Source organism: Leuconostoc citreum, from assembly GCF_004354555.1.
Classification (GTDB): domain Bacteria; phylum Bacillota; class Bacilli; order Lactobacillales; family Lactobacillaceae; genus Leuconostoc; species Leuconostoc citreum.
In genome coordinates this window covers 1-57,671 of the sequence record NZ_PUFH01000006.1, presented here as the reverse complement: position 1 = coordinate 57,671, position 57,671 = coordinate 1, and the positions used below count along the sequence as shown (strand labels likewise).

52 protein-coding genes (1 of these 52 running past the window's edge) are annotated in these 57,671 nt (G+C 39.3%); 1 reads left to right on the top strand and 51 read right to left on the bottom strand.

The genetic code is table 11. The annotated features are described in order from the left end of the window. From rnr to C5L21_RS08110, 22 genes are all read right to left on the bottom strand, one after another. On the bottom strand, positions 1–2,003 hold the 5' portion of the coding sequence (rnr, locus tag C5L21_RS08215) for a ribonuclease R (RefSeq protein ID WP_004907333.1). The gene continues 322 nt to the left of window position 1, outside the view; the window shows 2,003 of its 2,325 coding nt (coding positions 1–2,003); the start codon lies at positions 2,001–2,003; its stop codon lies off the left edge, out of view. Positions 2,004–2,074: 71 nt separating this feature from the next. Then, entirely contained in the window at positions 2,075–2,311 is a 237-nt protein-coding gene (gene secG / locus C5L21_RS08210; RefSeq protein ID WP_277750946.1) for a preprotein translocase subunit SecG, read from the bottom strand. Between the two features lie 86 nt (positions 2,312–2,397). Beyond that, positions 2,398–3,171 (bottom strand): TrmH family RNA methyltransferase, encoded by a 774-nt coding sequence (locus C5L21_RS08205; protein WP_004905141.1) that lies wholly within the window; start codon positions 3,169–3,171, stop codon positions 2,398–2,400. 60 nt (positions 3,172–3,231) lie between these two features. Beyond that, positions 3,232–4,146: a membrane protein insertase YidC gene (gene yidC / locus C5L21_RS08200; protein WP_085699711.1), complete on the bottom strand. Its 915-nt coding sequence runs from the start codon at positions 4,144–4,146 to the stop codon at positions 3,232–3,234. 51 nt (positions 4,147–4,197) lie between these two features. Then, positions 4,198–4,470: an acylphosphatase gene (locus C5L21_RS08195; RefSeq protein WP_004900024.1), complete on the bottom strand. Its 273-nt coding sequence runs from the start codon at positions 4,468–4,470 to the stop codon at positions 4,198–4,200. Beyond that, positions 4,448–5,554, bottom strand: a complete 1,107-nt coding sequence (locus tag C5L21_RS08190; protein WP_085699713.1) for a sensor histidine kinase — start codon at positions 5,552–5,554, stop codon at positions 4,448–4,450. The genes C5L21_RS08195 and C5L21_RS08190 overlap by 23 nt, the downstream gene beginning before the upstream one ends. A 9-nt stretch (positions 5,555–5,563) precedes the next feature. After that, entirely contained in the window at positions 5,564–6,253 is a 690-nt protein-coding gene (locus C5L21_RS08185; protein ID WP_004900027.1) for a response regulator transcription factor, read from the bottom strand. Between the two features lie 98 nt (positions 6,254–6,351). Beyond that, complete coding sequence (locus tag C5L21_RS08180; RefSeq protein ID WP_004907344.1) at positions 6,352–6,897, bottom strand: DUF177 domain-containing protein; 546 nt, start codon at positions 6,895–6,897, stop codon at positions 6,352–6,354. Further along, the gene (locus C5L21_RS08175) at positions 6,894–8,087 is read right to left on the bottom strand and encodes a nucleotidyltransferase (RefSeq protein WP_004905144.1); all 1,194 of its coding nucleotides are present in this window, start codon (positions 8,085–8,087) and stop codon (positions 6,894–6,896) included. Before C5L21_RS08175 ends, C5L21_RS08180 begins: the two co-directional genes overlap by 4 nt. Continuing rightward, positions 8,084–8,842 carry a class I SAM-dependent DNA methyltransferase gene (locus C5L21_RS08170; RefSeq protein ID WP_085699715.1) on the bottom strand — a complete coding sequence of 253 codons (759 nt, stop codon included), beginning with the start codon at positions 8,840–8,842 and terminating at the stop codon, positions 8,084–8,086. Before C5L21_RS08170 ends, C5L21_RS08175 begins: the two co-directional genes overlap by 4 nt. Positions 8,843–8,889: 47 nt before the next feature. Continuing rightward, positions 8,890–9,261, bottom strand: coding sequence for a ribosome silencing factor (gene rsfS, locus C5L21_RS08165; RefSeq protein WP_004900035.1), 372 nt, complete (start codon positions 9,259–9,261; stop codon positions 8,890–8,892). A 20-nt stretch (positions 9,262–9,281) separates the two neighbouring features. Beyond that, complete coding sequence (gene yqeK, locus C5L21_RS08160; RefSeq protein ID WP_004907348.1) at positions 9,282–9,872, bottom strand: bis(5'-nucleosyl)-tetraphosphatase (symmetrical) YqeK; 591 nt, start codon at positions 9,870–9,872, stop codon at positions 9,282–9,284. Next, a complete protein-coding gene (locus C5L21_RS08155; protein WP_004905147.1) occupies positions 9,865–10,503 on the bottom strand; it encodes a nicotinate-nucleotide adenylyltransferase in 639 nt (212 codons plus the stop codon). Before C5L21_RS08155 ends, yqeK begins: the two co-directional genes overlap by 8 nt. 13 nt (positions 10,504–10,516) lie before the next feature. Then, complete coding sequence (gene yhbY / locus C5L21_RS08150; RefSeq protein ID WP_004905148.1) at positions 10,517–10,831, bottom strand: ribosome assembly RNA-binding protein YhbY; 315 nt, start codon at positions 10,829–10,831, stop codon at positions 10,517–10,519. Further along, the gene (gene yqeH, locus C5L21_RS08145; RefSeq protein WP_085699717.1) at positions 10,831–11,976 is read right to left on the bottom strand and encodes a ribosome biogenesis GTPase YqeH; all 1,146 of its coding nucleotides are present in this window, start codon (positions 11,974–11,976) and stop codon (positions 10,831–10,833) included. Before yqeH ends, yhbY begins: the two co-directional genes overlap by 1 nt. Then, positions 11,966–12,502, bottom strand: a complete 537-nt coding sequence (locus C5L21_RS08140) for a YqeG family HAD IIIA-type phosphatase (RefSeq protein WP_036058343.1) — start codon at positions 12,500–12,502, stop codon at positions 11,966–11,968. The genes yqeH and C5L21_RS08140 overlap by 11 nt, the downstream gene beginning before the upstream one ends. A 112-nt stretch (positions 12,503–12,614) precedes the next feature. Beyond that, positions 12,615–13,274, bottom strand: a complete 660-nt coding sequence (locus C5L21_RS08135; protein ID WP_004905150.1) for an aggregation-promoting factor C-terminal-like domain-containing protein — start codon at positions 13,272–13,274, stop codon at positions 12,615–12,617. Positions 13,275–13,544: 270 nt separating this feature from the next. Continuing rightward, a complete protein-coding gene (locus C5L21_RS08130) occupies positions 13,545–14,783 on the bottom strand; it encodes a PTS sugar transporter subunit IIC (RefSeq protein WP_004900053.1) in 1,239 nt (412 codons plus the stop codon). Positions 14,784–14,871: 88 nt separating this feature from the next. Then, complete coding sequence (locus C5L21_RS08125) at positions 14,872–15,870, bottom strand: D-2-hydroxyacid dehydrogenase (RefSeq protein WP_004905151.1); 999 nt, start codon at positions 15,868–15,870, stop codon at positions 14,872–14,874. 153 nt (positions 15,871–16,023) lie between these two features. Next, positions 16,024–16,626 (bottom strand): ATP-dependent Clp protease proteolytic subunit, encoded by a 603-nt coding sequence (locus C5L21_RS08120; RefSeq protein ID WP_004900057.1) that lies wholly within the window; start codon positions 16,624–16,626, stop codon positions 16,024–16,026. Between the two features lie 126 nt (positions 16,627–16,752). Continuing rightward, positions 16,753–17,697 (bottom strand): DNA-binding protein WhiA, encoded by a 945-nt coding sequence (whiA, locus tag C5L21_RS08115; protein WP_004905152.1) that lies wholly within the window; start codon positions 17,695–17,697, stop codon positions 16,753–16,755. After that, positions 17,697–18,671 (bottom strand): gluconeogenesis factor YvcK family protein, encoded by a 975-nt coding sequence (locus C5L21_RS08110; RefSeq protein WP_004900061.1) that lies wholly within the window; start codon positions 18,669–18,671, stop codon positions 17,697–17,699. Before C5L21_RS08110 ends, whiA begins: the two co-directional genes overlap by 1 nt. Before the next feature lie 248 nt (positions 18,672–18,919). Between C5L21_RS08110 and C5L21_RS09455 the strand changes: the two genes are divergently transcribed. Beyond that, on the top strand, positions 18,920–19,042 hold the full coding sequence (locus C5L21_RS09455) for a putative metal homeostasis protein (protein WP_004900063.1): 123 nt from the start codon (positions 18,920–18,922) through the stop codon (positions 19,040–19,042). A 52-nt stretch (positions 19,043–19,094) separates the two neighbouring features. On the opposite strand, the gene uvrA is transcribed toward C5L21_RS09455, so the two are convergent. From uvrA to C5L21_RS07965, 29 genes are all read right to left on the bottom strand, one after another. Continuing rightward, on the bottom strand, positions 19,095–21,965 hold the full coding sequence (gene uvrA, locus C5L21_RS08105) for an excinuclease ABC subunit UvrA (RefSeq protein ID WP_004907372.1): 2,871 nt from the start codon (positions 21,963–21,965) through the stop codon (positions 19,095–19,097). A 119-nt stretch (positions 21,966–22,084) separates the two neighbouring features. Next, positions 22,085–24,091, bottom strand: coding sequence for an excinuclease ABC subunit UvrB (gene uvrB / locus C5L21_RS08100; RefSeq protein ID WP_004900068.1), 2,007 nt, complete (start codon positions 24,089–24,091; stop codon positions 22,085–22,087). Positions 24,092–24,163: 72 nt separating this feature from the next. Beyond that, entirely contained in the window at positions 24,164–26,323 is a 2,160-nt protein-coding gene (locus C5L21_RS08095) for an LTA synthase family protein (RefSeq protein ID WP_004905154.1), read from the bottom strand. An 85-nt stretch (positions 26,324–26,408) separates the two neighbouring features. After that, positions 26,409–26,675 (bottom strand): DUF1797 family protein, encoded by a 267-nt coding sequence (locus C5L21_RS08090; protein WP_012305061.1) that lies wholly within the window; start codon positions 26,673–26,675, stop codon positions 26,409–26,411. Next, the gene (locus C5L21_RS08085; RefSeq protein ID WP_004905156.1) at positions 26,647–27,705 is read right to left on the bottom strand and encodes a lysylphosphatidylglycerol synthase transmembrane domain-containing protein; all 1,059 of its coding nucleotides are present in this window, start codon (positions 27,703–27,705) and stop codon (positions 26,647–26,649) included. The genes C5L21_RS08090 and C5L21_RS08085 overlap by 29 nt, the downstream gene beginning before the upstream one ends. A 17-nt stretch (positions 27,706–27,722) precedes the next feature. Then, positions 27,723–28,730: an LTA glycolipid anchor biosynthesis glycosyltransferase, IagA/BgsA family gene (locus tag C5L21_RS08080; RefSeq protein WP_004900074.1), complete on the bottom strand. Its 1,008-nt coding sequence runs from the start codon at positions 28,728–28,730 to the stop codon at positions 27,723–27,725. Further along, positions 28,731–29,960, bottom strand: a complete 1,230-nt coding sequence (locus C5L21_RS08075) for a glycosyltransferase family 4 protein (protein ID WP_085699719.1) — start codon at positions 29,958–29,960, stop codon at positions 28,731–28,733. It lies immediately after the preceding gene. A 142-nt stretch (positions 29,961–30,102) separates the two neighbouring features. Further along, positions 30,103–31,884, bottom strand: a complete 1,782-nt coding sequence (locus C5L21_RS08070; protein WP_004900081.1) for an ABC transporter ATP-binding protein — start codon at positions 31,882–31,884, stop codon at positions 30,103–30,105. Between the two features lies 1 nt (position 31,885). Next, positions 31,886–33,604 carry an ABC transporter ATP-binding protein gene (locus tag C5L21_RS08065; RefSeq protein WP_085699722.1) on the bottom strand — a complete coding sequence of 573 codons (1,719 nt, stop codon included), beginning with the start codon at positions 33,602–33,604 and terminating at the stop codon, positions 31,886–31,888. Positions 33,605–33,740: 136 nt separating this feature from the next. Next, on the bottom strand, positions 33,741–35,723 hold the full coding sequence (locus C5L21_RS08060) for an ABC transporter ATP-binding protein/permease (RefSeq protein WP_004900085.1): 1,983 nt from the start codon (positions 35,721–35,723) through the stop codon (positions 33,741–33,743). A gap of 38 nt (positions 35,724–35,761) precedes the next feature. Beyond that, positions 35,762–36,259: an NUDIX domain-containing protein gene (locus tag C5L21_RS08055; protein ID WP_004905159.1), complete on the bottom strand. Its 498-nt coding sequence runs from the start codon at positions 36,257–36,259 to the stop codon at positions 35,762–35,764. Positions 36,260–36,288: 29 nt separating this feature from the next. Further along, positions 36,289–36,939 (bottom strand): YfbR-like 5'-deoxynucleotidase, encoded by a 651-nt coding sequence (locus C5L21_RS08050; protein ID WP_176606018.1) that lies wholly within the window; start codon positions 36,937–36,939, stop codon positions 36,289–36,291. A 64-nt stretch (positions 36,940–37,003) separates the two neighbouring features. After that, positions 37,004–39,550 (bottom strand): bifunctional lysylphosphatidylglycerol flippase/synthetase MprF, encoded by a 2,547-nt coding sequence (gene mprF / locus C5L21_RS08045; RefSeq protein ID WP_004907382.1) that lies wholly within the window; start codon positions 39,548–39,550, stop codon positions 37,004–37,006. After that, positions 39,537–40,274 carry an alpha/beta fold hydrolase gene (locus C5L21_RS08040; protein ID WP_004905161.1) on the bottom strand — a complete coding sequence of 246 codons (738 nt, stop codon included), beginning with the start codon at positions 40,272–40,274 and terminating at the stop codon, positions 39,537–39,539. Before C5L21_RS08040 ends, mprF begins: the two co-directional genes overlap by 14 nt. Before the next feature lie 51 nt (positions 40,275–40,325). Then, on the bottom strand, positions 40,326–40,697 hold the full coding sequence (gene yajC, locus C5L21_RS08035) for a preprotein translocase subunit YajC (protein WP_004900100.1): 372 nt from the start codon (positions 40,695–40,697) through the stop codon (positions 40,326–40,328). A gap of 88 nt (positions 40,698–40,785) precedes the next feature. Further along, entirely contained in the window at positions 40,786–42,003 is a 1,218-nt protein-coding gene (gene tgt / locus C5L21_RS08030) for a tRNA guanosine(34) transglycosylase Tgt (RefSeq protein WP_004900103.1), read from the bottom strand. A 161-nt stretch (positions 42,004–42,164) separates the two neighbouring features. After that, positions 42,165–42,776 carry a JAB domain-containing protein gene (locus C5L21_RS08025; RefSeq protein ID WP_085699726.1) on the bottom strand — a complete coding sequence of 204 codons (612 nt, stop codon included), beginning with the start codon at positions 42,774–42,776 and terminating at the stop codon, positions 42,165–42,167. Between the two features lie 29 nt (positions 42,777–42,805). After that, positions 42,806–44,209 (bottom strand): MFS transporter, encoded by a 1,404-nt coding sequence (locus C5L21_RS08020; protein ID WP_085699728.1) that lies wholly within the window; start codon positions 44,207–44,209, stop codon positions 42,806–42,808. Beyond that, positions 44,206–45,387 carry a bifunctional folylpolyglutamate synthase/dihydrofolate synthase gene (locus C5L21_RS08015; protein ID WP_085699730.1) on the bottom strand — a complete coding sequence of 394 codons (1,182 nt, stop codon included), beginning with the start codon at positions 45,385–45,387 and terminating at the stop codon, positions 44,206–44,208. Before C5L21_RS08015 ends, C5L21_RS08020 begins: the two co-directional genes overlap by 4 nt. A gap of 105 nt (positions 45,388–45,492) precedes the next feature. After that, positions 45,493–47,061 carry a degradosome RNA helicase CshA gene (gene cshA / locus C5L21_RS08010; protein WP_004900112.1) on the bottom strand — a complete coding sequence of 523 codons (1,569 nt, stop codon included), beginning with the start codon at positions 47,059–47,061 and terminating at the stop codon, positions 45,493–45,495. A 38-nt stretch (positions 47,062–47,099) separates the two neighbouring features. After that, a complete protein-coding gene (locus C5L21_RS08005) occupies positions 47,100–48,236 on the bottom strand; it encodes a serine hydrolase domain-containing protein (protein WP_004905167.1) in 1,137 nt (378 codons plus the stop codon). 20 nt (positions 48,237–48,256) lie between these two features. After that, on the bottom strand, positions 48,257–49,591 hold the full coding sequence (locus tag C5L21_RS08000; protein WP_004900118.1) for a UDP-N-acetylmuramoyl-tripeptide--D-alanyl-D-alanine ligase: 1,335 nt from the start codon (positions 49,589–49,591) through the stop codon (positions 48,257–48,259). A 113-nt stretch (positions 49,592–49,704) separates the two neighbouring features. Next, complete coding sequence (rlmD, locus tag C5L21_RS07995) at positions 49,705–51,081, bottom strand: 23S rRNA (uracil(1939)-C(5))-methyltransferase RlmD (protein WP_004907390.1); 1,377 nt, start codon at positions 51,079–51,081, stop codon at positions 49,705–49,707. 130 nt (positions 51,082–51,211) lie between these two features. Next, entirely contained in the window at positions 51,212–51,478 is a 267-nt protein-coding gene (locus C5L21_RS07990; RefSeq protein ID WP_004900125.1) for a type B 50S ribosomal protein L31, read from the bottom strand. Between the two features lie 104 nt (positions 51,479–51,582). Then, a complete protein-coding gene (locus C5L21_RS07985; protein ID WP_004900127.1) occupies positions 51,583–52,869 on the bottom strand; it encodes a UDP-N-acetylglucosamine 1-carboxyvinyltransferase in 1,287 nt (428 codons plus the stop codon). Between the two features lie 80 nt (positions 52,870–52,949). Beyond that, positions 52,950–55,409 carry a phenylalanine--tRNA ligase subunit beta gene (gene pheT, locus C5L21_RS07980; RefSeq protein WP_085699734.1) on the bottom strand — a complete coding sequence of 820 codons (2,460 nt, stop codon included), beginning with the start codon at positions 55,407–55,409 and terminating at the stop codon, positions 52,950–52,952. Positions 55,410–55,411: 2 nt separating this feature from the next. Then, positions 55,412–56,461, bottom strand: coding sequence for a phenylalanine--tRNA ligase subunit alpha (gene pheS, locus C5L21_RS07975; protein ID WP_012305059.1), 1,050 nt, complete (start codon positions 56,459–56,461; stop codon positions 55,412–55,414). 317 nt (positions 56,462–56,778) lie between these two features. After that, positions 56,779–57,141, bottom strand: coding sequence for a winged helix-turn-helix transcriptional regulator (locus C5L21_RS07970; RefSeq protein ID WP_085699736.1), 363 nt, complete (start codon positions 57,139–57,141; stop codon positions 56,779–56,781). A gap of 71 nt (positions 57,142–57,212) precedes the next feature. Continuing rightward, on the bottom strand, positions 57,213–57,671 hold a 459-nt coding region (locus C5L21_RS07965; RefSeq protein WP_133286088.1), incomplete at its 5' end, for an ROK family protein.

Genomic DNA, 57,671 nt, shown 5'->3' with positions numbered 1-57,671 from the left:
TGATCATCAGTTAAATTAGAAATGTGCACAAGCCCTTCAACGGTATTCTCTAAACTAATAAACAAACCAAATTTTAAGGCAGAATTGATAACACCTTCAAATTCCAAGCCCACCTTATCCAACATATACTCGGCTTTTTTCAAGGCATCGACATCACGCTCCGTGTCAATTGCACGTCGCTCACGCGTGCTGGTATCTTCACCAATTTGAGCTAATTTATCAGCATACTTAGCTTGTGATGCCACACCAAGGCCATGTTTAGCGTACCACTTAATTAAGCGATGAACCGTTAAGTCAGGATAACGGCGAATAGGCGATGTGAAATGGGTATAATATGAAGCCCCCAAGCCAAAATGTCCAACTGGATCCGGTGAATATTTAGCTTGCTTCATTGCACGTAACATCATAGTTGAAATCATTTGTTCAGCTGGGTCACCTGCAACATCTGACATCAATTGCTGAAGCATCGTTGGTGTCACTTTACTAGGATCGCCATAAACAGGATGTCCTAAAGCCTTTGAGAATTCAAAGAATGATTTTGCACGCTCTTCATCTGGCGTCTCATGAATACGATACAAAAACGGTACATCTAGTTTGTCAAAATGTTCAGCTACAGTTTCATTGGCAGCCAACATAAATGACTCAATCATACGTTCTGCTGTACCACGTTCTCGTAGCTTAATGTCCACTGCCTTACCGTCGTTATCGACAATAATTTGTGCCTCAGGGGCATCAAATTCAATGGCACCACGTTTTTTACGCATATTATAAAGAATTTCGTGCAGCTCGCCCATCACTTTAAACATTGGGGTTAACTGTGCATATTCTTCTTGAACAAAGACATCGCCTTCAAGAATTTTGTTAACAGCGTCATAAGTCATCCGTGCATGTGACTTAATGACCGATGTATGCAAGCGATGGCTAACAATTTTGCCGGCTGGATTAATTTCCATTTCAGCTGACATCGCTAAGCGAGCAACATTTGGGTTTAACGAGGCAATACCATTAGAAATATTACGTGGTAACATGGGAATAACGCGATCAGTCAAGTAAACCGAAGTCCCACGATGATATGCTTCGGCATCAATCAGAGAGCCTTCAGTGACATAATGAGACACATCCGCTATGTGTACACCTAAATGATAATTACCATTATCCAATTTCCATGCCACAACAGCGTCATCAATATCCTTTGTATCCGCCCCATCAATGGTAACTAGCGTTTGATCAGTAATATCCTCACGCCCTGCCCAGTCTGAATCTTGGACATCAGTTGGTATTTTAGCGGCTTCGTCTAATACCTCTTTAGGAAATTCACTTGGGACTTTTTTGGCATGGACAATTTGTAAAATATCCATGCCCGGCTCATCTTTATAACCCAATGTTTCAGTGACATGTGCGACTAATTCGCGTGGATGCACTTTGTCAGGGAACCGCGTTACTTCAGCAACCACTACCTGTCCATCATTAGGTGATAGACCTGTTTTATCAATCAATACTTTAAAATTGATTGCCTTTTTATCGCTTATTTTTAGTTCGCCAATCATATCTTTCACTTCAGAACCTAATGAAAATGTCCCAACAATGTTTTCATAAGCGTGTTCTAATATTTCTTCCACTTTACCTTCTGGCCCTCTATCAGGCGAAGGAGAAGGCTTAATTGTGCTCACGCGAACTTGATCCCCTTGCATCGCTTGCAAAGTGTTTTCCGGATTAATGAAAAAGTCTGGCAATTCATCATCATATTTAACAAAACCAAAGCCCTTATCGTTGGCACGATATGCGCCAAGAGTATAACCAGTATTGGGATTATATTGATATTTGCCTGCATCAAATGTCAGCTCACCATCACGAACCAAGGCATCCATAGCATTAACAACACGCTTATATTCAGCAATGCTAGTCATACGTAGGCCATCAGCCAAGTTTTGAGCAGTAAATTCTTGAGATTGATTAGCTTTTAGAAAACCACTAATCTGGTGTTTTAATTCTTCTAATGTCATTTATTTTTCTTTCTAAATTTTATACAAAATAAAAAGTCAGTCTACAAAAAAGCAAACTGACCATTATAATTTTAGTGTGCAGATAGATACATCAATACAAAACCAATGACGAACCAAAGTCCGCCTAAAATGGCAGTTGCACGACGCATAACAGCCTCAAAACCTCGAGACTTGCGTTCCGCAAACAAATCGCCCGCGCCACCAGATAATGCTGATAACGCATCTTGTTGCTTACTTGGTTGCATCATGACTGTTACAATGAGTAAGAAACCCACAACAATCAGAGCAATAGTGAGTGCTTGTTCCACAGTCATAACCTCTACTTTAAATCTTTATTCTTTATTATAGCAAAAAAAATTGTGACTTGCATAAAAAATATTTTTACGCAATGAAATTAATTTCCTGCCGCTAAGCTAAACATCAAAATACCACCTGCAATGGCAACGTTAAGGCTTTCTGCTTGGCCTTGAATAGGTATATAAAGATTAGCAGTTGTCTTGTCAGCAAGAGATTCAGCCATTCCTTGACCTTCATTACCTACAATCAATGCAAATTGCGTGCTTGGTTGAATCGTACGATAAGATTTTGCTGCTTCATTAAGCTGTGAACCGTATACTGGTAGACCATTAGCCGTCAAAGCATCTGTCCACTCATGCAAATCACCATTTAGAATTTCCAAATGAAATTGTGATCCTTGCATTGCCCGCACCACTTTTGGCGAATAAGCATCTGCAGTACCAGTACCCAAAACAACGCCACGGAAGCCAGCAGCATCTGCAGTACGTACAAGTGTTCCTACATTACCAGGATCTTGAATATTATCTAAGAATAACCAAGCGCCATCATGTACATATGTAGGATCAAACGTTTTATCTGGCAATGAAATTTCAGCAAAAATACCTTGTGGTGTATTTGTACCTGCGATATGCTTTGCGACTTCTTCGCTCACCTCAAAAGCTGGTACACCGTGTGGCACATCATTTAAATGTTCAGCCATTTGTGCTTCAGTCGCCATAACTGCATGAAATTTAGCCTTAGCCTTAATAGCCTCTTCAACTAAATGCCAGCCGTCCAAGAGATATGTTCTGTTTTCTTGGCGACCCTTTTTTGTTGCAAGTTTAGCCCATGCTTTTACACGACTATTTTGATTTGATAAAATACGATCCATTATTTTCTACTTTCCTTTTGTAAAACTAACAAAAGTACGTCAAGATTTTGACGTACTTAATTAGCGCTGTTGCTTGCCTGCATTACGTGGCTTGCCGTTGCGCTTTGACTGCTTATCCTTAGTGGTCATATCATCTGTCGTCTGTTTTTTGACAGCTGGTTTAGCAGTTTCAGACATCAAATCATCAGCCGTTTTCTTAATCTTAAATTCCAATGCCACACGTTTTTCAAGACCTGGTCGTTGGAAATGTTGAATCAGCGTTTGAATCAGTGCAAACAAACCACCAACAACAAAGTACAAACCAATGGCACCGCTGGCAATCATGGCAAAGCCAAAAATCATAATCGGACTAATAAACATCATTGCCGCCGACGTCTTTTTTTGCTCTTCCGGCATGTGTTGCATGGCTAACCATGCTTGAATGAGGTAAACCAAACCAGCAATAATTGCAAAAACAATTTGTGGGTGACTTAGATTAAATCCCAAGAATGATGCCCCTTTTAATGCAGGTGCATGCAAAATCGCTGAATACAATCCTGAGAATACCGGTAATTGCATTGCCATGGTTAGAAAAGAAATACCACCAATAACACTGACATCATTTTCTCGGTACAATGACATCATTGCCATGCTAGCTTTTTGTTGTTCTGCGGTCGTTCCTGCTTTACGTGACAAGGCTTGCAATTTGTCAATTTCAGGCTTCAAAGTTTGCATCTTAATCTGATTGATGGTTGTATTAACCTGTTGGTTCAAAAAGAATGGTAGCAAGACCAAACGCAAAATTGCCGTGATAATGATAATTGCCCAACCGATACCATTGGGACCACCAATCACATGCGCAATATTTGTCATAATATCGGCTAATGGATGCCCGATCCAACGGTACATCTTACTGTGTTCATCATAACCGCCTGTAATTAAAATGATATCTAAAATTACAAAAGCCGCAGTCAAAACGCGCTTTACTTGTTTCATATTGTTTATTTTTCTCCTGGTTACTACAGAAGTTCATTATACCAATAATTCTTACCTAATAGCAAAGTTATTCGCATTAAAAGTCGCAATTAGTTTTTTAGTGACCCCATCAACTTGACTATAAAAACCTGGGCCCGTTGCAATATCATGCAAAAAAACAGCCATATTTTCAGCATCCCCTTGTGCTGCAATTGTGACAGAACCATCTAATTCGTTTTTTACCCAACCTACAATATGATGTTTATCAGCGGCCTGTTTTGTGTACCAACGAAATCCCACGCCTTGTACACGTCCTATGACATTAATTTGATAGCTTTTGATCATTTTTATTCTCTCGCTGTAGTGGTAACCGAATCGTAAACACCGATCCTGAGCCGAGTGCACTCTCTAACGTAATCTCCCCACCGTAAGCTTTAACTAGCCGTTGTGCGATACTTAATCCCAAGCCGTTACCTCCCTTAGCACGAGATCTCGCTTTATCAACACGATAAAAGCGGTCAAAAACACGTGCCGCATCCTCACTTGATAACCCTTCACCAAAATCTTGAATCCCAATTTCAACGCGATTAGTCGTTTGCGATAGTGCAAAATGAATTTCCTTACGATCAAGTGAATACTTCACAGCATTATCAGCCAAAATAATCAAAATCTGTTCCATATGGTCTTGCCGGACTTTGACATTAGCATCTTGCGTTAAATCGTCATCCAAAGTGAAAATAAAATCAGGATGAATCAATTTAAAGTTGTCAAACACACGATGCACTAAGCCACCAACTTCAGTCACTTCTTGTACGTTTTCAATCGGAATTTGTTCAGCACGTGTTAAGTTTAACATCTCGTTAATCAATGTTTCCATTCGCTGCATTTCAGCCAAGGAAGATTTTATCGAGTCCTCTAGGACTTCCGGCTCATCTTTACCCCAACGATTAAGGAGATCCATATGACCTTTAACAATGGTAACAGGTGTGCGTAATTCGTGAGAAACATCCGACACAAATTGTTGTTGCGCTCCAATCAAGCTCTGTAAACGATCTATCATGCGATTGAGTATATTCACTAAATCATAAAACTCATCATTTACATTTGCACGAACGGCTCTGACGTTGGTCATCGGATCGTCTTCAAAAGCTTCGATTGTTGTCTTAATCGATTTTACTGGTCTTAGAATATACCGTGTTAACATAAAGGCAAAACCAAAAACAAAAAGTCCACCTAATAAAATTGTGATACCAAGCCATTGATAAAGGGTCTCAGGTAATCGGCCATAGTATTGTTTTAAAATCTGCGATAATACAAAAGCAAAAATAATAAAGATAACAAAAAAACCAGACGCCATCCCCAATGCTAATTGCCAACTCAATGTGAAACGACGTAAGGTTTTTTCAGTTGTTTTTTTAGTCTCTGTCATTATAATCAATCAGCTACGCATAACATATCCAGTACCACGTACCGTCTGAATATATGAGGCCTTACTTTCTGGATCATCAATCTTATTACGCAAATATCGAATATAAACATCAACAACGTTGGTTTCAACTTCGGAATCAAATCCCCAAACTTCTTTCAACAATTGCTCACGTGATTGCACCACATTAATATTCTCAACTAAAGTAAGCAACAAATCATATTCACGCTTAGTCAAATTGATAATTTGATCATCACGACGTGCAATGCGATTTTCTTTTTCAATACGTAAGTCCTTAAAATTAATGATAGCACGATGCTTATCACTCGACTCTGTCTCAATTGCAATACGACGCAATAATGAGCGAATACGTGCTAGCAATTCTTCAATAGCAAAGGGTTTTACCAAATAGTCATCCGCCCCATAATCCAAACCTGATACACGATCAATGACTGAATCACGCGCTGTCATCATAATAATTGGCGTTTTCTTTGATTCACGCAAGCGACGTGCTACTTCAAGCCCATTTAGTTCAGGCAACATCAAATCAAGCAAGATGACATCGTAATTATTTTCCAATGCTGAATCAAGCCCAGAACGCCCGTCCAAAACAGTTTCAACTTCATAACCCTCGTGTTTGAGTTCAAGACCGATAAACTTTGCCAAGTTTTCTTCATCTTCAACAATTAATACTTTACTCATTCTTTGTCCTCAACATTTAAATCGGCTCATTGCCGAATCCATATTTCTTTTACTTCCCCTTATTCTAGATTAATTTTTTCCTTTTTGCAAGTATTTTCTCATTCTTTGAAAAAATCATCTAATTTTGCAAGCCTGGGGTCTAATTCCGCTTCTTTTTTCGCTTTTTTCTCATTTTCAAAAGTTTCTTCGCTAATAACATGCCAATCATTCCCCGATGGTAGAGTATCAGAGGCCTTTTCTTCAGCCGTTAAAATTTGTAGCGGTAATGAAGCTACGATATTATCTAAAATAGCCGTATCAACATCGAGTGTATCACTTTCTAAAACAAAAACTGCTTCTGTTTCTTCAAATTCTGTTAAGCGCGTTTCATCTTCGATATACCGTTCATCAAACGTCATATCAATATCTCGCAGTACGGGTGCCAACGATCGAGATGATGGCACTGTTACTTTTCCAGTGACTTGGATATGTAACAATAAATCATCATTATCGTAGTAGCGAATAAAACCTTTAACGTTTAGGGGGGTTAGCCCCAGAATTGTTTTTGGGAATCTTTCTTTGGCTAGTGATGCTAGTTCAAGTACTTCATCAAATTCCAACGAACTTTGCCGAAATTTTTGAAGTTGGTTTTTATTATATTTCATTTATCTTCCTTTGTATGAGCTTGTGTAAAATGAATGGGTTGCCGTGCGATATCTTGTTGCTGACCTGGTTCACGAGCTAATAATTGCCAAAGTTTTCCTGCCTTAAAATCTAAACGCAGATTGGCTTTGGCTAAATGCTGATCAACCTTACTAATGAGTGGTAAGGTGGTTGTTTTTTTAGCACCATTCAGATAAGCTTGCCCCTTGTCGGTAAAACCCAAAATACGTAAATAAGGGTCCTGCATCGCTGCTTGCATTTGGTCTACTTTAACATTTAATAATGTATACAGTAGTGTGCGCTGAATACGAGCAAACGTGTAACGCTTGGACTTGACGGCCTTGATAAAGCTTTGATAACTTTGCGGTCCTGGTTCACCAAGCGCAACTGCAGCTAGCCGATGCTCTAGTCCTTCTGCCATTTGGTAAACTTGTCCTAATTGTCCTATTGTATCAGTCATCAAACGATATTTTAATAACGGCCAGAATTGTGACTCAAAATCAACAGTATGATTAGCAGATGAAATATCAACTAGTGTCTGATTAGGCACCACGCCCTTCACTTTTTCTAGTTTGCCCTTATGAAGTGCGAGTCGAATCGATGATGCTGACGCGATTGTTTGATCATCGGTGAAACTTTGGTCATGATAGCCTGCGGCGACGCGCTGAATAGCATGTAATTTAATTGGGGAATTCAAATTTAGTATCGCTTTAGCATAACCAAAAGCTAAAATATCATTTGGATCTTCTAATTTAAAGCCTGTTTCTGATTCCAATTGTGTTGCATAGGCTTGCGCAAACGTTTGGTTTTTCTCTTGAAAAGCCTTACCTCCCTGAACACTAGGTGCTTGTTTTGCTAGGTTTAAAAAATCAACCGTTGCGTGCTCACTGCCAAAAACAACATCTTCAACGCCAAGTGCAGTTAATAATTTAATTGCTCCCTCAGCGAATAAATGACTGGGTTGTACCGCATAAAAAGTTGGTAGTTCGATAACCAAGTCAACACCATTTGCTAATGCGGCCTGAGTACGTGTCCATTTGTCAAATAAGGCTGGCTCACCACGTTGCACAAAGTTTCCAGACATTACAGCAATAACCACATCTGCCCCTGTTACCGCCTTAGCTTGCTGAATATGATAAATATGCCCATTATGAAACGGATTATATTCTGTTACGAGACCAACTGCTTTCATATTTTCACCGCCTTAAAGAACCAACGTGATGTTTCATCGTTGACTGAATGATTACCAAAATCAGCCATTACTTGCACGTCTTTAAAGCCTGCTTCTTCGAGGGCTTGCTGGTAAACAATCAAGTCATACGTTTGCTCATGATGAATCTCTCTAAGTATTTTGAAACCATCAATCGCCTCATCATAGACAAAGAACTTCAAATCATGATCGACACTATTAATGCTATCTCCAGGGTATGATGTCCACATGAAAATATTGTCTGCATCATCATCATTGTTATAATAATAGTCTTGATACAACTCATTCACCTGATACGGTGTAATGACGTCAAACAATAATTGCCCGCCAGTATTTAAGTGCTGTGCGGCTTGTGCTAGAGCTGCTTTAAAATCATGTAGGGTAGGCAAATAATTAAATGCGTCCGCAAAGCTAATAATTGTGTCATAAGTCTTTGGCCAGTCTGACCAATCACGCATATCTGCTTGCAACAAGTTGATATCAACTTTTGCCGCTTGCGCATGCCGTTGTGCTAACGTCAACATATCAGCAGATAAATCTAAAACGTCCACTGCGTAGCCATCTTCAGCTAGTAGTACGGCCAATCGACCAGCACCACCACCCAAATCTAAAATCGTCCCTTTTGTTGTATGCACCTTAACGAATGCTAACCAAGCCTCGTACATATTATCATCAAATAATTGATCATACTTTTCGGCAAAAGTCGAATAATTTTGTTGTAAGTTTTCATCAGTCATATATTATATTTTAACAGAAAAAAAGACAAGCTGCTGCTTGTCTCAAACTAGTCTGCTATTAATAATGTCGTTAAATCAACATATGGCGCATCATGCCACAACCGTTCCAAATTGTAAAAGTCACGTTGTTCGGTTGAAAAGACATGCACAATCACATCCCCCAAATCGACCAGAACCCAGTCAGCTGATTGAAACCCTTCAATTAGTTTCACTTCACCGCCTGCTGCTTGAACCTTATCTTTCACTTCTGTCACGATAGCCTGCACTTGACGGTTAGAAGCAGCATCTGCAATCACAAAATAATCTGCCATCAAACTCACATTGCGCATGTCTAATGCCACAATATTATTTGCTTTTTTACCATCAATAGCTTTTACCGCTGTTTCTAAAACAGTATTCACATCTAACGCTGTTGTCAAAATTAATCCCTTAACTTTCTTTAATTTAATAGTCCCCGGTTTAACCAGTAATTATAAGTCGTGATACTTTTTGGATAAATCGGCGTTTCTTTTTTCACTAACCGTAACACAGTATGCACAATCTGGTAGCGCACACCAGCGGCCAGTGATTGATCAGTTATCTGACGTGCTGTTTCTACACCAGGGAAATCACGTCCTTTTTCTAAATAATCAGCCATAAACAATACCTGAGATAATGGTGTCATTTCCTCGGCACCACCTGTGGTATGCTCACGTACTGCATTTAAAATTTCGTCATCTTCAATACCGAGTTCATCTCGAATAATCTCAGCCCCAACAACCCCATGCCAAATATAGTTGCCCCAATTAAGTAAATCAGAGTCCAAATGTTTTGCTTTAATCACAGAGAGAAATGTTTCATCTGAAAGTTCTTTGGCATAGTCGTGTACCAGTGCCGCGACTTCTGCTTTATCTTCGTCAACACCATTATCATGTGCTAGTTTCACCGCATAATCACGTACACGCACGCTATGTTGAAAACGATAATCAGATAATTTGTCTGCAACGCGTGTCTCCAGTGTTTGAATTGTACCATTAAAATAATTAGTCATAAATGCCTCTATACAGATTATACTCCTGAATAAAGCATGCTTCACGTTCCGGAACTAAATAATTAATACTTTGATTTAATCTTAACTTTGTTCGAATGTCTGAGGAACTGATAGCAATATCTGGGACATCTAGCCAAACAATAGGATAGTCTGACTCATGCCGATTACCACCGCGTGCCCCAGCAACAAAAGTCACCAATCGCGTCAACTCATCAATATAGTCCCAAGTCGCTAATTTACTGACTTTTTCACCACCAAGGATAAAAAAATACTCATTTTCAGGATGTTGCTCAACCAAATCGCGCATTGTCTGGTACGTATACGATTTCCCACCTTGTCGAATTTCACGTAGCTCGATATCAAACAGTGGATTACCCATGATGGCCATTTTAACCAGCTGTGCACGATATGATGGCTCAACGGCACTAGCATGTGTGCCGTCAACTGGAACAGCATTAGGCATCCAAAATATTTTTTCTAATCCTAATTGTTTGCCAATACTTTCAGCTAGTATCAATTGCCCAATGTGTGGCGGATTAAATGTTCCGCCAAATATACCAACACGTTTTTTAGTCGGCATGGTCACAGTATCGGGTTGAATTTTTGGGTAAACCGTATACGTCCCATTCATAGATTTTACCGCCTTAAATCTTAGCTAGTGCGACTGAAATTTTTTTATATTTATCTTCTTCAGCAGGCAAAAACAAAACTAAGGTACGACCAATTGTTTGCGCCACTGTAATATTGGAGTGTGCTTGAATAAAATCTGCTACGTCTTTGACACTCTCATCAGCACCTTGCTGTAAGCTAACTTTTATTAATTCCCGTTTTGCTAGTGCTAAAACAATTTCATCGACCCATTTTTGTGTTAAGCCATTCTTACCAATCGAAAAAATAGGTGATAGTGTGTTTGCCTGTGAACGTAAAAATCTTTTTTGTTTTCCTGTAAGTTCTAACATTAAATCATTGCCTTTCTAATAAGGACTGAAACACCTTGTGGCGCCCAACCCGAAACTTCAATACCCGCGGGCACAGTTACCCAACCTAACCCTGCAAACACAATATCACTTTTTTCTGTTGTATGGAATTGATGTTTAACAAGCGTCGATGTGGTGACTTGTGTTGGCGATGGTGCTAATAGGTTCCCGACATGTTTTTGATAAAAATCATCCGCGCCTAGTAGCTTTGTACGATGTAAATTTAAATTATTTTCAAAATAAGCAGTTACTGCACTACGTTGTCCTGCTTCAAAATCAAATCTGGCCAGACCACCAATAAAAATTGTCTGTTCCGGATTTAGTTGGTAAGTACGTGGCTTGATTTCGTTCTTAGGTAACGCGTACTTAAGATTCTTATCATCTAACACATGAGCAATTTGATCACGCTTGATAATGCCAGGTGTGTCAATCAAAAATTGACCATCAGCTAACGGAATTTCAATACGATCTAAGGTGGTTCCTGGGAAACGAGACGTCGTAATTAAATCAGTGACACCTGTCCGAGATTTGATAATTTGGTTAATCAACGTTGATTTACCAACATTGGTTACACCAACAACATAAACATCGCGCCCTTGTCGTAGCGTATCTACCTTGTCTAACAAATCATCTAAATTTTGTGGCTTAGTTGCTGAGGTCAAGAAAATGTCAGCCGGCTGAATACCTTGTGCCTTGAGCTCCGCCTGCAACCAATTTTTTAGACGGTTTTTATTCAATAATTTAGGTAGTAAGTCAACTTTGTTCGCAACAACTAAAATTGGATTATCCTGACCGACGAAGCGTGGTAATCCTGAAATTTCAGAACCTGTGACATCAAAAACATCAATAACATAGACAATCAATGCCTTCGTCTCAGAAATCTGATGCAACAACGTTGCAAAATCATCGTTTGTCAGCTCTACTGGTTGAATTTCATTGTAGTGTCTTAAGCGGAAACAACGTTGACAAAGCAGTTCATCACTATCAATTGTCTTCTTAAGTGCACTCATTGGTAAATAACCTGATTTATTTGCATCCGTCACTTGCATCAAAGCACCACAGCCGATACAGCGAATGCCCTCTGATAATTGTTCTTGGATATATGTTTCTGTTATTTCAGTTGTCACGAAGTGATTTCTCCCATTTCAAGTGTGGATGTGCTTTAAAAACAATTTTTTTAACAATTTTTTCAACGCTACGGTTTATCCAAGTCTGCCACATGTCAGACTCGATTAAACGTTTTACTAAAACGCTTCTCACCCCTGCCCCATGAGCCGCCCAAACATCTGTAAGCATTTGATCACCTACCATTATGACAGACTCACGCTTTAAATGATGCGTTCTTAAGACATGAAGTATGCCACGTGGTAAAGGCTTTAAGGACCAAGACACAAATTTCACTCCCAGTGGCTCGACGGCTTTAGCAACACGTTTAGTGGTATTGTTTGAGACCACAATCAATTCGATGCCACCCTCGCGTAAATCTTGCAACCATTGCTTTAATTCAGGGGTGCCATCTGGATTATTCCAAGCCAATAACGTGTTGTCTAAATCAGCCAATACTGTCGTAATACCGTGGGCTTTTAAATCTTCAACTGTCAAATCGTATATTCTTTCTACCATGTAGGTAGGCGTAAAATGTTCTAAGCGCATCGATAATCCATCATCCATTTTATTTATTCTATCTTATTATACACTACTATCTTGTTAATTTATAACAAGTCGCACCAGACAAAATAAAAGGTAACAGTACGCTGTTACCTTTTTAATACCAATTATTTGATTGCCAATGAGAAATTGCATTATCAACCGTACCATAGCGCTCCGCGATATATTTTTGCATTGCTTCTAATTGCACATCATAGTTTCCACGGTAATTCTGACCTGGCACATATTTATCATAATATGATTCTGCCAATTGTCCAATACCATAATAAGCACCATTTGTTGCATGTGCATCGCCATGGCTTTCACGTGTAATCAGCCACTGAATGTCACCCGTATTAGTCACTGGCTTTGGCGCTGCTGTGGCCACTACGTTTGCAGATTGTGACGATGGGACTGACAATTGATCGTTGGTTTTTGGTTCAACAGCAACCTGCTGTTCATTCATATCAATATGATTCAGTGTTTGTGTTTGCACCGCTGGTGCTGGTTCAGCCTTCGCTTCATTTTGTTTGACACTAGCTTCTGCTGTCAATTGCTGTGTACGCTCTGGCTGATGGCTTTTACTAGCACTAAGCTGGATACTATTGACATCTGATAATGATTTTACAGCGTCATCAATACCAATAACGTTAACCTTTTCACGATCTGGCTTAGTATAGGTCACATGTTCTTGATTGGCATGTGTTGGTGTTCCAAAAATTCCCAAACCACAGCTTGTAATTGTTGCACTTGTAAGTAATATTTTCTTTAACATCATGCTTTCTATTGTCTAATCCCAATGTTACAAAAGCATGACACCAGTTACTAAATGAACATACAATATATAAATATTAAACATTATCACGCTATTTGTTTACCATTAAAAAATATTAAACGTTTAACAAAAAAGCTGAAAAATAACGCACTTTGATAGTGATTTTAGGAGTTGAAAAAATAAATTATTGTCAGCGTCACATAACTAACACATACCTGTCATAAAGAAGCAAAAAAGACGAGATACGCTAACATATCTCGTCTTAAAAATAATTTACAAGTCTTGTTGGAAGTCCATTGGTGTGTATAGCTTTAGTAACTTACTAAAAACATATTGTGCAATGAAACCAGCAATGATTGGCACAATAATCCAAGCAATCAGTGCAGTTACGGGGTTAATAAAATGATTCATTACACTAGCTGGCACTGCCGCATCTTTAACCATCGATTGGATTGGCGATACTAAACCAATATACCCAAACCCTGCTGTCGTTGGCGTTCCTTGAACATTAAACAAGGCTACCGGAATACCAGATATAGCGGCGGTTAATAAGAATGGTAGCATCGTTAATGGCTTAGCAAACACTGAAGGCATCATGCCTTTCATGGCACCAAGTGCAATAGCAACGGTCACACCAGGCTTATTGACGCGCCAAGAGTTAATCAGCAAGACGATTGTTGTCGCTACAACACCCATCGCTGCAGCACCTGAGCCGATGCCTGATAATGAGATGGCAAGCGCAATACCAACAGTAGACACTGGTGTAATAATAATAATTGAAAATGCCATTGCAATGAGCATTGCCATCGGTATAGGCGCCAATTTAGTAAATGTTTCTACTAATTGTCCAATCCAAGTGGTTACCGCACCAACATAAGGTGCAATAGTTTTACCAATTAGGCCAACCCCACCACCAACAATTATTGGGCTTAAGATGATAGCTACTGACCCAAAGCCTTTCAAGTATCGAGACACAAGCCATGTGACCAATACGGCAATCGCTGCAACAATCATCGCATTGATAACATCCCCGGCACCATTAGCTATATAGATATTACTAGGTGCGACCGTCTTGATGCCAGTGACTGGGTTAACAAATCCGGCTGATACTTTGGCCCATTTAATTGAGCCAGAAGCAACTGCCGTAGCAATTGCTACCACACCAACATCCAAACTTTTCATTTTAAATTGTAAGGCAACAGCCATACCAATCAAAAATGGAATAAGTGATGTAAAGAGCGTCAAAATCGCACTGAGGTTAGCACCAAAAGCAGTTGTGCCTAAACCAGAATACTGAATGATGTACTTCATAACAGCTGAAGGTAAAACACCAATCAAAATTCCTTGTGCTGAACCTGAAAGCACTTTAAAGAAAAAGTCCTTAAGTTTTAATTCGGTGGCACCACTAAATGTTACTGGTGCACTTTCGGAGGCTTTACGTGCATATTCTTCATTACGCACCATTTGTGACTCCTTTGTGGCCCATTTCTGGCCATCTGCTTTAATAGTCATAATTTTCCCTACTACTTTTAAACAAGTTCACTAATCGTTTCAATTCACACTAAAGCCCGCGCAAATGCCCGGGCTTAGTCAATAAGTCTTAATACTTTACAGCAATACTTGGTGTCTCACCCTTGGCAAAAGCTACAGCAGCATCAAATGATTGGTGTACCATTTCTTTTACAGCATGTGTTGTATAGAATGCAGTATGTGGTGTTACAAAGACGTTTTCACGAGAAATCAAGTCATCTAAGCGCTTGTCATCAAGCCCATTAACTGACCAATCCTTATTGAACACACCCACTTCGCCTTCGTAAGTATCCATAACAAAGCCAAACAATTTCTTTGAATCCAAGGCCGCAACAACAGCATCAGTATCCACAAGTAGACCACGTGATACGTTAACTAAGACAGCATCGTCTTTCATCTTAGCAATTGTTTCAGCATTAATCATTTGATCATTAGTGCCTGGGATGTGAGGAATGTGTAGCGATACAATATCTGATTGTGCTAACAATTCGTCCAATGTGTCAACGTAAACGCCTGTTTTTTCTAATTCAGCATTACGATAGACATCATAAGCAATCACTTTTGCACCAAATCCTTGCATAATCTGCATGAATACACGGCCTATGTGACCTGTCCCAACCACACCAACAACTTGGTCACGTACTTCGCGACGGATTGTTGGTTCCCAACGCAAGTCACGTTTTTGTACTTTATTTTCCATGACTTTAGCTTGTGACAATAATGCTGAAACTTGAATTGCTGCATGTTCTGCAATTGCGTTAGGTGAATAAACAGGCACGTTAGATACGTTGAAATTGAATGCCTTAGCAGCATCAAAATCAATGTTATCTGTTCCCACATTACGAAGTGACAAGTTTGTCACCCCATTTTCAGCTAGGGCAGCTAACGTCTCACGTGAATAATCTAACTGTTGATAAACAACTGCTGAGTCTGAACCTTTAGCTAAAGCTGCTGTTTCAGGGGTTAATAATTCTTGAGTATAGTCAACTTCAACTTCAGGATGAGCTGACTTCCAATCTTCAAGTGATGGCTTCTCGTCATCACGAATACCATAAGCAAAAATCTTCATAAGATCCTCCAAAATTTATATTACCACTCTATTTTACCCCATTTTGTGCATTTTTGCACGTGAAATATTAACTAAACTTATTTTTATATCATAGCCATAATATTGTATTTAATGCAAACAAAAAACGCAGACGATTACCCCTGCGTTTTTTGTTTATTTAGTTGTTGGCTTTTCACCAGATTTTGTTAAAATACCGTCAATAAAACCGTAAGCAAGTGTTTCTTCAGCGCTCATCCAGTGGTCACGTTCAGTATCACGGGCAATAGTCTCCAAATCGCGATCAGAAGCATCAGCTAAAATTTTATTCAACTTGTCACGTGTCTTGGTTAATTGTTCAGCAATAATTGCCATATCTGTTTGCTGTGTTCCGCCCACAGCACCACCCATTGGCTGGTGAATAAGGTATTCAGCATTAGGCAACATAAAGCGATGACCTTTTTCACCAGAACTCGCAATAATTGTTCCCATAGAGGCTGCTAACCCCATGACAATTGTTGTAACTGGTGCTTTAATAAAGTTCATTGTATCTGTAATTGACAGTCCAGCAGTAACTGATCCGCCTGGCGAATTAATATACATTGAGATTTCTTTTGTTGGGTCTTGCGCTTCCAAAAAAAGCAATTGGGCAACAATTGACGTTGCCATGCTATCTTCTACTTCACCTTGTACTAAAACGATACGATCTTTTAACAAACGTGAAGGCAAATCATAACTTTCACGTCCATTGGCAGTTTGTTCAATAACTCCTGGCCACATAATTGTTAGGCTCCTTATTTAAAATATATTCGCAACATAACATTGTTGCAGTTTACCGCTTTTAATTAGTCAAACAACGGCTTAAGACTATTTTAGCACAAACGCATGAAGAGTGCTAAAAATTGCCTACAATTTATTTAAGTCGTATGTCACGCCAGCATTGATCATATCTTCTAATGCTTTTAATTTTCTCATACGATGATTTGCACCTGATTTACTAATCTCAAGACGATCACCTAACTCTGCTAATGAATCATCAGGGTGTTCTAATCGCGCCTTAGCGATATCACGTAATTTCTTTGGCAATAAATCTAAATCACCAATTTCATTAGCAATAAACAAAATTTGTTGCACTTGTTTATTAGCGGCATCAGCTGTTTTTTGAATGTTAGCTAGTTCCGCATTGGTCATACGATTCACAGAATTACGCATATCACGCATCATTCGGATATCCTCGAAGCGCAACATTGTTTGAGTAGCCCCAATAGTTGATAAAAAATCGACTATCTTTTCAGCACGCTTAATGTATATGACATAACCCCCAGAGCGATCAATAATCTTTGCCGGCAAACCAAATTCAGCCATCATTAATCTTAACGTTTCCGCCAACTCTTCATGCGTTGTAAAAATTTCAAGATGGTAATTAGCCTTCTCAGGTGAATTAACGGACCCGGCCGCCAAAAAAGCGCCGCGCAGAAAGGATCGTCGTTTATCGACTTGATTCAATATTCTGTCAGGAATATCGGGGTGCAAACCAAACGGATCAACACCCAAATCAGTTAATACATCTGATACTTTGTTTTTGAGTAACACGCCGTATGACTTATGCTGTGACATGTAGTTGTGTTCGGCAACTGTCACTTCGACTTCTATTTGTGTATAATTTTGTTTCAATAGTGTATAAATGCGCCTGGCAATGGCAGCATTCTCTGTTTTAACTGAAACGGTTTGATCTATGCCTAATGTGCTAACACCATTCATGCGCATCAGTGCAGAGAGTTCAGCTTTGGCATTACCATCATGAACACGTAAACCTGTTAACTCTTTTTTCACATCTGCTGCGTAGGACATTAACTATTCTCCAAAATTTTTAACAATTCTAACATGATTTTTTCACCATCATGAAATGCACCAGCATCACGTAATTGCAAAAAATCACCCGGTACTTCGACAGCGCCTTGTACTTTAACAGCTGCCTCATCTAGTTTAACTTGATGTGAAATTTCATCCCATTTTTGATAATCAACGAAGTCTTCTGGCACAACGGCATTATTCGCAATGACATAATCAATCACTGGGGAACCAATATGCGCGTTCAGGGCTAGTAAATGTTGCGCATCAGTATAAGCATCCGTTTCACCTTTTTGCGTCATGATGTTAGATATATAAACTTGCTTAGCCTGTGTTAACCGTAAGGCTTCGTTAACTTCTGGCACAACAACATTAGGTAATATAGAGGTGAATAAACTACCAGGACCATAGACAATCATATCCGCATCTAAAATTGCCTGGACAACTTCAGGGGCAGCTTTAGGTGCTTCGCCTGGTTCATCTCCAGTGACCCACACGTGGTCAATGACTTTATGCGCGTGAGTAATTTCAGACTCTCCAGCAATGACTTCCCCATCTTTAAATTCTGCATGTAAAATTAGCGGTTCATTCGAAACAGGGTAAATACGCCCTCGCACGCGCATAAACTTGGCTAAATATTGCACAGCATCAAAAATATTACCATGCATTTCTGTCATTGCTGCAATAATTAAATTGCCGACAGCATGCTTAGCAAAAAAATCATCTTTGGCATTAAAACGATATTGCATGACTTGCGTAATCGCTGGATCAACATGTGACATAGCCACTAGTATATTTCGAATATCACCAGGTGGTACGATGTTAATATAGTTTCGCAGTAGGCCACTAGAACCGCCATCATCTGCAACAGTAACAATTGCTGTCAAATCAATTTTTTGTTTGACAAGTGGTTTAATAATGACGGGTAATCCTGAACCACCGCCAATGATTACAATTTTGGGTTTATCTGGCATACGTTATATAGTAATCTTTGAATTACACATACATTAATGACGCATAACGTGCCACTTTCATCTGTATCCAAGGAGTCACTTCGACCTTTCGATTTTTAACTTCATTATTATAATTACATTTTATCATGTTGTTGCAATTTTCAGAAATTTTGATATACTAATAAATTGTAAGTGAGATTGCTAGCAAATTGCTCTCTTAAATTTGCCGTCCCTATTTGCAAATAATCAAATTGGAGATCTATTACATCATGACAGAAAAATTAGACATCGCTTCAGCAGCACGTCATCTGAAAAGCCCCAATATTAAAACACGTAAGCGTGCTTTAAAGGCAATTCACGATTTAAACCTGCGAAAAGGCGCATCAAAGTAACTTAAAATAAAAAGCATGAACGCTTAATCGTGTTCATGCTTTTTATTTTAAATTATGCTTTATTTTCTTGGCGTGCTTTGTCACGCGCCATAATTGTCTTCAAATACTTACCAGTATATGATGCCTCATGTTTAATTACTTTTTCTGGTGTGCCGGTAACCAAAACATTACCGCCACCTTCACCACCTTCAGGCCCCATATCAATAAGCCAATCAGCCGACTTAATAACATCTAAATTATGCTCAATCACGACAACGGTATTACCGCCATCAACTAAACGCTGCAATACTAACAATAAACGGGAAATATCATCCACATGAAGACCAGTCGTTGGTTCATCTAGAATATACATCGTCTTTCCATTCGACCGGCGATGTAATTCCGAAGCCAACTTCATACGCTGGGCTTCACCACCAGACAGAGTTGTTGCTGATTGCCCTAATTTAATATAACCCAAACCGACATCACTGATCGTCTGTAGTTTACGCGCTATTTTTGGAATTGGTGAAAAGAACGCCAATGCTTCGGTCACAGACATCGCCAAGATTTGTGAAATATTAAATCCCTTGTATGTTACTTCCAGTGTTTCTGAGTTATACCGCGTACCACCACAGACTTCACATGTAACATAAATATCGGGAAGAAAGTTCATCTCAATTTTAATGACACCATCTCCGCGGCAGTTTTCACAACGACCACCCTTTGTGTTAAATGAAAAACGCCCCTTATTATAGCCTCGCATTTTAGCTTCATTCGTTTGTGAAAAAAGATCCCTAATATCATCAAAAACCCCCGTATAAGTCGCAGGATTTGAACGTGGTGTACGCCCAATTGGCGTTTGATCAATATCTACTACCTGATCAATATTTTCAACTCCCTCAATCGCACGGTATTTTCCGGGTTTTTGAGAGTTATTATTCAGTTTTTGCTTCAATGCACGTTTTAGAATTTGGTTAACCAGTGTTGATTTTCCTGAACCTGAAACACCCGTCACAACAATAAACTTAGCCAGCGGAAACTTAACAGTCACATTTTTAAGGTTATTTTCGCGCGCACCCTTTATTGTTACCGCATTACCATTTCCCTTGCGCCTCTTATCCGGTATAGGTATGAAGCGTTTTCCTGCTAAATATTGACCAGTAAGCGATTTATCGTTGTTAGCAACGTCATCTGGTGTACCGGTGGCAACAATTTCACCACCTAAAATGCCAGCACCCGGCCCAACATCTATCAAATAATCGGCAGCCATCATCGTGTCTTCGTCGTGTTCAACAACAACTAATGTATTGCCCAGGTCACGCATATTATCCATGGCATGTAACAACATGTCGTTATCTCTTTGATGCAAACCGATTGAAGGTTCATCAAGTACGTACAATACACCTGACAAATTTGATCCAATCTGCGTGGCTAAACGAATACGTTGTGATTCGCCACCAGAGAGTGTGCGTGCTGAACGTGATAGTGTCAAATATTTCAAACCAACGCTTTCTAAAAAGCCTAGGCGATCTTTAATTTCTTTAACGATTGGTGCTGCAATTTCAGCATCTTGCTGCCCTAATACCATTGTATTAAAAAAATCAAGTTCCTGATCTACTGGCAATTCTGACACTTCACCAATATGCTTACCATTAATTTTCACTGATAAAGCCGCTTGATTTAAGCGATAACCATGACACGTTTGGCACGCTAGCTCAGTCATATAATTTGCCATTTGATCACGTGTGAAATCTGAATTTGTTTCATTAAAGCGTCGTGAGATATTGTTAATCACTCCCTCAAAAGGCATATCAACATCACGCACGCCACCAAAATCATTTTTATAGTGGAAATGAAAATCCATTGTCCCTGAACCATATAATATTAATTGCTGTACTTTTTCAGGTAACTTCTCAAACGGTTTATCCATATCAATATTAAATTGTTCCGCAAACTGCTGTAACATTTCTGGATAGTAGTTTGACGATATTGGATTCCAAGGTGCAATGGCGCCTTCACGCAAAGTTTTCTTAGTGTCTGGTACAACTAAATCAATATCAACTTCGCGTGTAACACCTAGCCCTTGACAAACTTCACAGGCACCCAATGGCGCATTAAAACTAAATAAACGTGGCTCTAAACGACCCACTCGAAAGTCTCTCAAGGCGCCAAGATAATGGTCTGAAAATTTGAGTGGTGCAACAGGTGTTTCCCCTTCACGCACAGCTACATTAAGCGTTACTAACCCATCAGTTAATCGCACAGCAGCCTCAATTGAATCAAATAAACGTGAACGTCCATCGTCCCGCAAAACAACACGATCAACCATCACATCAATATCGTGCGCTTGGTTTTTATTTAACTTTGGTGTATCAGTATCTAATTCAATAATTTTCCCGTCTACGCGAGCACGAATATAACCCTGTTTTCTCATATTATCAAAAGCCGTTTCGTGTGAACCACGTTTATGACTGATGATAGGCGCAAAAACTTGTAGACGACTTCCTGTTGCGAGCTGCTGATAAACTTTCTCGACCATCTGGTCGATTGTCATAACAATTTGTGTCCCATCTTCCGGATCATCAGGCCGCCCAACACGAGCAAAAAGTAATCGGAAATAGTCATTAATTTCAGTAACTGTTCCAACGGTTGATCTTGGGTTGTTAGATGTCGTTTTTTGGTCGATTGAAATTGCTGGAGATAAACCGTCAATCGAGTCAACATCTGGCTTGTCCATCTGGCCTAAGAACTGTCTGGCGTATGAAGATAGACTTTCAACATAACGCCGCTGGCCTTCAGCATAAAGCGTGTCAAAAGCCAAGGAAGACTTTCCTGAACCGGACAAACCGGTAATCACCGTGAGCTTGTCTTTTGGAATATCAACATCAATATTTTTTAAATTTTGGGTGCGTGCACCACGTATTTCTATATTTTTCTTTGCCATTTAATTATTATTAAGCTATGTGCTCGATGGTAGATTGTGTAACAAACTACCGCTACATGATAGTCATAGCTCAGCCCTTCATTCTCTCTTAGTTTTGATACTGGTAGTAAAATTTGCTATCAAAGGCTGGCCTTCAAGCTCATCACACTATCACGAAGTTGTGCTGCTTCCTCGAAATTCAAGGCCTTTGCTGCAGACTTCATTTGACTTTCCATATTTTTAATAATGGCCTGTTGCTCATCTTGCGGTAAGTCTCTGAAGGCTACTTGTGTCAAATCAATTGTTTCAGCCCCACCATCGGTTTCCGTGCGGACACTGATACGTTCTCGAATGTCTTTTTTAATTGTCGTTGGTACAATATCGTGTACTGTATTATACTGCATTTGTATTTCACGGCGCCTTGCAGTCTCGTCCATGGCTTCTTGCATTGATTTTGTAACGCTATCAGCATACATAATGACATGGCCATTAGCGTTACGAGCTGCACGCCCGATTGTTTGTATGAGCGAGCGTGGATTGCGCAAAAAGCCTTCCTTATCTGCATCTAAAATTGCCACTAATGATACTTCAGGGACATCAATCCCCTCTCGCAATAAGTTAATCCCAATCAATACATCATATTTTCCTAAACGCAAATCACGAATAATTTCTGTACGTTCTAACGTTTTGATATCCGCATGTAGGTAAGCTACTTTGATACCGACGTTTTTAAGGTAATCAGTCAAGTCTTCTGCCATACGTTTTGTTAACGTTGTAATAAAGACACGCTCATTTTTATCAGTTCGTTTGTTAATTTCGCCAACAAGATCATCAATTTGTCCCATAACTGGACGTACTTCGACTTCTGGATCTAATAAACCTGTTGGTCGTATAATCTGTTGTGCAATGTGATCTTTTGTTACACGCTCTAATTCATAATCACCAGGCGTTGCCGACATATAAATAATTTGATTAACATGCTTTTCAAATTCTGGCAGCTTTAATGGTCGGTTATCAAGAGCCGATGGTAGGCGAAAGCCATAATTGACCAGTGTCTCTTTACGCGCACGATCACCGTTAAACATTCCTCTAACTTGCGGCATCGTCACATGACTTTCATCAACAATAATCAAAAAATCTTCAGGGAAGAAATCGAGTAAAGTAAAAGGTGGCTCGCCTGCTTGACGGCCATCCATCCAGCGAGAATAATTTTCAATACCACCAACAAAGCCCATTTCTTCAAGCATGGCTAAATCATATTCGGTTCGCTGCTTAATCCTTTGGGCTTCTAATAACTTACCTTCTTGTTCAAACTTGGTAACTTGCGCTGCCATTTCTTGACGAATACCATTTAATGCGCGTTGCATTTGATTATCATCCGTCATAAAATGTTTTGCTGGATAAATAGACACGAAATCACGTTCTGAAGCTGTCTCGCCGGTCAGGGCATTGATTTCTCTAATACGATCGATTTCATCACCAAAAAATTCAATTCGCAGAGCGACCTCGTCTTCAGAAGCCGGAAAAATTTCTACAATATCGCCACGTACACGAAAAGAACCACGATGAAAATCAATATCGTTACGTGTGAATTGAACGCCTATCAAATCACGCATTAACTGGTCACGTCCATATTCATTACCAACACGCAAGTTAATGACGTGTTCTTGATATTGATGTGGATCGCCTAATCCAAAGATTGAACTCACAGAAGCCACAACAATGACATCACGACGAGATAGAAGCGAACTTGTAGCCGAATTACGTAATTGATCGATTTCATCATTGACGGCAGAATCTTTTTCAATAAAGGTATCAGAACTGGGGACGTAGGCCTCAGGTTGATAGTAATCATAATAAGAAACGAAGTACTCAACCGCATTGTTTGGAAAGAATTCTTTTAATTCACCATATAATTGTCCCGCCAACGTTTTATTGTGACTTAAAACTAGTGTCGGTTTCTTAACGGTTTTAATGACATTTGAAATGGTAAATGTTTTTCCTGTGCCTGTTGCTCCCAACAAGATTTGTTCTTTAACACCTGCATTAATTCCACTGACTAACTGGCTAATTGCCCGAGGCTGATCACCAGTTGGCTGATACTTAGACACAACCTCGAAATCTTGAGCCGCAACATTTTCACGCATAGGTTTCTTCTTTCATAGACTTTTAATATTATTATACAATAAAACGAACAAACGTTCTATTGTTTGCTCGTTTTATTTACTACTGCTACTACTATTATCATTATTTGCTGCTGATGTCCCATTGAGTTCGGGCGCATCAGTTTTGTACATATCCAAAGTCGATTTGCCATTATTTTTAGCGAGTACACTAGACGGATTTGTTTTTTGCGCTTCCTTAAGCCGGTCTAAGCCAGTGCTCTTTTTATAATCAAAATCCTTTTTATTAACTGGATGGAAATCAGAACGACCTGTATCAAAACGTAATAAATCGCCAGTAATTACAGCATCTGAGTAACTCAATACCTTATTGACATAATCTTGCGTTGTTGTTGCAATCTTTTTCAACTCTGAATCAGAATCGAGTGTCACTTGCTGCCCATTCGTGGTATTGAAATATTGATTATTATATTTCATATACTTTGGCGTAATCCAATTACCATTACGCATTGGTACGACACCTTCATACTTTGGTGACAACATATCCTGACCAAACATCGTCATGTTATCATCTGGTACCCCTAATAGGTCAAGCAACGTTGGTAGCATATCAATTTCGCCACCATAAGTGTGGTTAATCCCACCCTTTAAATTATTGCCATGAATCATGAAAGGTACTTTCTGGAACTGTGCCAAATCGTAATTCGTGACTTTATCTTTACCAAGTAGCTGTGCAATCGCCGGTTGATGATTTTCCGAAATACCATAATGATCACCATAAAGCACAAAAACAGAATTATCATATAAACCAGCTTTTTGAAGATAAGTCATAAGTTCACCAAAAGCTTGGTCTAAATAATGGGCAGTTTGAACGTAGCCATCAACTGTATTGTCGCCTGTCGTGGTTGCCGGAAAACTAATATTTGCTTTATCAATTTCGTATGGATAATGGTTCGTTACAGTTATCAGCTTGGCATAGAAAGGTTGTGGTAATTGTTCAATATATTTCGCACTATCTTGCAAGAAAATTTTATCCTTCAAGCCATAGCCAACATTGAAGTTTGGCTTACTAGCATTAGGATAGTAAGCTTTTGAGAAGAAGTAGTTATAACCAAATGATTTATAAGTATTATCGCGGTTCCAGAAACTAGCCACATCACCATGAAAAGCTGCTGTCGTATAGCCACGTTGGTCTAAAATACCTGGTAGTGACTCAAATGTATTATTCGTGCCATATTTCACCATTGCAGATCCAGTTGCTAGACCGTATAACGAATTTTCTTGCATCATTTCAGCATCTGATGTCTTACCTTGGCCCACTTGATTATAAAAATTATCAAAACTTAATGTATGTTGATCATGGTAAAACTTATTCAAGTTCGGTGTAACTTCACGATTGTCTACTTTGTAATCAATTAAAAATTGTTGAAATGATTCTAAATGAATCATAAACACATTCTTACCTTTTTGCGTACCATAATATTGGATGTTATCAGGTAATTTTTGTGTGGCAACAAATTTCTTAATTTTTGTTAAATCAGCCGGCTTGGCTCTTTTACGACTCTCTGTTTGATTATACGTTTGTACGGCATTAAAGACAGCATATTCATTTAGTCCTAAATATTTCACAATATAATTGTTATCAAATGAACGTGTCAACAGGCCTGATCGATCTGCTGAAGCAATTCCAAAATCAACTAACATCAAAGCAAAACCAAGTATTGTAGTTAAAATAGCAAATTTCTTTTGAACACCTTTACGGTCAATTGTGAGTTGCTTGAATACCACCAACAAGATCAGAATGATGATATCAACAAATACCATATAATCTGACCAGTGAATAATTGCCGCAATTGATTTACTCAAATTATTCCCCGTTGAACTACCTGAACTTAGAATACCCATTGAGAGAAAGTCAGAAAATTCGCGGTAATATAAAACATTGGCAAACAGCCAAATCGACTGAATCAGATTAAAAGCAATTGCCACCCAATAACTAACCACACCACGGAAATACAGTGCGATACTCAAAAATATAATGGCAGTTGGTATTGGATTTAGGAACAACAGAAATTGCTGTGTCGCACCTTCTGCACCTAAATTAAAATTCATATGATAATTGACAAAAGTCTTAAACCAAACAAGCACAACATTTAAGACAAAAAACCAAACCAGTGGTGCAGATGTATCCATTGTGCGTTTAATTTTTTGCCAAATTGTTTTCAGACTTGGGATTTTTTTAAAACGGTTAAACATATTCTTTTCCTTCACATACCTACAAACTATAATACTTTGACTGAGACGAGCATATACAGCTTAGTCGTCAATATAACACTGTCAATCAAAAGATTAATTTAAAATCATGTAGGACATCATAAATTTCAATGGCTACAAGGTCAATGTCATCAAACTGAAAATGACGTATTTGGCGGTGCTCATACACGGTCCAAATCTTTGTAAGCTGGTCGTATTCTACTCGTAACGCTTCAATGCCAAAAACATCAAAACGCCGGCTTTGAAATTGATTGTCAGTTGCGTCAATCATAGCGCGCAAACGACCCAATATCTGATTTAAATCACTAATCTGGTGATTTTTTTGTATCTTCATGGTTGCTCCTTGTAACATGGCGCGCTGGTATCATATACGCCACAATACCAGCAAATAAGCCAAAATAATAGGTAATCAAGCGCCAAATTAAAATAACAAGTATTAATGTTGCCGGATTTTTAACAAACGGTGAAAAAAGCAATTGGAAGCTCAGTTCAGCGCCACCAACACCACCCGGAATCGGGAAAAGTGATATCACCATCACAATCATAATATTCATTGTCACAATTAGCCATGGATTGGTTTCACTGTAACCAAAAGCGCGAATAACAAAATAAGGTATCATATAGAAGACAATCAATTGTAAGGTTGTGAAAAATGTACCACCTAACAAAGATTCCCAACTACTAATCACACGACGTGATTCTTGATGAAAGTTGTCAATTTTTTGTTTAACTGTTCTAATCAATCGCCTATAACGCACTTCTGACATGAATCTTTTGAATAGCGGAGACACCATATCCACAATTCTGATCGTTAGCGCTGGCCAAAACATGACTAGTGCAATACCTACGATTACCACTGCATGAATGGCAATTGCAAACGGAATAAATGTTGCAAACGTTGGGTCAACTTGTGCATATATAAAATGCTCTGCGGCAAAATAACCTATCACAAAGCATACGACCACCACAACTTGATAGACTAAAAATTTCATCAATATGACTGATAATGCTCGCCCTGCTTCAACACCTGAACGTGTCAGTCCATAAAGTTGTGCTGGTTGCCCACCAGTTGCAAACGGTGTCACGCCTGTCCCAAGTTGGTTCAAAAGCGGTACTCGCAATAACGCGACAACAGAGGTTTTTTTGCGATCTGCTTGATTAAGCATCGCATAGGTGGCTGCTGATTCTAAGAAAAACGATATGATCATCATGAGCAGCCCTAAAAAAAGCCAACGCCAATCCAAATGCTGTAAAGCAAGTTTCAACTGTTCGCCCTTGCCACGTAATTCATTTGTTAAAAAGTAGACAACAACAGCAGTGAGTACAATAACGATAACTGCTGATATTTTATCTCTTCTTGACATATTTCCCCCTAACAGGTTTATGTGTTCAACACGGTCTGATAAACACGTTTTAACTGTTGCCCTATTTCAGGCAAGTTGCGTTCCACCGCTAATTGGTACCCTGCGTCAGTTAAATCAGGTAGTTCATGATTTAATATTTTAACCATTAATGTTTCAAAAGCAGCCACATCTTTAGCTTTATAGCTATTAATGCCATCAGCCAGCCAATGATGATAAACGGGTATATCCCTGACTAGCACTTTTTGCTTAGAAGCCAAAGCTTCAAGGACAACTATCCCCTCTGTCTCTTCAAACGATGGATATAAGAAGAGGTCAGCACCTTGATAAGCGCCTTGAATAACATCCCCTGTAATATAACCTGGAAAAATAAGGTTTCTTGGATGATTACCCTTAATCAAGCGACTAATTTTTTGGGGCACTAAACGTAAGTCTGTGTAGCCAAACCATATAAAAACATATTCAGGGTGTTTCTTTGCCAAAGTGACAAAATCAAGAATGCCTTTTCTTTCAAAAAATAAGCCAACACTAATAACCACTTTTTGTTCCGGTGATAAATCAAAATAGTCACGAAATTTTTTTACTTTTTCGTCACTCGCTGCATACTTCTCTAGCGGTATGCCATTAGAAATAGGAGCAATATATTGGCTCAGTCGATAACCGCGTAGTAGTTGTTTAGAATAAGGTGTTGGCGTAATAATGGCATCTGCTTTTTTATATAATGAGACGAGATAACGTTTAAAGAACGGTGCAATCAGATTAGATCCAGTGAATGAATTCCGAAAATCTTCATAGGTTGAATGTCCATGATAGACAACCTTTTTACCCATTTTGTGCGCTTGGTTGACCATGTAATGACTCTTCACACCGTAAGTATTAATGTGCAAAACATCATAGTCACGCGATTTAGGATCAGTTGTCACCTCAACGTCAGTATAACTGAGTGCCCTTTGTTGTAATTTGAGCGCACGACCAATACCTGATTTAGCGATTAATTTCTGATTTTCAAAATAAAGTAGTACTTTCACTTAATTTCTCCTGAAAGGATTACGCAGTATGCGCTTCATATAGCCAACTTCGTCATCTGTGGGGTATTCATCATCTACATCGTCACTTTGATGATAGTCCGATAAAACGTCTTGGTACAAAGACAAGACACGTTTAGCAAAAGTATTGGCATCGACATCTTGCATTTTTTTAGCACGAATTGCCTGATCTTTAGCTGCTGCTTGATGTGTAAGGTATTTTTCAATGCCAGCTAATAATTCATCATAATCAGAAACTAGCGTACCAATGGCATCATTATCGACTAAATTATCGAGGTATGGCGAATGAATTGCCACAAATGGTCGATTGGCCGCCATTGCCTCAATAAAAGTCAACCCTTGCGTCTCTGTATCTGAAGAACTAACAAATACATTACTCATTTGATAATAGTTCATGATATCATCATGATTGACCATACCTACAAAAGTGACTTGCTTCTCTAGTGACAATTCACTGACTTGTTCTTCTAACGACTTACGTGCTGGACCGTCACCAGCAATAACGAGTTGCGCGTCTGGCCATGTTTGCAGTAATTCTGAAAAGACTGAAATAGTCAGTGCAACATTTTTTTCAAACGCTAATCGACCTAATGATAAAATCACAGGCTGTCGCGATGAAAAGCCAAACTGGTCACGCAAGTTTTGCCTTGCAACGCTTGGATTTGGTAAAGCCACACCGGTAGGAATAATACGTATAGGTGCTTTTACACCATAGCGTAGTAGCGTTTCTTGTACTAATTGAGATGGGGCTATCACCGCTGACATACCCATCATATAAGCTTTCATAATCGTACCCACACCCTTAGGGCCTATTAACAGCCCTTTAGCCACGTAATGCGTATAATCTTCATACATCGTATGATAAGTATGGATAACTGGAATCTTTAATTGACGGCCTACAATTTTACCAAGTAGCCCCAGAGAAAACTCTGTCTGAGTATGAACAATGTCAAGTTGTATCGATTTTGCAATCTCAACTGCTTGTATTAAGCCACGAAAAGCTAAACGTCTGTCCTTAAATCCCACATAAGCTACGCTAGAGAAGCGATAAATATGTGGTTCAAATTTATTTTTAGGTACTTTCGGATCAGTCGAAGTAAAAATATAAACTTGATGGCCTTGAGCTTCAAGTGCATCTTTGAGTGTTTTAATTGATGTTGCGACCCCACTTACTTGCGGAAAGTAGGTATCAGTGAAAAGACCAATATTCATTGTCTCCTCCATATTTTGTGTCAATAGTAGATTTTAAAAGCCTATGAATTGCAATATTACCATTATAACATAACTTACCACGACTTCAGATAAACCAAAGACGTCGCTAATAAAAAAGCTACGTCTCAAGACGCAGCTTTTTTTACTCAAAAACCATTTGATTATGATATAGTTCAGCGTAAAAACCATTTTGTTTAACTAATTCATCATGGTTACCTTGTTCAATCACACGGCCATCTTTTAAGACAACAATTTTATCGGCTCCTAATATTGTTTTGAGTCGATGCGCAATAACGAAACTCGTCCTACCTGCAATGACATTATCCATTGCAGCTTGTATACGAGATTCGGTAACCGTATCAACGTTTGAGGTCGCCTCATCTAAAATCAAAAACGTTGGGTTTGTTAAAATAGTACGGGCAATGGAAAGTAATTGCTTTTGGCCTGTTGAAAATACCGATGTTTCATCGTTGACAAAAGTATGGTACTGATCAGGCAGTGTCATAATGAAATCATGGATATTAGCTTGTTTAGCCGCACTCATCATCGCCTCATCTGTCGCATCTGGTTGCCCAAATTTAATATTATCAGCAACAGTACCACTAAACAAAACTGAATCCTGCAGGACAATACCAACATGTTCTCGCAACGACTTAATATCAAATTCGCGAATATCAACCCCGTCAAATTTTACTGAGCCACCAGTCACGTCATAAAAACGATTTAATAGGTTCATCACCGTTGTTTTGCCTGATCCTGTTGGACCCACGAGCGCAACCATTTCGCCTCGATTAACGTTAACCGTGACATCATGCAAAATTTCTTTATCTTTTTGATAACCAAATTTAACCTTATCCAGTGTCACATCTTTTTGGATGGCCGTTAATTGATGACCATTTTTAGGGTTAATTTCTTCAGCCTGCTCATGCACTTCAGACAAGCGACGTGCACCTGTAACTGCGAGTTGTAGCATATTATAAATAGAAGTAATTTGTGTAATTGGTTGGTAATACTCTTGCGAATAGTTTACAAACACAACAATCAATCCCAAACCTGCAGCAGTGCTCATACTGCCGCTAACTACAAGCCATGATCCAAAGAAAATAACAATGGCCAAATTAAGTAAAGAAAGGCCCTGCATCAATGGAAATAATAGGCCTGAGTACATCTGTCCTTTGAATGTCGCTTGACGTACTTTTTCATTATAAGGTTGGAATCCAGCAATGGAAGACTGCTGCAGTCCTTGTGTAATAATAATTGCTTCACCATTGATTTGCTCATTAATATAACCATTCATTTCACCAGTTGCATCTTGCTGCATATCTATGTAACGACGCGCTTTAGAAATGACAAACCAGGCAACTAAGATAGCCACAGGTGTAGTTGCCATCGTCACCCATGCTAAGGCAACATTCTGACTAAACATCATCCAAATGACAGCCACAAACAACGCAAATTGCGACAACAATTCGAAAATAGCTTGATTCATCGCATTAAATATATTATCTAGATCAGAGGTAAACAATGATAGAATTTTACCGTCACGATGCGTGTCAAAATACTTAATGGTCATACGCTGGAGTTTACTAAATAGCCCAATGCGCATTTGGCCTGAAGCCTGAGCCGAAATACGTGATGCCAAAAAGCTCGAAATAAACATCGTTATAGCGGTTAGTATGAAGAAAATCATCATTGCTTCAAGTGCCTGATAAAAAGCTGTCTTGTTAGCCTGACTTTGCGTTATGGGATTCATATATTGGCCTAAGTATGTGGATAATGCTGTGATAGCTTTACCCATATAAATTGGCGCTTGTACTTGAAAATAAGTCGAAACAGCTGTCACAACAATGGTAAATGACAAACCCAACCAATAGCGTTTGAGGTAGGTTGCAAAATATTTTAATGAACGTTTTAAGTCTTTCACGCTATGATGCTCCCTTCGCTTTTTGTGTCTGATAAATTTCAGAATAAATAGGTGATGTTGTTAACAACTCTTGATGCGAGCCGATGCCAACTAATTCGCCTTGGTCTAATACGAAGATACGATCAGCATGAATAACTGAACTAATTTTTTCAGCAATCACAATCGTGGTTGTATTAGACAACTCCTGATTCAGTGCCTCTTGCACCAATTTTTCAGAACGGGCATCTAAGGCAGAGGTTGAGTCATCCAGAATCAGTATTTTTGGATTACCAATAACGCCACGGGCTATTGATAAGCGTTGCTTCTGACCACCAGATAAGTTTGCAGATCTTTCTTCAACATAATGATCAAACCCATCATCATAGCGATTGATAAATTCTGCTGCTTGCGCAATATCAGCTGCTTTTTTTAGTGCTAACTCATCTGCATCTTTACTGCCTTGGCGTAAATTATCAGCGATGCGGCCACTAAATAAAATTGCCCGCTGTAACACGTAAGAAACCGCTGAACGAAGGGATTTTTCATTAACAGACTTCAAATTGACCCCTCCAACAAGGACATCTCCCTGTGTCGGATCATACAACCTTGGGATTAATTGTGCTAACGTTGTTTTCCCAGAACCTGTTGCCCCAACAATACCAATCATCTCTCCGGCATGTATGTCAAAAGAAATATTTTTCAGCGATGGCCTATCATCATTAGGATATGTAAAGGACACATTCTTAAATGATACTTCACCTGATAATGGCTGTTCAGGTGCATCAGCACGATAAGTTAAATCCGGCACCGTTGCTAATACAGCGCCTATACGTCCAAGTGAAATAAAACCACGTGAAGCAAATGTCGACATCAAACCACCAATCATAATTGCGAAGAAAATCTGCATTAAGTATGAAATAAATGATGTAATAGCTGCTAAGTCAGTTGGATGTGCAACAACACTTTGCCCAACAAAATAAACAGCGGCACCAATGGCCACGTAAGAAATCAGCATGAACATTGGAATCATGGTAGAAAATAAATAGCCAATCATCGTGGTAACACGGGTCAAATCATTCGAGTTATCGGTAAAGTGCTTAATTTCATTATCTTCTTGATTGAATGACTTAATCACGCGAACACCTTGAAGACTTTCTTTGGCGATGGTGTTTGTTTTATCAATCAACTTTTGAATTTGAGAAAAATATTTACTCATTTGTTTAAAAACAATCTGAGAAGATAGTGCAATTAAAATGACCATCAAAACAACAATCCACCACAACCGTGGCAGTGTAATGAGCGCCAAAATAAAGGCCCCAATAAACAAAATGGGAATACGTGTTAATGATTGTAAAATCATCATAATTAATTGTTGTACTTGGTTCACATCATTTGTCATGCGAACAACCAAATTACCCGCAGAAAATTTTTCAATATTTCCGAATGAAAAAGATTGAATTTTTTGATATTGATTGGCTCTCAAATCAGCAGCTATACCTTGTGAAATCTTAGCAGCAAAAACTGTATTGATAACACCCGCAATCAAACCAATGATGGCTAAAATAATCAACTCCGTTCCATAAAACAAGACATTTTGTTGATCATTTTTGATAATAGCTGTCATCACGTGCTGTAGCAGTCTGGGCTGCCATAGTGAGGCACCAGCCATAATCACAACAGCAAGCAACGAAAAAAAGATATCTTTGTGATATGGTTTAGCATGTTCTCTTAAAATTTGCATTACAAACTCCTTATTCATACATCAATGTTATCAAAATCCTTAACTATTGATGAAAAGAAAGATTTTACTGTAACATCTACTCTAACACAAAAAAATCAAAAGTGAAAAAAAGCGCATTCATGTGCGCTTTTTTGAATTAATCTGATGCTAATGCATCTATTGTATTCAATTTTGCAGCACGACGTGACGGCACAAAACTAGCAACTAACGCAATCACAAGTGAAATCACAACAGCGAAAATAACATTGCCAATTGATACTTGCACAATACTAAAATGAATTAAACCATTCAGTGCCTGATTCATCACGACTTGTGCAACATAGGCTAGAACAATTCCCAAAACCGCAGAAATCATGCCAATTAATAAGGCTTCGTTTGTAAACAAGCCTCTGATATCTTTTGCACGCGCGCCTAATGCGCGTAAGACACCGATTTCTCGTGTACGCTCTGAGACTGACATATAAGTTGTCACAATAATCATAATAGCCGATACCAATAGTGAGATCCCAGCAATAGCTGCCAAAACATAAGAAGCAAGACTGGTAATCGTATTGATTGTGCCTAGGATATCATCCATAGATACACCAGCAAATGTTTGCATACCATCTGTTTGTACTTGGTTAATCCGCTTCATTGTGGCCTTCACGTTCTTTGTGTCGCGAATTTCAACCGAAGCATAGTTAGCATCTGTTACAGCGTTATTCTTCTTGAGATCTTTTTGAATCGTATCCCAATTTTGTATAAACATCTTACCAGATTGACCACCATCAGTCATACCAGCAATTTTTGCTGTTGTCGCAATGGGAATCGGGTGATTATCTTGGTCAAAAGCAATATAAGTAAAAGCAATATCTTTACCAATGAGTGCTTTATAATTACTTTGAATTTTCTTAGCAAATTCACGATCAATGAGAACTTCACCATCACCAGCCTGGTGACCTGCCTTGATTGTTTTCTTGGCATACTGAGGTGTCCATGATTTCAGCTGGACTGGTTGAGATTTCACATTGCCATAAGTAAATACGGCATTGTTAAACTGACCACCAGCATAAACATTATCCACACCCTTAACTGATGCCAACCGTTTAAGAGTTGCCTCATTCATTGTGGTTGCTTTGTAATCAGTGGCCATCAGTTGCATCGTTTCTTGCATGCGTTCTGTTGCATTAGCTTGTTTATTGGTGGTTGTATTACGCACAACTGTCTGATAGTTTGGATTGACTAAGTCATTAACCTGGTTAGCAATATAACCCTTAATACCATTACCTAATCCCAAAAATAGTATTACTGAAAAGACACCAATAGCTGACCCAATAATAATCAAAGCATTTTGTAATTTTTTATATTTCAAATGATCAAAGGCCATGTCCCATACTGAAGCCGCTTTGAGCGGTCGTGACTTAAAGCGTTCAGTAGCAGTAGTTGCCAGAAACTTGTCCTTTAGCTGTTTTTCTTCATCAATTTTACCATCAGACATATGTAGAATACGCGTCCCATATTCTGCAACAGCCTGCGAATGCGTCACAACAATAACAAGCTTGCCTTCTTGGGCAATTTGTTCAAGTAGCTCTAAAACTTCCGCTGTGTTAGCTGAATCAAGTGCCCCAGTGGGCTCATCAGCAATCATGATATCCGGATCGGATGCCAATGCTCTTGCAATGGCAACACGTTGCTTCTGTCCACCAGATAATTGTGAAGGATATTTATTAATATGATCAGCCAAACCAACTTTCGTCAATAATGCTACGGCGTGCTTTTTACGCTCACTAGCAGATAAATCAGTCATATTTAAGCTGGTTTCGACGTTTTCTAAATTCGTTTGATAGTTAATTAAGTTAAAACTTTGAAAGATGTAACCAATTGTTTCCCGACGATAAACATCTAACTTTTTTTCCTGTGTATGGTCCAACTTTTCGCCATTAACTAAAACAGCGCCTTCAAAGTTGCGGTCCAAACCACCAATAATATTCATTAAGGTTGACTTACCACCACCGGATTCGCCTAGTATTGAGACAAATTCACCCTTTTCAAAGGATAAATCAATGCCATTTAACACAGGGAAAACCTGTTTGCCTAAGTAATAGGATTTTTTGATATTCTGAAGTTCTAAAAATGCCATGTTAACCTACTTTCGTTTTCTAACTGTGTTATTTTACACTACTCGCCATGCTCTCTCAGCCATGGCTGCTCACTAACCATATTATCGTTCAGCACGCGATGCAACGTTTTTTGCGCCTGTGGGACAAACATTTTTGGCACAGGATTTATTGGGACAAATTGTAAATCTAGTGTCTCAACGCCGTCCTTTCTCAGTGTACCGCCAACCTGTTCAACTTCAAAGCCGATACCTATTGTTTCTTGCGCATCACCCCAAGAATTTTTATCTGTCACATGGGTTGCCATACCTAACATCCTCGTAACGGCAACATCTAACCCAGTTTCTTCTTTAAACTCTCTTACCACGGCTTGCATCGGTGAGTCGCCATATTCTAAATAACCACCTGGAAACCCCCACCCCTCGTCGGAATCCCAGCGCTTTTCAAGTAATATCGCGTCATGTTGCTTATTCCACAATACGCCAAATGCTGAAACAAAAATCATGCCCTCATGACCTATTTTTTCACGCATACGACTAATATAATTTTGTTCTGTCATCTGATATCCCCCCATTTTTTCTCAGTCAGTTATTGTTGTGCTGCAGCAAAATCTGGTAACAGACTTTTAGCTAAGTCAAATAACAAGTCCTTATGAATGAAATCTTCTGAAAAAATATCAGGTAAAATATCTGTTGCAATGTATTTAACACTCGCCATATGTTGAAATTCAGCTAATGCTTCCAAACTGCTTTGGAAAATGTTAACAAAAACAGGTTCTGGATTGAATTTTTCTAATTCACCGTAGGCCTCATACATTAAGTCAACTTTATCGGCAACAGATAATATTTCACCTTCAATCGTTTCATCTTTTCCTTCACCCAATCGCCGGGTGTAGGCTGCTTGAAATTGTGTCGGAATTTCAGTTTTAATGAAATTTTCAGTCATCGTATCTTCAACATCAGCTAACATTGAACGCAAGGTTGCGGTGGCATATTTAACTGGTGTTTTAATGTCGCCAATAAAGCGCTCAGTATAATCATGGTTCAGCGCTTTTTCATAGACCGATTGCCAGTTGATGGTTTTACCATTTTGCTCTTCGACATCTGCTAGAAATTGTGCAATCTGCGCCACTTTCCAAGAATGCGCCGCAACATTGTGTGGTTGATATTTGAAAAATCCTGGTGCCCGGTTGATGAGCTCTAACTGATTCATCCCCATAAAAAATTCGTGCATTGGCATCATTAATTGGTCTATGACACGCATCAGTGAGATAATGATGGCATCATATTTCCTCCTCTATATATTAAAAATCATTATCTTTATCATACACGACTTTAAACGCTGGTGCACGTTTGACACCCTTATTATCAATTTTGAGTAAGCCAATCATTACCATGATAATCCATGATTTTCTAGAATAGGCAATATACATCGGCACCCATGTTTTTGTGAACTTACTCTTATAATGATGTAACCCTTCAAAGGAATACACTTTTGAGCCAAATTGATAAACCAGATTAGCTAATCTTTCTCGACCAAAGCTTTGCCTATGTTGTCCAACATTAGCTAACGGTGACATGCCTAAATTAAGTGTTTGTAATCCTTGAGACTTGGCATAAGCAATTGTATTAACAAACAAAACATCCATAACGCCATTTGGCGCTGCCTTTGTGAATCTCATTAAATCTACAGCCATTTGTCGTTCGGTATGGGACGTTACTAAAGTGGCATAAGCTTCAATTCGATTATCTTTAGATAAGACAGCAATCGGGTAACGTTGTATATAATTCTGATCAAAGAAACCTAAGGAATAGCCTTTTTCCTCTCGCCCAGCTAACCATTCATCACTAATTTTTTGTAATTGCTTCAAGATTTCTTCATTAAACGGTGGTGTGAGAACTTTAAATTCAAAACCAGCTCGTCCAGCTTGATTAACAACAGACCGGACATTCTGCATTTTTTTACCCGCCGTAGAGAATGCATCTAATACAACATGTGCTTCTTCTCCTAATTTGAAAAAATCGTACCCAAATTCATGTGCTAACATCGCAATTTGTTCACTCACTTCGTAAAACACTGGTACGTAGCCTAACACATCAGCATCATCAACAAATTGTTGCATCGCTTCAGCAAAATAGCTCGCATCACCAAAAGGATCACCCATCACCATAGCTTTATTGTTAACTAATCTAAACTGCATGCCTACGCTATCTTCGTGATTGACTTGATAATAATAAAAGCGTTTATCACCTAAAAATGCTAGGTTGGTATAATGCGTATCGCCAATTGTTAAAATACGATTAAGCCGTATTTCATCAAATGATTCACCTAATTGTTGTTGATGGGCATGTAAATAGCGCGATAGCAATAAGCTAAAGGTAGCAACAACTAAAATAACAATGGCGCCCATAACCCACCAGTGAACAGAAGGTATCATGCCTCGTTCATGAAAATGATAGTTGTGTTTAAATATTGGCGTATTTACAATACCGAGTAATAAATAACTGATAATCAACGCACCCCAAATTGCCCCGTCAACAATTTGCTCTTCCCATGAATGAATAAATTGTTCTCGGTATAAGGTTTGCCGAGTTGTCATAAACGCGAATAACAACACCCCCACCAAAACCATCGGTACAATGTGCCGATATTCAAACAGTGCATAAATAATAATGACAACTAATAAGACGATAGTTGACTGATACGCCCTTTTAACACGATTGGCCACCCCTCGGGCACTAATGAGTAATAAAAATCCCAACAAAATATTTGGTAATTGATTAGCTAAAGCATATGTAATCGGCCAAGACCGTAAATGATTTAATATCATAACACGCTGCACAATGGTTGGCATTGTGCCTGACAAAACCAGTAAAATACCAGTCAAATATAACATCACTGTTGTGACTTGATGTGTTACTGCGCGTGCAACATAATGTGGCACACCACGGTAATCGCTATTAATTTTTTTGGATAGTCGATAAATCAGTAAAATAAACGCACTCAGCAAGGGTATTACATTATATACGACACGGTATAAAATAAGCCAAACAACCACCTGATCCGAGTTGACTGATAAATCTGATAGGATAAAAAGTACAGCCACATCAAATGAGCCCCACGTACCTGGTGTCATGGAAACTAAAGCAATTGTACTGGCTAAGATGAATGCCAGCATCATAATGGCCAAGCGCAAATGAATTCCTAATGTGACACCGATAGCAACAAATAGCGCCATTTGTAAAACAAAAGAAGCGAGTGATACCGTTAATAGCCGTTTAACAACCAATAAGTTGATGCCTTGCCAAAAATGAAAACGCGGTACGATAGAAATGAAACCAACAACAATAGCCATCATTAAGATGGCTATTAACCAAATCATGTTTTCTTCAAATCCCGTCAGAAAATGCAGCCATATTGCGACAATAGCAGCAGCACTTGCCACTAATAAACCAGTAAGACCCAACAAATATACTTGAAGATAGGGCTTCAAATGACTAGATTTTTTTTGATCAAAATAGAACACTCGCCGCAATAGCAAACTCACTGTGCCAATAAAACCAGCATTAATATTAAAAACGTTAATCAACCAAGCACGTTGTATCAAGTCAGTTCGTTTAATATTGTATGCTTGCCAACGTGCCAAAATAAAGTCACTCAACAACGTGGGTACAATAGTGACAAATCCAAATATAATTAGCAGTAGCGCTTGCCACCAAGTAATTTGACTAATTGTTTCTAGAATCATGTTCCACGTAATTTCACGCGTCATAAAGACTAGTTGGCTAATCAATATTACTGTAACCGCTGGAATAATTAAATGTGACAAGATTGACTTAATTTTTGGCATGTTTTATTCCCCCGAGTAAAAATGGCATGACTAATCGACTAAATTTTTTAGGATTAGTGTAAGTTATAAAATGACTGTGTCTAGGTATGACCATCATTTCAGCATGTGGTAATAATTGTCTGATTCTCTCAATGTGTCGACGCTTAACCAAGTCAAAGCTACCGATGACGAGTAACACATCACCCGCAACACGCTGTAAATCGCCCCGCGAAATGTTGAGTGGCTCACTCATAACATGCAGCTGTTTGTGGCGCCGGGCTGCATAATGACTAATCGGTGCTAATACACGCGTTAAATGCTGCGCAAAACTATCAAGCCACCATAGAATCTTATAAATGCCTTTTTTACTGAGGTTTGGTGCATTGAGTACCATCCGATAAACACGATTAGGGTATACAGTCGCATATTTTATAGCGATATTTGCACCATCACTATACCCGAGTATAATAAATTGCGACAAATTAAAAGTTTTTCTCATAAACTCAATGTCTGAAACTATAGCCATAATTTCTATTTTATTTTTAGTATTGGAAGAGCGACCATGGCCGCGTGAGTCTAGCGCAATAACATGAAAATATCTTGCATATTGCTCAATTTGAGGCTTAAAATAACGTGCAGAACTACCGTTCCCATGCAACAAAAAAATGGTCGCATGTGTCATACTACCATATTCGTCATATACAATTTTTGTCCCATCCGGCACGATAATTGATTTTGTTGTCATTTAGTAATTTCCATTCAAAAAAGAGAGCTATTGCTCTCTTTATTATACCGCTTATTTATCTGAAGGCTTATCAGTTTCAGATGTAATATTTTCTTTTGCATCTGCAGTTTCATCTTTAGCAATAGGCTTCAAATCTTCGACTGCAACTGTTGGTTCTGCCTTTGGTGCTTCAGGTACGATTGTACGAATAGCTGCCATATCAAATGTTAAGATGACACCTTCTGCATCTAGATCAACTGTCTTTGCAACTTGATCAACACTATCTACAACCGCATGCAAACCACCAATTGTTATAATCTTTGTGCCTTTTACTAGGTTACTTTGACGTTCCTCTTGCGCTGCACGTTGCTTTTTTTGTTGGCGGCTCATAAACCAAAACATACCAACAATCAAAATTAATGGGAGAATCAAACTTAAATTCATATAATATTTCCTACTTTCTTAACTGATACGATTCATTGTTGTGTAAACAGTATAACTTAATTATACCAAACAATACACAATAATTGTCTTAAAATAAGCGCGCATTTGGCTTATTATAACCGTATTCTTCCATTACTCTTGCTCGGAATTCAAGTAATTCATCATTTTCGATGGCCGTTCGCATATCTTCCATGAATTGTAACAAGAAACGTAAATTATGTTGCGATGCTAGTTGGGCACCCAATATTTCGTTAGCGTTAAACAAGTGATGCAAATACGAACGTGTCAAATTTTGGAAAGGATTGTAGTCTGGATTATCGAATTGTGCTTGATTACCGAATTGCGCTTGTCGAATATGATTTGGTGAATAGTAGCTCAAATCAGGATCCAATGGTGAAAAATCATTTTTGTACTTAGAATTCTTGATAACAACGCGGCCATAGCGTGTCATCAAGGTCCCTTTACGTGCAATGCGAGTAGGCAACACAGAGTCAAACATATCTACACCGCGAATTACACCGTCAATCAGTGAGTCCGGTGCAGCAACCCCCATGAGATAACGTGGCTTATTTTCTGGTAATAATGGCATAGTGAAATCTAGTACACGGTTCATTTCCAGTTTGGATTCCCCTACAGATAGACCACCGACGGCATAACCTGGTAGGTCCATTCCCACCAAGCCATTAGCCGATTCTGTACGGAGTGCCTTGAATCCAGCGCCTTGCACAATACCAAACAATGCTTGTTTTTCAGGATTACGATGCGCAACTTGTGCTCGATCAGCCCACCGTAAAGAGCGCTGCATTGATTCTTTAATATAATCGAAACTTTCAAAATACGGAATCGCCTCATCTAACTGCATCATAACGTCAGATCCCAAGTTATTTTGAATACGCATGGCCACTTCTGGTGATAAAAACATTTTATCGCCATTAACATGGTTTTGGAAGGTAACGCCTTCTTCTTTTAGCTTTCGTGCATCTGATAGAGAAAAAACCTGAAAGCCACCAGAATCCGTTAGAATTGCTTGATCCCAGCCCATATACTTATGTAAGCCACCAGCTTCGGCAATTAATTCATCACCTGGCCGTACCCATAAATGATAAGTGTTACTCAAAATAAATTGCGAACCAATTTCTTTTAACGCTCGTGTACCTACACCTTTGACTGCACCTTGTGTACCGACAGGCATAAACATGGGTGTCTCAAACGTCCCATGTGGCGTATGTATACGCCCTCGACGTGCCCCTGTATGTTTTTCGGTATGAAGGTGTTCGTACCATACTGCTGGATGTTCTTGTCCCATGTTTTATCTGTTAGGCTAAAGACGTTGACTATGCAACGGCGCAATAGCTTATTCCTTTTCTATCAATGTCGATATCAAACTTACCCATATTATTTTACCAGTTTTTGATGCACAAAAAAAGTAGCGTGTTCTTGTGCAGGCGGCATATCATCATGATCTAATTAAGCAGGACACTTGAGTTGTGCATTTTCAGATAAACTCCAGTAGCTGTCATAGGTGACAACAAAAGAATCAAACATTGGCACCGCCATCTGATCACCTAATTTCTTTAACCGTTGACTAAAGGCGATATCGGTATCCGATGGCATAACATTCCCACTCGGGTGATTATGAATTATCATAAATCCTAACGCGTTTGCTATCAAGACGCGCTGAAATATTTCACGTGGTGAAGATTGGACACTGGTTAAACTACCAATAAATACCGTTTCCCAACCTATAACATTTAACTGGGCATCAAGTAGTGCCACACACAACTGTTCTTGCTTAAAATGACCTAATTTCTGCTGAGCAAAGTGGCCAATATTTTCGGAAAATTTTGCATTTAATAATACTGGTCGTATACTCGCTGCCACCTGCTGCCCAATCGCAATACCGGTGAGCAATGCGCCATGTAACGTTGGATTATCCGCAATAAAATCCATCATCGTATCATGCCCAATCTCATTCAAATCATAATCATGGGGGAAAAACCGTCTTAAGTCATCAACGCCCTTACGCCCATCATATCCTAGCAATGTATAAAATTTTTCGACTTGATCATCTAATATCATTTTCTACCTCTTACTAGAATGATACGTGATTAAGCCTTGTTATTCACAACCCTTAACGCCCTAAGCGATAGTGTTGCCGCCACAATAACAATAATGATGTCTAACCCAAATAGCCAGGTTGTCCCAAGACTTGTTTTGGCCATATAGTTCAAAGTGCTATTGTGGTTTTGAAAAATAGTCATCACACCAGCAGCAAGTGCAATACCGACAGCTGCTGAATAGTTATTGGTTGCTGAAAAAATTGAATTTCCCGCACTTTGGTACGCAACCGGTACATGGCTGATTGCATGTGTCATGTTGTTACCAAACCAAAAGCCGGCACCAAGTTGCACTACCATAAAGCTCAATGTCATATTGAAAACACCTAATGGTAAAAATAGCATCATCATTGCACCAACAATAATCATTGTTATGCCAGTGACGATTGGCAATCTAGGCCCGTAACGATCGTAAAGTCTACCAGAGACAATAGCCATAAAAGCATAACCCAGTGCGCCAGGCAATAACGTCAGCCCAGCCACTTGTGAATTTTTCAAAAGTACAATTTGAAGCGCCATTGGTATGGCATAATTAAATGTTAAATTTGCGACCTGTGTCGTAAAAGACGCCGCAACACTCAAAGAAAAACTCTTAAATTTAAAAATAGCCGGATCAATCAGTGGATATGTAATACGTTTTGATCGTTTGAAGTAACTCAGCAAGCTAATAATCATTACTAGTAACAAGACAACACTAATCACATTGATCAATCCATGTGTGCTAAGTCGTTCAATTAAGAAGATACCTGATATAAAAAACAAACTTAATTGTAACCAGCCGAATAAATCCAATTTTTCTCGGACGACCTCTGAAACTTGTCTAATTGTAAACCAGCCTAAAATAAGTGACCCTATCTGAACAGGTAACACAACCCAAAACACTGTACGCCAACCGAAGTTTTGCGTTAAATAGCCGCCAAAAGCCGGTCCAATAGCTGGCGCAAAAGAAATTATTAGTGAACCCAAACCAACCATTGTGCCGCGCTTTTTTTCAGGTACCTGTTCAAAAATAACATTGTACATCAGCGGCATGCCAACACCGCCACCGATGCCTTGTAACAAGCGGCCAAACAAAGTCAGACCAAAATGACTACTGACTGCGTCAATTAAAACCCCTAAAATCGATATGACTGTCGCTACAACAAATTGACTACGATTGGTAAACCGCTTCTTCAACCATGGTGACAATATAACTACCATACTTGTCAATAAAATAACACCAGATGTTAACCATTGCACTGTACTTGACGGCACATTAAAGGTTCTCATCAACACTGGGAAACTAACATTCAAAGCCGTCTCCAACATAATATCGGAAAAACCTAAAAGTCCGATTGCTAACACACTCAATATTAAACGAATGGATAATTTTTTTTCAGTTTGTATTCTCATCATAGTTGATTTCTCACCTCACTAACAAAATATAAAGAACCTGTAAAAATTGTCATATCACTATGACTTTCATGAAAAGCTGTTTGCCAACTATCAGCCGTCTTGATGGCATATTGCTTAGCAACTGATGAAATATTTAGGCTGTGTCTACCGTTAGGGCCAGTAAAAGGTACCAGCACAATATCAAATTTAGCTTGTGTCAAAATATCGCTGAAGGCTAACACAACGTTTTTATCCATCAGACTGCCGATAATTAATGTCTTCGTTTGCTTTTCATATTCTCCCGTATTCAGGGCGGTCACTAATTGCATTAACCCTTGGTAATTGTGTGCGCCATCGATTATGATACCTGGCCTAATTGTCTCAAAACGCGCAGCAAACTGGCTTTGCTTCAGACCATTTTGAATTTGTTCAACCGTAATACTCTCATCAAAAGCGTTGACTGCCGCCACTGCAGTGGCAGTATTTTGTACTTGATATTGTCCAGGTAGACCTTGCTCAAATTGGCCAGAATGTCCATGAATTATTGGCCTTTTTGATCGCTTTTCAATAACCCATTGCGCTGCTTCTGGCAATTCACCTATCACAACCGCCATATTATCATGAATTATTCCGGCTTTTTGCTCAGCGATTGCTGCGATGGTATCACCTAACAGCGCTTGATGATCTAGGCCAACACTTGTGATGACAGCAACAGTTGCGTTTGGCATCACATTTGTCGAATCAAGTTGACCACCAATACCCACTTCGATAACCAAAGCATCTAACTTTTCACGAGCAAAATAGGTCATCATAATTGCCGTCAAAACTTCAAATTCGGTGGGCACATCTGGTGCCAACTGTTGATCCACAGTGATTAATTTTTTTTCTACTAATTGTGCCACTTCTAGTAAGTCTTGTTCGGCAATCCACTGATTATTAATCTGTATTCTCTCTCTAAAATTAACAATATAAGGGGAAATAAATAAACCAGTACGATAACCTGCAACACGTAAAATGTTACTAGCCATTGTAGACACTGATCCCTTACCATTTGTACCAGTCACATGGATTGCCGGCGGTAATTGCTCTTGCGGATTATCTAATGCATTTAAGAGCGTAAACATACGATGCAGAGATTCCTTTTGCCCACCCTTTGGGCGGCTATGAATAAAGGTAATCGCGTCTTCTACTGTCTTCATGACTATCCTCCAATAAGTGCAATTGTACTGGGAAATGAAAAACCGACCAACAGCTTGTTTGGACGGTTTCATCGTTTTATCTAAGTAGTTATAAATAGCTCAGTGTTAATCTTTTTCACGGACAGTGAATTCACGACGCTGGCGTGATGAATTATTTGATCGTCCCTCATTTGAACGACCATCACGACGCTTGTAATCACCAAAACGACGTTCACTGTTACCACGACGCTCACGGTTGCCACCACCGTTTCTTGAGCCGCCACTGCGATTACCACCACGATAACCACCGCCATTGCCACGACGATCGCCACCACGGCCACCACCATTACGTGACCCACTACCATTTCTACGCCGTGGTAATGGCCGTTCGCGGGTAATTTCAACTGGTGTATTCTGCTTTTCCAAATCTGCTACAGATGACAAAAGTGCTGCCGCTAATTCTTCTGAAGAATACTGGTTTGTCAACTTATCAACTTCTGTTTGAATTTCGCTAACATCTGTTTTTTTGACAATATTATGCACTTCATCTGCCGCATTTTTAATTTTACCAATACGTGCTTCTTTCAAAGAAGCTGGCTCCAATGGTGTCATACGTTTCTTGGTAAGATCTTCAACTGCGCGAAGGTAATCCATTTCATTTGGTGCAACTAGTGTTACTGAAACGCCTTTAGCGCCAGCTCTACCTGTACGGCCAATACGGTGAACATATGATTCAGGATCTTGAGGAATATCAAAGTTATAAACATGTGTAACATCCTTAACATCCAAACCACGTGCAGCAACATCAGTTGCTACCAGAATATTGATTTCGTGTGATTTAAACTGTGCCAAAACGCGTGAACGCATTTGTTGCGTCAAATCACCGTGCAAGCCAGCTGCACGATAGCCACGTGCTTCTAGACCACGTGATAATTCTTCAACACGACGCTTGGTACGACCGAACACAATCGCCAACTTAGGTGCTTGTACATCAAAGATGCGTGTCATTGTATCAAACTTTTCATTCTCGCGCATACGTACAAAATACTGGTCAACTAAATCAGTTGTCAATTCTTTTGCTTCGATTTGAATATGCTCAGGATTAGTCATGAATTTGACACCAATACGCTTAATAGCTGGTGGCATTGTTGCTGAGAATAGCAATGTTTGACGATCTGCTGGTGTGTTCTTGATAATTGATTCAATGTCATCCAAGAATCCCATATTTAACATCTCGTCAGCTTCATCCAACACCAATGTCTTAACATTATCAATTTTAACTGTCTTACGGTTAATATGATCAAGCAAACGGCCTGGTGTACCGACAAGAATTTGTGGATGCGATTTCAAGTTTTGAATTTGACGACGAATATCTGCACCACCAAAGACAACTTGCACATCAACGTGCTTATCACGGCCTAATTTTTTAAGTTCCTCAGCCGTCTGAATTGCTAATTCACGTGTAGGTGAAACAATTAAAGCTTGAATGTTTTTATTACTTAAATCAATGTGTTCTAATATTGGCAAACCGAAGGCAGCTGTTTTTCCAGTTCCTGTTTGCGCTTGTCCAATAACATCTTTACCCGCTAATGTTAGCGGAATTGTTTTTTCTTGGATGGGTGTTGCTTCCACATAGCCATGTGTTGCAATAGCATCCAAAATATCTTGTGACAAACCTAATTCACTAAACTTCAAAATTTTTCTCCTCTGCGCTTTGTAGCGCCTATAGCCATCTAACGTGTTTTAATGGCTGTCATTTGTGTAAATAGTGCTTTTGCCAGCGGTTGCCAGCTTTTCCCTCTTACGCGGCTGTTGCTTAACAAAATAACTGCACTACGTCCATTATTTGTTATAACAATTGTCGGTTCAAACCCATCCAATATGCCATGGCCACTATTGTACTTACCCCAATGATATAAGCCACTTGAATAGGATTCTCCGACAACTGGTTGCCACATATCATGCAAACGTGAGACAGTAATAATCTTGTGATCAATCAACAAGCGATAATAACGATATAGCATGCCCGCAGACATTGCCACATTGCCGGTGCCCGTTTCTCGTGCGTACTGACGCGGATTATCGGGGACGATATTACCATTTTGATAAGCTATCGTTCGATGCTCACTATGCATAAAGTTTTCATAGTTAGCAATATTCAAATGATACTGCTTATTAAACACATTGTTAAATAGCTCCCAATAACTTTGGTGCGTAATCTTCATTAAAATGCCAGCTAATAAACGAAAATTAATAGCTTGATACGTCCACCGATTTGATGGTAACAGCTTAACATGGCTGGCATCGAAGTTAACATTATCTAACTCAGAGATAACGTTTTGATCTTCGCCTGTTTGTGATAAACCACTAGTCATCGTCAATAACTGCTTAATCGTAATTCGCCTTGCATTAGGTACGTTAGGGTAATATCTTGCTAACAGTGTTTCTAGACTCAGCTTCCCCTGCTGAACTTGTTGCATAATCAACGTTGCCGTAAAACTTTTCTGTATTGAGGCAATTTGGAACAGTGATTGCGGGTTATTGAACCGATCTTCTGCCTCATTCGCATAACCGTAACCCTTTTGCAAAATGATACGATTATTTTCCACAAGCAAAGCAGTACCTGTAAAACCAGCTTTTTCAAGTTGATGGTTAGCCGATACAGCGTGATCATTGTCTTCAAGAAAAACATTTTGATCAATCTGATCTAACGCATCTTGTGTTTCTGGATGTGCGGCCTCAGCTTCATGCATTTTGGTAACTTGATAGAATCCCCAAGTACCAACGCCTAAGATTAGGATAATTACCGTAGTAATCAGAAAATGACGCCACGTAAAATATTTAAGTTGACGATGTTGTGTACGTTTCAATGCTGCTTCCCCAATGACAACTAAGGTTGTTCAGATGTGAGCTGCTGAACAACTTCTTCTAAATGAATCCCATGGCTGGCTTTTAGCAAAATAACGTCACCGGGCTGACTGATAGCCAATAAATCTGAAGCCAATTGCTTGAGCTGATCCGTTTGATACAAATGCACCCTTTCCACACCCATTTTTGACATTAAAAGTGGTGCGGTATTTTGATTAAATAATGATCCTACTAAGTATACACCGTCAACATCTGTATCGAGTATTTTTGGTCCCAATTCAGCGTGAAGATGATTTGCTTGTGTTCCCAATTCTAGCATATCGCCTAACACAACATACTTTCGCCGAGCAGGAAGTGACTTTAAGGTTGATAATACAGCAGCAACAGCTGTTGGATTAGCATTATAGACATCACTAATTAAAACAACGCCTTGTGATGTCACTAATCTTTCAGTTCGATTTTTCGTCAAATCAAAGTTTTTTAATGCCAAGGCGGCATGTTTTAAATCAATAGATAGTAGCTTACCCGCTGAAATCGCTGCGAGCGCATTCATAACATTATACCTACCCATGACAGGAATTGCAAATTTTTGTTGTTCAAATGTAAATGTTGTGACAGTAGCCAAGGCTTGAATGGCCGATACTTTTTCGCCAAAGTACTGCCTATCACTTTTAACAGCTGCTTGCGTCAACAAGGGCTCATCAAATGGCACAAGTAAAATACCATCAGATTTAAGTCCCTGTGTAATTTCTAATTTAGCACGGGCAATGTTATCTCTTGTCTGAAAAAATTCAATATGTGCTTCACCAATCATTGTAATAATCGCAATATCTGGCATGACCAAGTGTGATAATACCGTTAGTTGCCCAGGGCGGTCCATGCCTAATTCTACAACCAATACTTCTGTGTCATCTGGCATAGACAATAACGTCATAGGCACACCAATTTCGTTATTATAATTTTCAGGTGTCTTAAATGTTTTAAATTTCGTCGACAAAATAGCCGCAGTCATGTCTTTTGTCGTTGTCTTGCCGTTGGACCCCGTAATAGCAATAACCTTTGGATTAACCATTTCACGACGATATTGTCCTAATCGTTGTAAAGCTAATAATGTATCTGGCACAATAATAGCTGGTATATCTGGTGTTATAGCATGCTGATCATCAACTAGCACTGCCACAGCACCGTTAGCCAAAGCTTGTTGTATATAAAGATGACCATCATGTTCTGACACGAGGGCTACAAATAAATCACCTATCTTAACTTGTCTAGAGTCAAAGGCAACACCAGTAATATCGGCGTCCCCTTGCGAATTAGCCTGAAGCACTGAAGCAATGTTTTTAAGTGAGTCGTTCATTTTATCTCCAAAATAAAAGCACCGTTTTATCTAGCCAATTTTGTACATGACATACAACAATATCATATAGCCATCTTGGTGATACGCGGTGTTTCTGTCATACGTATATTATATCAAGAATTTTTCTTAAATACTGTAATACTTTCTACATGCGATGTTTGTGGGAACTGATCCACTGGCAATACTGGTCCGTCAATATGATAACCTTGCTGCACTAATTCTGACGCATCACGAACTAATGTGACAGGATTACAACTGACATATACAATCCTGTCAGGAGCCATATCTGTCGTTGCTTTAATCAACGCATTGGTTAATCCCCGCCGCGGTGGATCAACAAAGACCACATCAGGTTGTAGGTTGGCTTCTTGCCATAATTTAAATTGTTGTGGCGCATCTGCCAAAATGTATTCCGCATTATCGACGTGATTCATCCGCATGTTTAATTGTGCATCTGCCACAGCACCAGGTACAACCTCAACCCCAAGTACTTTTCGAACCTGTTTAGCCACCGTGATACCAATTGTGCCAATACCTGAATAAGCATCAATAACAATATCTGTTGTTTTTAAATCAGCTTTACGCGCCGCTAAATCGTACAACACCTCTGTAGTCTGTGGATTAACTTGATAAAAAGAGTTTGGGCCAATGAGAAAAGTATAACCTAACAAGGTATCCTTAATAGCCGTTTCTCCCCATAATGTCCGATTATTTGGACTCAACAACACATAATCTTTTTTAGGACTGTAATTAAAAATCAGACTCTTAAGTTCAGGGAGGTTTTGTCGTAATTCTTGTGTAATTGCCGACTCATGATTAATCTGCGCATCATTTGCGACGAGAACCACCATCAATTCATGTGAATAATAGCCACGGCGAATCATAATATATCTAATAGCGCCCACCTGTGTATCAGGATCATAAGCACTAATTTGATAATTTTCTAATACTTCACGTACAGTAATAATCGCTTGGTCGATGTTGGCATCATTGACGAAATAATCAGTCATAGGAACCAATTCATGTGTTCCACGACGATAAAAACCACTAGTTAAATGACCATTTTGCCATTTAACAGGCACAATTGTCTTATTACGATAATAGGTAGGGTTGGCCATACCTATCGTACTATCAACAACAACTTCAATATTTTGTGCTTCAAATAAACGCTTTACCTGTTGCCGCTTTAATTCGAGTTGTGCCTCATATTTCAAATTAACTAATGGTGCTGTTCCCGCCTCAATTAAATATTGCCTTTGACTGTCCTGACGTTGATCAGAAACTGTTAATCGCTCGATAATTTTAGCATAGCCGGAAAATTTATCAACTTGAATAACTTCAATTTTGAGCATTTCGCCAGGAATCGCATCGGCAATATACAATGGATATTTTGACGTGACATAGACAATCCCCATGCCATCAAGTCTAATATCATCAACCGTTGCAACGATTATTTCATGTAATTTAACTGGAAGAATTGTTCTCGACATTATACACAACATATGATTATCGCAAAACCAAATAGCAAAGCTGCAATAACAATATGCCCTCCATTTCTCAATAATAAGATGAATAAAAAATAAAAGCGCTCACTACCGTGAACGCTTTTACTAAGAACAATTACTTGTCTTCGTTGTTCTTAAAACCAAATCCAGCAAACTTCTTGTTGAACTTGTCGACTGCACCATCGGCTTGCGTGAACTTTTGCTTACCAGTGTAGAATGGATGTGAGTCAGATGTGATATCCATACGGATAACTGGGTATTCTTGACCTTCAAATTCAGTTGTATCATTTGATGTAACAGTAGAAGCTGACAAGAACTTCTTACCTGTTGTTGCATCAAGAAAAACAACTGGACGGTAATTTGGGTGGATTTCTGCTTGCATAACTATTTCTCCTTAGCGCCCTGAAACTTCTGTAACAGAGTCAGTATATAACTAGTATAGTTTATCATATCATGATTTACGTTGCAACATATTTTATCAATGGTTCACGGCATTAAATTAATCAAGTCAATGCCTTCAATTGAAACATCTGCACCTAAGGCAGTTAGCTTATCTTGAATCCGATCATATCCTCGCAAAATATGATCTGCATCATTGATAACCGTCTCACCTTCAGCCATAATTGCTGCTATCACAAGAGCTGCGCCAGCACGTATTTCAGCAGCTTCTACATCTGTACCAATTAATCTCGGTGAATAATTGACACGAATATGCCCTGGCTTTTCAGAATCAACGTCTCCACCCATACGACGTAATTCTGCAATATGCTTCACACGCTTAGGGTAAATGGTATCTTGAATCATGCTTTCCCCATTGGCCATTAATAGTAATGGTGTAATGGGCTGTTGTAAATCAGTTGCAAACCCAGGATAAGGCATGGTCTTGATACTAACTGGTTGCAATTGGTCTGAAGGGTAAACATGTATGGCATCTTCGCCAATATCCAAATTAACCCCCATCTCAATGAGTTTTGAGGTATATGACTCCAAGTGCTCTGGAATAACATTTTTGATTGTGACTCCGTCACCAAAAGCAGCAGCCATACTCATATAAGTACCGGCTTCAATACGATCTGGAATCACTGTATGCGTGTTACGCGCTTTCAAACTTGGTACACCAGCAATACGAATAGTATCTGTTCCAGCCCCACGAATATTGGCACCCATGTTATTTAGAAATGTTGCAATATCAATAATTTCTGGCTCACGAGCAGCATTTTCAAGTATAGTTTGCCCTTTAGCACGCACGGCAGCCAAAATAATGTTAATGGTAGCCCCAACCGATACAGTATCCAATGCTATACGTGCACCAATCAAGCCATTTTCAGTGGCATCAATATGGATAATGTCATTAGTTTCAGTGACTGTTGCACCAAGTGCTTCAAATCCTTTAATATGTTGATCAATTGGTCGACGACCTAAATTATCACCACCAGGGAAAGTAACTGTTGCGCGATTAAAGCGTCCTAGTAATGCCCCCATAAAATAATATGAGGCACGCAAAGACTTAATCGCGCCACTTGGCAATTCACTTTCCGTGATTTGCGTTGGATCAATGTCTAAATTACCATTTTCAAAATTGGAATGCACATTCATTGCATCCAAAATTAATTGTAAGTTTTTAACATCAAGAATCTGCGGTACGGTGTCGAACTTAACCGGTGTATCAGCTAATATTGCAGCTGGAATAAGTGCAACTGTTGAATTCTTTGCACCACCGATTGTGACTTCACCATGGAGACGTTTGCCACCACGAATAATTATTTTAGCCATGAATTTTCCTTAAAAAACGTTATAGTCCGTTTTTAATTATACAGTGAATTCTTCTTGAACTCAAATCAATTTGCCTATGGTCACCGAATGTCTGCACCCAACTCAGCTACAAGGGCTTTTGTGACAACCTCAAAATCATCATTAACTTCTGCTTCGACTAGTGTGCCTTCATTATTTTGATAGGTTAACTGATAAGCTAACGACTTTTTACCGGTTGGGAGTTTGTCTCCTGCATAAACATCAAATAGTGTCACATCAGCTAGCTTACTACCTGCAGCTTGGTGGATAACTGTCATCACTTGTTCATTTGTGATTGTGTCGTTTATCAACAGCGCAACATCACGGCTTACTTGTGGGAATCGTGTCACCGGTTGATAACTTACTGTTTCCTTTGCAGCAGACATGACAGTAAACAAATTCAACTCAAAACCATACACTGGTGTCATTTTTTTAGCACGTGTCATTTTAGGATGAATTTGACCGACAAAGCCGAGATAAACATCATCAGTGTATATATCGGCAGTTCGCCCTGGGTGCATATTAGCGTGACGGTCAGTCGCAACGTACCGCACGTTTTTAACACCGATTTGCTCTAGATAAGCTACAACAATACCCTTTATATCATAAAAATCAACAACACGTTCTGCTTTTTCTTGTTGCCAAGATGACTCAACAATGTTGCCAGTCAGTACACCAGCCAAATGTTCAATTTCAGTTGGCAATTCGTTTTTGCCATTGGCCACAAATACACGACCTTGCTCATAGAGTGCAATATCTCGCACACTGTGATTAACATTATACGCAACATCTTCTAGTAAACCAGCTAATAAGTTTTGCCGTACTGTTGTACGATCAGAACTCATTGGGTAATCTAATGTTACCACTTTGGCTGCTGGGTTTTCTGCGAACTGTTGCGCTTTTTCAGGTGTTGTTAAGGCGTATGAAATCGCTTGGTTCATGCCCAAACTTTCCAAAATTTTCCGACTAGCACGAATTTGCCTTTGTGCTTTGGTCAGGCTGCCTGGTGTTGTTGGCCCATATGGTAAAGTAACCGGTAAATTATCATAACCATACAGTCGAGCAATTTCTTCAATTAAATCTGCTTCAATACTCATATCTGGACGACGCGCTGGTAACACAACGTTAATTTTCGAATCCACTATCGTGTACTCAAATGCTAAACGGTCGAGGATAGTCGTCACATCAGCTAGTGTCAACGTTGTGCCTAGGATATGATTCACGCGATTAACAGTTATCGCTTGTTGGATTGCTTCACGCGGTTGGTTGACAGCAGTCAGTAATCCGCGTGCAACTTGCCCTGTAGCTAATGTGTCTACCAAACTTGCAGCATGGTCTAAGGCTGTAAACGTATGATCACTATTCACGCCACGTTCAAATCGTGATGACGCTTCGGAATGAATGTTGTGACGTCGAGCGGTAGCACGTACTAAACTTGGGTTAAATACAGCCGACTCAATCACAATATTTTTGGTCGAACGATCAACTTCAGAGCTCATACCACCCATCACACCGGCTAACATCAATGGTTGTGCATCATTTGTTGCAATAACAATATCTTCGCCGGCTCGTAATTGACGCGTTTGGCCATCAAGCGTGGTGAGTTGTTCATTGTTTTTGGCGCGGCGTACTGCTAACTGTTTTGTTGTTAATTTATCTAAGTCAAACGCGTGCAGTGGTTGCCCATAAACTAACATCATGTAATTCGTGATGTCAACAACGTTATTAATTGGTCGCATCCCCGCATTCCACAAACGCTTTTGCAACCAAAGTGGTGAGTCTTTCACTGTAATATTATTAATGACACGAACAGCATATTTCGACGCTAGTTCATCACTTTCGACCGATATTTGAATCTGGTCGGCTGCCAACGGCTCATATTCAACTAAATCAAAATCGGGGATGACAACTTTTATGCCAAGCATTGCGCCAAACTCATAAGCTGTACCCAGCATTGATAGCATATCAGAGCGATTGGGTGTCAAATCTGTATCTATGACCGGTTCATTCATGCCCAAAATAGCAATGGCATCATCGCCAGCATGCACATTATCTTCTTCGCCAAAAACATAGATGCCCGCATCAAAATCCTTAGGAGCAATTTTATTATCAAACCCAATCTCTTGCAGTGCCACTAGCATACCAAATGAAGTTTCACCACGCAGTGTCGCCTGCTTTATTTCTATTATATCATCGGTATTATGATCAATGATATGTGACCCAACTTGTGCCAAAATAACATATTGTCCTTCAGCAACATTTGGTGCGCCAGTAACAACTTGAATCAACTCATCTTGGCCTATATCAACCTGGGTAATCACCATATGATCTGAATCTGGGTGTGGTGCTACCGTTTTGACTTGAGCAACAACTAAACCATCTTGCTTACCAGCCAGTGTTGTGACTGAATCAACTTCAACACTTGTTCGTTCAATACGTTCAGCCAAATCAGCAGCTGATTGTTCATCTACGGCAACGCTTTCTTCTAAATACTCATTTAACCATTTTAGACTTGTCTTCATTGTTAATTTCCCTTTCGATTGAACTGTGACAAAAAGCGAACATCGTTCAAATAGAATTGACGAATATCATCTACACCGTACTTCAACATAGCAAAGCGATCTGGTCCTAAGCCAAAGGCAAACGCGCTATATTTTTCCGGATCAATACCATCCATTCGCAAAACATTCGGGTGGGTCATGCCTGCACCAAGCACTTCAATCCATTCAATATCCTCTGGTTTCATATCTGGCGTGACTTCATTCCAAGATACGTCTACTTCAACTGAAGGTTCCGTAAATGGGAAATAAGATGGTCGCATACGAATTTGATGCTTTTCGCCAAATAACTTTTGCATGATTGATAACAACGTGCCCTTTAAGTCGGCCATGGTAATATTTTCGCCGACAACCATCCCTTCGACCTGATGAAATTGGTGCGAATGTGTCGCATCATCAGTGTCACGACGATACACCTTGCCTGGCGCTATCATTTTTAATGGTCCTTTTGAAAAATCATGTTTTTCCAACGAGCGTGACTGCACAGGTGAAGTTTGTGTGCGTAATAAGATTTCTGGCGTAATATAAAAGGTATCCTGCATATCACGTGCTGGATGGTCTTTAGGTAGATTTTCACGTTCAAAATTATATTCATCCGTTTCAACCTCTGGCGAATCAACAATGTCATCAATGATTTCAAACCCTAATCCCAAAAAGTGCTGTTCTATTTCATCGATGATTTGTTGCAAAACGTGGGGCTGACCAACTTGGTGTGCACTACCTGGCAATGTCACATCAATTGTTTCAGCAGCTAATTGCTCATTTAGTCGTGCCGTTTCTTCTGCTGCCTTTTTTTGTGCTAACAGGGTCGTAATCGTTTGGCGAACATCGTTTCCAATTTCACCAACCGTTTTACGCTCTTCTGGCGCAACATCCTTCATACCCTTTAATAAGGCCGTTAACTCACCTTTTTTCCCTAATAAGCTCACTCTTAGCGCTTCAACATCCGCTTCAGTAGCATTAATTCTTGCGACAGCTGTCGCTTTTAAGGCTTTAAGATCTTCAATTAAACTCATCATTTTTCCTCTCTATTATGCCATTTAGTTTATCTAATCTAATCCTGTTGCAACAAAAAATCCCATGTTATCTTCTCTTAAGATAACATGGGACGTCAAACAACCGTGGTACCACCCAATTTTCTGATAAATTACCAGCTCTAGGACTATAACGCAGTCTTACGTTGGTGATTAAACCAAACACTCATGACTGAAATTCATTGCATCGTTGCATGATGATATTTACACCAAATATATCACTCGCTTAACATGAAAAACGCAATTACTAGGCCACTCTCCGTGTAAAATTATATTAAATCACTTATAGTATATCATGCTCAGTCATTACTGTCTGCATGTTTTGCTTGCGTGACATCATTATATTTATCGGACCACTCGTGTATCGCAGCCATCATCGGCCGCATCGCCTCACCAGCCTCAGTTAATTTATATTCAATTAAGCTAGAATTATCATATGTTACACGCTTAACCAAGTGTACGGATTCTAACTCTTTGAGTCGCTCAACTAACACACGGTCAGAGCAACTCACAATGGCTCTCGAAAGTTCCAAAAATCGTTTTGGTCCACTAATGAGGAGCGTCTCAATAATGAGTCCGTTCCATTTTCTGCCTAAAATTTGAAATGTATTAGTAAAATTTTGGCATAGAATACTCTCTGTATTATCTATTGTTTTTGTCATGAGATTGCCCTCGAAATTATTGATATGTTAATAATAACATAGAACCATAACGTTGACAAAAAGTAAGAATTTTACAACAATGTTTTAGCCAAATAGAAGCAACCAAGAATACCAGCGTTATCGCCGTTAGCTACTGGCACAATGTAATCTTCTAAATCAGGTACATCTAAATAATCACTCATTTGTTCAGCAAAACTCGCACGAATCAATGGGAATAAGGTTTCGCGATGTGGCACACCACCACCAAAAACAATCTTTTCTGGTCGCAAAATCATGGTATAGTCTAGCGCTGCTTGTGCTAGATAAAAGGCTTCAATTTCCCATGCCTTATCTCCGTCAGGAATTTCTTTAGCACTCTTATGCCAACGCGCTTCAATGGCTGGACCAGCTGCCAAGCCTTCCAAACAATTATCCCCGTGGAATGGACAATGACCTTCATAGTGATCTTCAGGATGCTTTTGCAAGAAAATATGTCCAGCTTCTGGGTGCCCATAACCACTCACCAATTTGCCACCTGACACAATACCAGC

What these genes read in the sequence shown, in the direction of transcription:
- C5L21_RS08205 (WP_004905141.1), bottom strand. Translation starts at nt 3,171, where the DNA reads ATGGATCGTATTTTATCAAATCAAAATAGTCGTGTAAAAGCATGGGCT.
- yidC (WP_085699711.1), bottom strand. Translation starts at nt 4,146, where the DNA reads ATGAAACAAGTAAAGCGCGTTTTGACTGCGGCTTTTGTAATTTTAGAT.
- C5L21_RS08195 (WP_004900024.1), bottom strand. Translation starts at nt 4,470, where the DNA reads ATGATCAAAAGCTATCAAATTAATGTCATAGGACGTGTACAAGGCGTG.
- C5L21_RS08190 (WP_085699713.1), bottom strand. Translation starts at nt 5,554, where the DNA reads ATGACAGAGACTAAAAAAACAACTGAAAAAACCTTACGTCGTTTCACA.
- C5L21_RS08185 (WP_004900027.1), bottom strand. Translation starts at nt 6,253, where the DNA reads ATGAGTAAAGTATTAATTGTTGAAGATGAAGAAAACTTGGCAAAGTTT.
- C5L21_RS08180 (WP_004907344.1), bottom strand. Translation starts at nt 6,897, where the DNA reads ATGAAATATAATAAAAACCAACTTCAAAAATTTCGGCAAAGTTCGTTG.
- C5L21_RS08175 (WP_004905144.1), bottom strand. Translation starts at nt 8,087, where the DNA reads ATGAAAGCAGTTGGTCTCGTAACAGAATATAATCCGTTTCATAATGGG.
- C5L21_RS08170 (WP_085699715.1), bottom strand. Translation starts at nt 8,842, where the DNA reads ATGACTGATGAAAACTTACAACAAAATTATTCGACTTTTGCCGAAAAG.
- yqeK (WP_004907348.1), bottom strand. Translation starts at nt 9,872, where the DNA reads ATGACTAATTATTTTAATGGTACAATTCAAACACTGGAGACACGCGTT.
- C5L21_RS08155 (WP_004905147.1), bottom strand. Translation starts at nt 10,503, where the DNA reads ATGAATGGGACGTATACGGTTTACCCAAAAATTCAACCCGATACTGTG.
- yhbY (WP_004905148.1), bottom strand. Translation starts at nt 10,831, where the DNA reads ATGTTAGAACTTACAGGAAAACAAAAAAGATTTTTACGTTCACAGGCA.
- C5L21_RS08140 (WP_036058343.1), bottom strand. Translation starts at nt 12,502, where the DNA reads ATGCGCTTAGAACATTTTACGCCTACCTACATGGTAGAAAGAATATAC.
- C5L21_RS08135 (WP_004905150.1), bottom strand. Translation starts at nt 13,274, where the DNA reads ATGATGTTAAAGAAAATATTACTTACAAGTGCAACAATTACAAGCTGT.
- C5L21_RS08130 (WP_004900053.1), bottom strand. Translation starts at nt 14,783, where the DNA reads ATGACTATTAAAGCAGATGGCCAGAAATGGGCCACAAAGGAGTCACAA.
- C5L21_RS08125 (WP_004905151.1), bottom strand. Translation starts at nt 15,870, where the DNA reads ATGAAGATTTTTGCTTATGGTATTCGTGATGACGAGAAGCCATCACTT.
- C5L21_RS08120 (WP_004900057.1), bottom strand. Translation starts at nt 16,626, where the DNA reads ATGTGGCCAGGAGTTATTGAACAAACTGCCAATGGACGTGAAAGTTAT.
- whiA (WP_004905152.1), bottom strand. Translation starts at nt 17,697, where the DNA reads ATGTCCTACGCAGCAGATGTGAAAAAAGAGTTAACAGGTTTACGTGTT.
- C5L21_RS08110 (WP_004900061.1), bottom strand. Translation starts at nt 18,671, where the DNA reads ATGCCAGATAAACCCAAAATTGTAATCATTGGCGGTGGTTCAGGATTA.
- C5L21_RS09455 (WP_004900063.1), top strand. Translation starts at nt 18,920, where the DNA reads ATGACAGAAAAATTAGACATCGCTTCAGCAGCACGTCATCTGAAAAGC.
- uvrA (WP_004907372.1), bottom strand. Translation starts at nt 21,965, where the DNA reads ATGGCAAAGAAAAATATAGAAATACGTGGTGCACGCACCCAAAATTTA.
- uvrB (WP_004900068.1), bottom strand. Translation starts at nt 24,091, where the DNA reads ATGCGTGAAAATGTTGCGGCTCAAGATTTCGAGGTTGTGTCTAAGTAT.
- C5L21_RS08095 (WP_004905154.1), bottom strand. Translation starts at nt 26,323, where the DNA reads ATGTTTAACCGTTTTAAAAAAATCCCAAGTCTGAAAACAATTTGGCAA.
- C5L21_RS08090 (WP_012305061.1), bottom strand. Translation starts at nt 26,675, where the DNA reads ATGAAGATACAAAAAAATCACCAGATTAGTGATTTAAATCAGATATTG.
- C5L21_RS08085 (WP_004905156.1), bottom strand. Translation starts at nt 27,705, where the DNA reads ATGTCAAGAAGAGATAAAATATCAGCAGTTATCGTTATTGTACTCACT.
- C5L21_RS08075 (WP_085699719.1), bottom strand. Translation starts at nt 29,960, where the DNA reads ATGAATATTGGTCTTTTCACTGATACCTACTTTCCGCAAGTAAGTGGG.
- C5L21_RS08065 (WP_085699722.1), bottom strand. Translation starts at nt 33,604, where the DNA reads ATGCAAATTTTAAGAGAACATGCTAAACCATATCACAAAGATATCTTT.
- C5L21_RS08060 (WP_004900085.1), bottom strand. Translation starts at nt 35,723, where the DNA reads ATGGCATTTTTAGAACTTCAGAATATCAAAAAATCCTATTACTTAGGC.
- C5L21_RS08055 (WP_004905159.1), bottom strand. Translation starts at nt 36,259, where the DNA reads ATGACAGAACAAAATTATATTAGTCGTATGCGTGAAAAAATAGGTCAT.
- C5L21_RS08050 (WP_176606018.1), bottom strand. Translation starts at nt 36,939, where the DNA reads ATGCCAATGCACGAATTTTTTATGGGGATGAATCAGTTAGAGCTCATC.
- mprF (WP_004907382.1), bottom strand. Translation starts at nt 39,550, where the DNA reads ATGCCAAAAATTAAGTCAATCTTGTCACATTTAATTATTCCAGCGGTT.
- C5L21_RS08040 (WP_004905161.1), bottom strand. Translation starts at nt 40,274, where the DNA reads ATGACAACAAAATCAATTATCGTGCCGGATGGGACAAAAATTGTATAT.
- yajC (WP_004900100.1), bottom strand. Translation starts at nt 40,697, where the DNA reads ATGAATTTAAGTTTGATTCTCCCATTAATTTTGATTGTTGGTATGTTT.
- tgt (WP_004900103.1), bottom strand. Translation starts at nt 42,003, where the DNA reads ATGGGACAAGAACATCCAGCAGTATGGTACGAACACCTTCATACCGAA.
- C5L21_RS08025 (WP_085699726.1), bottom strand. Translation starts at nt 42,776, where the DNA reads ATGATATTAGATGATCAAGTCGAAAAATTTTATACATTGCTAGGATAT.
- C5L21_RS08020 (WP_085699728.1), bottom strand. Translation starts at nt 44,209, where the DNA reads ATGATGAGAATACAAACTGAAAAAAAATTATCCATTCGTTTAATATTG.
- C5L21_RS08015 (WP_085699730.1), bottom strand. Translation starts at nt 45,387, where the DNA reads ATGAAGACAGTAGAAGACGCGATTACCTTTATTCATAGCCGCCCAAAG.
- C5L21_RS08000 (WP_004900118.1), bottom strand. Translation starts at nt 49,591, where the DNA reads ATGAACGACTCACTTAAAAACATTGCTTCAGTGCTTCAGGCTAATTCG.
- rlmD (WP_004907390.1), bottom strand. Translation starts at nt 51,081, where the DNA reads ATGTCGAGAACAATTCTTCCAGTTAAATTACATGAAATAATCGTTGCA.
- C5L21_RS07990 (WP_004900125.1), bottom strand. Translation starts at nt 51,478, where the DNA reads ATGCAAGCAGAAATCCACCCAAATTACCGTCCAGTTGTTTTTCTTGAT.
- C5L21_RS07985 (WP_004900127.1), bottom strand. Translation starts at nt 52,869, where the DNA reads ATGGCTAAAATAATTATTCGTGGTGGCAAACGTCTCCATGGTGAAGTC.
- pheT (WP_085699734.1), bottom strand. Translation starts at nt 55,409, where the DNA reads ATGAAGACAAGTCTAAAATGGTTAAATGAGTATTTAGAAGAAAGCGTT.
- pheS (WP_012305059.1), bottom strand. Translation starts at nt 56,461, where the DNA reads ATGAGTTTAATTGAAGATCTTAAAGCCTTAAAAGCGACAGCTGTCGCA.
- C5L21_RS07970 (WP_085699736.1), bottom strand. Translation starts at nt 57,141, where the DNA reads ATGACAAAAACAATAGATAATACAGAGAGTATTCTATGCCAAAATTTT.